A 55,918-nucleotide genomic window follows, 5' to 3' on the forward strand; every position below is an offset into this window, starting at 1 on the left:
GAAGGCCGCAACGAGCAGTACTCCTACCAAGCCTCGCGGCAGGTGGGGCAAGGGCTTGGCAAGCTGATTGGCTGGGTATTGATAGCGGGGTCCCGGGTGGTGGTAGAAGTGCTGCTGGCGGCTCCGTTCCTGATGCTGGGCTTCGTTGTAATGGCTCCCCTGGATTTTCTCGGGCCAGTGCTCGGGGCAGTCCGCTTGCTGGGAATGGGTATCATGGCCTACTTGTTTTACGCCGGCCTCTACTGGCTGAAAGGATTAGTGGTTGCCCAGCATCGCCGCGAGGGTTGGCTCTGGCTACTGCCATTCTCAGTATGTGTAGCGGTTACTTGCTTGCTGCCCGGATGGCTGGTTCGGCAGTTTGTGACCAGCTCGTTTCCCACGGCCAGTCCGGTATGGGGCTGGGGCCTCGGGGTAGCTTTTGCTCTGTTTGCCTATGGGCGCTACCGCTTCACCGAAGACACCGCCCCCAGCTTAGCACTCTGGTCTTACCGCCGGGGATATAACTGGGCCCTTCGTTAATACTCAAGGCTACTTTTTCATGTTAGGCTGTCACAATTTCGGCCCTCGAAGCTTCGGTCCGGGGGCTTTTTGTTTGTTGACTTCCCGTAGTTGCTCCATCACCGGCATTAAGAGTCGTTGTTCCACGATGGGTGGAAACAGGCGGTCAGGGTTGCGCTGCATCTGCTCCAGGCGCGTGGCAATGGCAGGCCAACGGTAGCCCTGCATTTCGGGTTTCATATTGAAGTCGATGTCGCCGTGAAAGGCCAGGGCGCGGGGCACTTCGGATGATGAGGTGTTAAAACGGCCCTCGTAGGCCTGGCGCATCTGGTTCAGGGTAAGCTTTTCGCTTAGCGCGGCCACGTCCACAAAATCCCGAAGCCTTTCGCCGCTCATCACTACACCGGCCAGCTTCATGGCGCCCAGGTCTTCGAGCGAAGCCATACGAATGTTGGAGCCGGGATAGAGCACGGCCGGTCGTAACAGCGGGAATCCATAATTCACCACATCGGTTTTCACCTGGCCGATGACACCCTGAATGGCGGCTTTGTCCCATTCCGGCTCCTGGGCTCGCATTCGTTGGAGTGCGCCGTCGGCCCGCATCTCATATTTGCTTATCAGCAGGTCCTTAATTTCTCCGTCAATTGGCGTGGGGCCGTCCGAAAAAAGGTCGAGGTCGCGGCTGCGACGGTGGCCCAGATGTAACGCCAAAGCCGTTCCCCCTACCAGGACGAACGGCTTTAGCAAGGGCTCCTGCATGAGTTGCGCTAGGAGTTGAAGGTTTGCGGTATCGACTGCTTGCGCTGGTAGCATCTAAGGGTTTCCTTTTCGATGTGGAAGAACTGGCACACGGCCGCAATGGCGGCGTCCGACATATAGGGTACCGTTTCAACGATTTCCTGCACGCGCGGCCGGCCGTAGTACTCCAGCATGGCGGCCCAATCTTCTTTGCTCCCGCGCTGAATGACGCGCTGCACGATGGTACGCGCCATGGCCTGCGGGTCGATGGTGTCGGGGTCTACGTCCCACAGTAGCGTTGGCAGGTGCTCGGCCAATGGGGCCGGTACAACCTGCGGCTCGGGCGTTGCAACCGTAGTAGAAGGAGTGAGCTTTTCCATAAGTACAGGATATGTGAGCCGTGGCTAGTAGCCTTTCGTGTGACTGGAAAGCATATTCCCCAAAGCTGGATTGGGAACCAGAGGGAGAAAGGCAATACCAAGCCCTAGTCTATTTAAACACCTTTTCAGGGCCTATAGTTGCGCTAAATCAGCTGGATTTAGTAAAGCTACCATTACGGCAGGTGAGGGCCTACGCTCGATTCATCAAAGTGCAGGTACGGTTCGTACTGATGGGCCGACTCCCCTTGCGGGCCTGCTCCCGGCGCATAACTGGCGAAGGGGTCAGGGCCAGGGGCTGGCTGGTACTCGGCATCGAGCGCGGCCGACAACTGCTCCAGGTCAATCTGCCCGGCAATGTATTGGTTCTGCAGCTCCACCAGGAGCGCTGAGGGCGGGCGATTTTGGCTCATTGACACGCCAACCGCAAACTTCACCACCTCGCGACGCTGCTGCTTGGTTTGCTCGTTTTCGGAGAAATAGAGGGCCTTTTCCACCACTACAAGATACGTATAAAAGCTCGCATCGGCCGACCTGAGCGGCCCTGAATCATCTCGCTTTCGAACTCACAACTTTGGGCCTCGACGCTTCAGCTCCGGTACTTTTTGCAGCGGCTCGTCTTTGCTGGCTACCGGTACTTTCGGTTGTTCCAAGCCGGTGGATGGCGCGGCCTTAAGCGGTGGCCCGACTATCAGCAGCACCACCGTAACCAGAGGTAACGCCTTTAGCAACCGCGCCACGCGCTGGCGCAGCCGGGCATCTTCCATCTTGGCGGGCATTTGCTCCAGTAGCTCGGCTCCGGTTTTCAGGATGGCCAGCCGCGCCGGCTGCTGCGCGTCGGGGTGCACCACGCCGCGGGTGCCCTGCATAATCTGCCGGGCTACTGCGGTGTGGCGCCCTCCCAGCAGCGCCCGCCAGATGGGCTCCTGGCTCTGCTGTACCTCGCGCATGGCATCCACGCGCTGCAGAAAATCAGACACTGCCACGGGCGCGGCAGGGGCTAACACTAGCTCCGGGAGGGGCGTGGTAATCTGGCCAAAGAAGGTGCGGAGCGGCTGCAAATCCGTTTCCGGGTTCCCGGCAGGCCGTAGAATAGCGTAGTCCCGGGCCTGGTTGTATTGCTTGGGGTGCGACTGCGCAACAAGGTTCACGTCGTAGCCGGCATTTTCCGCCAGCACTTGAAAGGCCGCGCCCAGGGTCCGGCCATTACCCTCCCGAAAGGCGTGGGCGTAGTTGTACTGGTCGAAGTAGTAGGCAGCCCGCGCCACGAACTGGTCTTTGTCCAGCCCTTTCAAAAAGCGCTCAGCGGCCAGCTGCTGCCCGATGGCATCCAGGTGCGCGGGCAGTTGCTGGTAGCTGCCAAAGTACATAGTGTACATGCCGGGGCCCTCCTTATCAGCCGATGTTGACTTGGTGGCCTGGAACTCGCCCCAAGCGCGCGTTTCGCCAGCCCACTGGTAAACATCCTGAAAAAGGTGGCGGTGCAACTCCTGCAGGCCCTGGGCGTTGTGAGGCGCTACTTCCACGTGGCCGGCGAGCACCTCCAGCAGGCGGAAGTGGAAGCGGTTGCCTTCGACCTCGGCCAGCTTGTCCTCATCAGTGATGTTGAGCTTGTTAATCAGAACACCGGTGTGGGGGTCGGTAAAACCGTCAGTCATAAGAAAAAGCCGCGCGGGAACTGGGTAAGCAAGCAAAACGCCCCACCAACCGGCAGGGCGTTAGCGAATAGATAAGAAGCGAAGGGCTAGTGCGATAAAGAGCGGGCCTTGGCCACGGCGGGCGCCGGCCGGGGCGCCACCGCCAGGATGCCATCGGCTCCCCGCGTGGGTACCGGCGTCTGGGCCTGGGCTTGATAATAGGCATCAAGCTGGGTATTTACCTCGGCCAGGCTCAGCTCGCCGTTGATGTAGCGCTGGCTCAGCTGCTCGGCAAAGGGGCTCAGCTTGCGGTCCTGGGTCGCGTTCAGCGCGGCCGCCCGGTCCGACAGCGCCTGGCGCTGCTCGCGGGTTGCTTCCTTGGGGCCGAATTTTACGAAGGTATCCATGTTGTTTCGCCTGAGTGGTCTACTACGGCAAACGAAAGTTAGGCAAAAATGTGCCAAACCGGGCTACTGCTTCGCCCCGGCCGCCTGCGCATCGGCCAGGGCTGCATCCAGTACCGTCTGCACGGGCACGGCCAGCAGCTCGGCTACTCGGAGCGCCTCGGCCACGGTAAGTCCGGAGGGGTCGGTTTCGCGCTGCTTGATGGTGCGGTAGGTCATCTGCAGGTGTTCCTGCAGCTCGCGCTCGGTGAAGGTGAAGCGGCCGTGGCGCAGCAGGTTGCTGAAGTGTTGCCCCGCCGGCGGGGCAGCACCGGGCGGAGGCGAGGGAGGGGATGGGGTTTTCATGCAGGCAGTATAACGCTTACCGTCCTTACGGAAGTAGGAGCAGGGCAATGCGCTACCACCCCCGTCGCGTGCCAGCGGACGGCAACCCGCCCGCTGGCAACGGTGCTCAGGCCGCAAGCTGCAGCTGCATTTGGGTGCCGGGCGCGGCCAGCTGCTCTGTCTCGGGCACCAAGGGCTGCGGCTTCGCGGTGGCCGCTTTGGCCTGGCGGGCGCGGTAGGCGGCCATTTCGGGGCCGGGCAGCCACTGCTTGCCGGCGCAGGCCCGTAGGTTGAATTCCTGCCAGAGAAATTCCTCGCGGAAAATCAGGTGCACCGTGCCCTTCTTGAAGGCCCGGATTTCAAAGAACCGGCTGTAAACTGTGTAGACGCCGTTCGGGTTGGAATTCTGGTTACCGTAGCGGTCAAGGGCGGTGTCGATGCCCACGCAGGTATCGTAGTTCTCGCCCGTCAGATAGCACATCACCCGGTCAATGTCGGCGTAGTCGTCGCGGCGGCTCCAGTTCACGCGGAAGCCCTTGCCGGAGAAGCTTTCTTCCACCGCGTAGGGCAGAATCACCTTGCGGTTTACCTTCCACTGCGAGTTGGTGACCCAGCCCTCCACGTGCAGGCGGTTTTCCTTGTGGTACTTGGTGAAGGTGTCGAACACCGATTCCACGGCCTGCTCCATGATGGTTTCCCGGTTGTCGAGCACCAGCGCCACCAATTCGGCTACGGCTTCGTGGGTGAATTCCTGGTAGCCCTGGGCCTTGCTGAAGGCCGCGAAGTTGCGGCGCACGTCGGCCGTCATCAGCTTCTGAATGTTCACCTTGTCGAGCACCAGCCCCCAGATTTGCTGGTTCATCTCGTCGGCAAAGTTGTTGTAGCTCGTGCGCAGGCTGCCGCGCTCCAGGCTGGCCTCGGCCAGTTTCAGTACGTCCTGGTATTCGCTGCGCAGCAGACTTTTAGCGTAGAACTTCATCCCCTCGCGGGCCTGCAGGTAGGCGGCGTACTGGGCTTTGAGGCCTTCGTATTCGGCGGCCATGTTGCCGATAACGTCGCGGGTGGCCACGGCATTGGCAAAGAGGTTTTCATCCAGCTCCGGCCCCCGGCGGCCCCGGCTGCTGAACTCGAACGTGAGGCGGTCGGCCTTGGCGGGTTTGTGCAGCCGGACCAAGCTTACCGCTACGTTGGTGGGACGCTCGGCCTCGGCAAAAACAGCTCCCAGGGCCTCGCTCGTGCCGTGGTCCTCGATGAGGCGGGCCAGCAGCTGCCGGGTTTCGGAGTAGGGGTTGGTCAGCGTTTCGGTATTAAGCAAACACACCACGTCGCCGCCGGCGGCTACTACGTCCCAGGCTTTGAGCAGATGTCGGTCGCCGTTGGAGAAGGGCGGGTTCATGATAATAAGGTCGAAAAAATGGTCGCCCCGGTAGTTCAGAAAATCATTGGCAATGACCTTGTAGCCCTTGTCATGCAGCACGGCGCGCAGCTCGGGGTCGGCCTCGCAGCAGTACACGTTTTGCTTGCCGCTACGGCTGTGGTAGTCCTCCCGGTCCAGCCAGGCCGTCAGCTCGTCCACGATGGCCCCGCTGCCGGCGCTGGGCTCCAGAATGGTGAGCTTGCGCAGGGCTGCCGCGGCCGGGTTGTAGCGGCGGTACCGGTCGCTGCCCGGCTCCTCGTCGCCGGTGGAAGCGGGGTTGAAAAACGGGTCGAGCATGCGCTGAATAACGGCGGCCGGGGTAGGGAAGAATTCAGGATTGAGCATGGCGCTTAAAAGGGCTAAGGTGATAGTGTACAACCACTTGCTTATCCTATTAAACGCAATTTCAGGCATTTTTGTTGCTAAAAAGACAACAATATTTAGCTAAAATCGACTTGCCGTTTTGACTGCGCCAACTCCTTCTTCCCCCTTGTTCCTTATAAAAAACTGCCGGCGGTACGCCGGCCCCAGCACGCCGCTGGCGGTACCGGCCCTTGCCGGTTCGGCCAGCAGCCAATGAAAGGAGGGAGGCCCGGCCGGGGCTGCAAAGCGCACCGGGGGCGGGACCGGTATTCCGCCGCGACCAGCGGGAGCAGAGGAGAGCCGGCCCCGCTCCCGAGTAAGCGCCGCTGCCTGGGCCGGGCCGGCGCGGTGGGGTTTTGCGAGAAGGATAGGAAGAGCGCGAGCAAAGGGAGCGGTGCGCAGCACGGTAGCATAGCGGACTTCTGCATAGCCTGGTCCAGCGGGCTCGCCCTCCCATAATCCCTTAAAACAGCCTGTATTCGGCCATGCGGGGAAAAATTTAATCTATGTCGTAAACTTACGTCACATCATGTCGTATATTTGCGACATACGACCATCCTTGCTTCTGATGCCTATGTCTTCCAACGCGGATAACCTAACTCATCCCCTGCTGCGCGTGGTGCTCGAACGGGTGTTGCGCACCGAATGCCTTGTGCTGGAAGGCCTCCGGCTCCAGACCCAGGGCGGCTACAACGGCCTGCCGGGCGGCGGCGGCGAGGAACGCCTGCAGGCCGCCGAAGAGCGGGCCTACCAGCGGGCCGAAACCCTGCTCACTCAATTGCTGGCCGCCGCACCAGCTGTCCCTTCCGCACTTCCTGCTTCCGCCTAATGACTTACGCCAAAACCGCCGCCTTCACCGAAGAGCAACAGTACCTATCTCGCGTGGCCAAAGCCCTGGCCCACCCGGCCCGGGTGGCCATCATCCAGTTTCTGGCCAGCAAGCAAACCTGCATATCCGGCGACATTGCCGCCGAGCTGCCCCTTTCACGCACCACCGTGTCGCAGCACCTGCAGGAGTTGAAGGCGTTGGACCTGATTCGCGGCGAGATTGATGGGCTGACGGTGTGCTACTGCCTCAATACCGAGCTGCTGCACAAGGTGCACCAGCAGTTCACCGCCTTTTTCATCGAGGCTACTAGCGGCGCGGTCTGCGGCCCGGACGATGCCTGCGCCTGCTAGGCCCACTCAACTTTTCATCCTCTTTTTAACAACGAAACGCCATGAAAATCTCTGAAATCAAGAAGTCCCTGGCTGAAGTGGAAGCCATCAATTTCCGCCTACCCACGGGTGAGTACCTGCCCGCGCACTTCCACGTCACGGAAGTCGGTTTGGTGAGCAAGCACTTCATCGACTGCGGCGGCGTGGAGCGCAAGGAAACCGTGGCCAACTTCCAGCTCTGGGAGGCCGGCGACTACGACCACCGGCTAGCCCCCCAGAAATTCCTGCACATCCTCAACCTGTCGGAAAAGATTCTGGGTAGCGAGGATTTGGACATTGAAGTGGAGTACCAGCAGGCCACCATCGGCAAGTTCGGCCTGGCCTTCGACGGCACCGATTTCGTGCTCACGTCCAAGCAGACAGCCTGCCTGGCCCAGGATGCCTGCGGCATTCCGGATGCCCAGTCGTTTGCGCTGCCCCAGCTGCTAACGGCCGGCGGCTGCACCCCGGGCGGCGGGTGCTGCTAAAAAGCCCAGCCGGCGCGGCCCTCCCAGGTCGCGCCGGTTGACTTTTCCCCTCGTTCATTTCTTCCAATTTCGATGACAATTGCCTTTTTCTCCGACGTGCACGGCAACTTGCCGGCCCTGGAAGCAGTGCTGGCCGACATGGAGCAGCGCCGGCCCGACATGATTTTCTGCCTGGGTGATTTGGTGGGCTACGCGCCTTGGCCCAACGAAGTGGTGAACGAGGTGCGCCGCCGCGGCATTCCCACCCTGGCCGGCAACTACGACCAGGGCATCGGCCTAGCCAGCAGCAACTGCGGCTGCGCCTACAAAACCGACACCGAAAAGGACTTGGGTGCCCAAAGCATCGCCTACACCAACCACATCGTGGGCGATGCCGAGCGGCGCTACCTGCGCCTGCTGCCCAAGCATATGCGCCTGGAGTTTCAGGAGGAGCCCTGCACCCTGAACCTGCTGATGGTGCACGGCTCGCCCCGCAAAATCAACGAGTACCTGTTTGAGGACCGGCCCGAAGCCAGCTTCCTGCGCGTGCTGGCCGAAGCCAACGCCGACATCATGCTCTTCGGCCATACCCACAAGCCCTATCACCGCACCTTCGCCTACGAGGTGGAAGGCGAAACCCGCTACCGGCACGCGCTCAACATCGGCTCGGTGGGCAAGCCCAAGGACGGCGACCCGCGCGCGGCCTACCAGCTGCTGCACCTCGACGAAAACACCAAGCTGACCGACCCCGGCAGCGTACGCTCGGAGCTGGTGCGGGTGGAGTACGACGTGGAGAAAGCCGCGCAGGCGGTGGAAGCCTCGCCGCTGCCCAATGAGTACGCCGATATGCTGCGCAAGGCCTATTAATCGGAGTTAATCATGACCATTGAACCACTCAGCGAAGCCCATTGGCCGGCAGTAAAGTTCATCTACGAAGCCGGCATTGCCACCGGCAACGCCACCTTTGAAACGCAGGCCCCCGAGTGGGAGGCCTGGGACCGGGTGCACCTGGCGCACAGCCGCCTGGTGGCCGTCGATGAGGCCGGCGCAGTGCGGGGCTGGGCGGCGCTCTCGCCCGTGTCGAGCCGCTGCGTGTACGGCGGCGTGGCCGAAATCAGCATCTACATCGGGGCCGAGGCGCGGGGCCAGGGCGTGGGCCGGCAGCTGCTGCAGGCCCTGATTGCGGACTCGGAAGCCCACGGCATCTGGACGCTGCAGGCCGGCACCTTCGAGGAAAATGCGGCCAGCATCGGCCTGCACACGCGGGCCGGCTTTCGCGTCATCGGCCACCGCGAACGGATTGGCCAGCACCACGGCGTGTGGCGCAACACGGTGCAAATGGAGCGGCGCAGCCCTTTGGTCGGCGTCGCTTAACTCAACTGCTTACTTCTTATGACCACCCTGAACCAACCCCTGCCCGCCGCCCCGGCCCCCGCCGCGCTGGCCGAAAAGAAACTCTCCGGCCTCGACCGGGGCCTTACGCTCTGGATATTCCTGGCCATGGCGCTGGGCGTCGGCCTGGGCTACTTCGTGCCGGGCATTAACGGGGCCATCAACTACTTCTCGGTGGGCACGGTGAACGTGCCGCTGGCCATCGGCCTGATTCTGATGATGTACCCGCCGCTGGCCAAGGTGAAGTACGAGCAGCTGCCCACGGTCTTCAAAAACACGCGCATCATCGGCCTCTCACTGTTTCTGAACTGGATTCTGGGCCCGCTGCTCATGTTCTTCCTGGCCGTCTGGTTGCTGCCCGACAAGCCCGAATACATGATGGGCCTCATTCTTATCGGCATTGCCCGCTGCATTGCCATGGTGCTGGTCTGGAACGATTTGGCCGACGGCTCCCGCGAGTACGCGGCCGGGCTTGTGGCCCTCAATTCTATCTTTCAGGTGCTGTTTTACTCGGTGCTGGCCTGGCTGTTCATCACGGTGCTGCCGCCCTACTTCGGGCTGAAAGGCTACGCGGTGAATATCGGCATCTGGGACATTGCGCAGAGCGTGCTGGTGTACCTGGGCATTCCCTTCGCGGCCGGCTTTCTCTCACGCACCGTGCTGCGCCGCCTGAAAGGCGACGAGTGGTACGAGAAAGTGTACATCCCGGCCATCAGCCCCATTACCCTGGTGGCGTTGCTACTCACCATCGTGCTGATGTTCAGCCTCAAAGGCGAAACCATTGTGCAGGTGCCGCTCGACGTGCTGCGCATTGCGCTGCCGCTGGCCCTGTACTTCGGCATCATGTTCGTGCTCAGCTTCGCTGCCGGCAAGTACCTGGGAGCCGACTACGCCGAGAATGCCAGCATTGCCTTCACGGCTACCGGCAACAACTTCGAGCTGGCCATTGCCGTGGCCATCGGCGTGTTTGGCCTGAACTCGGGCCAGGCCTTCGCGGGCGTTATCGGTCCGCTGATTGAGGTGCCGGCGCTGATTGCCCTGGTCAACCTGGCCTTCTGGTTCCGCCGCCGCTGGTACGGCGGCAAAACCGTGGCTTCGGCCGCGTAACTCTTCTCCCTGCTTTTTTCTCCGCTCATGTCTAATAAGAAAGACGTGCTGGTGCTCTGCACCGGCAACTCCTGCCGCAGCCAGCTGCTGCACGGCTACCTCGCTAAAGAACTAGGCGAGCGCGCCGCCGTGTACAGCGCCGGCGTCGAGGTGCACGGCCTCAACCCCCGCGCCGTGCGGGTAATGGCCGAAGACGGGGTGGACATCTCGCATCACACCAGCAACCACGTCGACGAGTACGCCGCCGTGCCGTTCGACTACGTGATTACGGTGTGCGACCATGCCAACGAAGTGTGCCCGGTTTTCCCGTCCACCGCCAAGAAGCTGCACCACAACTTCCCCGACCCGGCCAAGGCTACCGGCACCGAGGAGGAAATCATGCAGCAGTTTCGCGCGGTGCGCGACCAGGTGAAAGCCTACGCCCACGACTTCGTGCAGGCGCAGTTCCAAGCAACTTAAAGCAACTGAATAACAGCCGTGTAGGCTAGCAAGGTCTTACGCGGAATTCTTCGCTCAAACGCACGGTTGAGGTAAAGAGAGTTTTTCCCTCTCGCCCTGCTATATGGCAACTAACAAACCGGCCGGCGACGGCCACCGCAACGGCTCAGTGCGCGACCGTTCGCAAGTTTTCAACCCCGTCACGGAGCAATACGTGAAGCGGAACACCACCAACGGCCAGTTCATGGACGTGAAGCAAGATGGTACGCCTTTCAAAGGCGTGAGAAAAGAGAAGGGAGGCAAATAGTGCTACTTCTACTCTGTTTTTCTCAACTAAAAGGCGGCTCCGAAATGGAGTCGCTTTTTTATTTCAATTGTTGCCCCCGCTAATGCAGGTATCACGCCGACACCACTACATTCCCCAGTTCCTCATCAAGAATTTCGCGGATGCCGATGGACTGCTCTACCTGCTTGATAAGCAGACGGGTAGAATAGCCAAGCAGCGGCAAAGTCCGAAGGCCATATTCTTTGAAATGGACCGGAATACGGTTCTCTTTCACGGCCAACCCAAAGACCATCTGGAAGCCCTGTATGCAGCTTTGGATGACAAGGCCGCCGCCGATTTGCAAAACGTTCTTCGCTCCCGAAAAGCTTCTCTCGAAGAAGTAGTAAGCATGGTGGCGCTGGCCAGCTCGCTTAAATGGCGCATACCGGCGAGCGACCCGGAGTTTGGCCAACTGAAAGAGGAGTTGAGCCTGGCCGACCTAAAAGCTGAAATCCGGCCCATCGACCAAGCTAAACCAGTGGACCAGAACGCGCTGAACCAATTGGTGGATTCGGATGCTATCAAAGAGGCCAAGCGTATCTTATTGCCCCTGCTGCCGTTGTTTGACGAGAATAAACTTACCGACATTCACGCCAGCTGGTTTATTCACTCGCAGCCCGATGAACGGTTTCCCTCCGTAATTGGAGACTGCCCCCTACTGGAAAGGCCCAATGCTGATTATAGCAAGCTGGAAGACTTCATCTTTCCGCTAAGCGCTACCGACACGTTTATTTACAAGCACGGGGCCCAGAAGCGGATTAAAAGCCCAATTTTTACTATCCAGAAGGACTTAGCTACCCTTCACTATTCCACGCGTTACGTTGCGTGCAGGAGCAAAACGCACTTGGAAACCATCGTGCAGATGTACAGCGCAATGCAAGCTCAAAACCAAGTAGGACAGCTCACGAAGCTCTTATTTGACTTCATCGCCTAGTCCCTTTAGCGAAATTCGAAACCCTGAGCAACTATCAGCCAGGTTCACTCCCCACGTTTCGCGCAATCTTTCACAGGATGCGGTTAACTACCCACGCCACCGCCAAGCTCTTCTAAAGCCCTTAGCCTCGGCGTCCGCAACGGTTAAGGCGTAAAACTCACCTGCCTTGTCCAGCTTGGTTCGGTCGTACATCTGGTCAAATGGCAAGTGATAAATCCGCTCACCCGTTGCCGAACTGATGTGGCATTTTATCATCGGAAAAGCTCCCAGTTTCACCTGCTCCCGTACCTGGATTCCTAAAGCCTGGGCAAATTTGCGGGCTGTATCCGACAAATCCGTTGAGGTGCAAAACACCCCCAGAATGTTACTGGCGGACAGTAACTGCGGGAAAAGGTGAAGCTGCTGCTCAGCTAGCTTTTTCTGCGCTGAGTCCAGATAGAATTTGACGGTGGTCCCGAACAGCTGGTTGATGTGCTTCTCGTGGATGAGCTTGTGCTTGCTCCAGTACTTGCATTGCACGATGAGGGTGTTGCCGTCTTTACGACAGATTAAGTCCCTTCCCAAATCTTCCTTGCCATTCTCAATACCAAAATAGGTTACGGTATAGCCTTCGCACTCATACAAGTACCCCACGAAGCGCTCGTAGTCACGGCCCAGTTGATAAGAGCTTTTCCGGCCCTGCATGTACCGCTCCAATGCCCGCTGGTTACGCTCGGTCGTGGAGAGGCTGCTGTATTCTCCGGCCGTCAGAAAAACACTCACCGGGTCGGCCTCCTGCGGTGCTTGCTCGCCATACGTATCCTTTATTTCCAGCAGCGCCTCCTCTATTTCTCCTTCGCGAAACTCCGTCAGAAATGGAAACAGGCCTTCGTACTGGTTGATGACGTACTGCAGGTGCTTCAGCTGAGCAGCCAGAATGCGTTTCTCTTTGCCGACTTCACGCACTGCCTGGGCAGAGGACTTGGCCGGCCGGGGCTTAAAGGCCAAATAGTCAGCAACCTGATTGTTATTGAGCAAGACCAGGTCCGCAATTGCCCCAGCCAGCCAGGGAAAGCTTTTGCTTTTCTCGGTTAACACTTTTTCCAATCGAGCCACATCAGCGGTACGCTTGTCAAGTATTTTCTCCCGGACATTTAGCTCGGAATTCCTGGTTTGGTAATCCTTGTAAAGGCTGCTCTTTTCCTGAGCCAGCTGCTTATCAAGCCGGTTTTTTCTAATTGCTAGCAGCCCTAATCCGACCAGAAATCCGAGCAACACCAACCATAGATACAGATACTCGGCCATAAATAGTCAAGCTAACTAATAGTCATACCAGGGAACAAACAGGGACGCTTACACCGAGCGCGCAATCTTCAGCATGGCCGCCGGCGAGTCGCCGAACTTGCAGAGCGCCTCGCAGTGCTGGCGCAGCTCCGAAAACAGGATGTAGCGGATAGTAGCGCCGGCAGCCCGAATGGCGGGGCGTGAGAGTTGGGCCAGCACTTCCTTCTCACGGGCATCGGGCACCACCAGGTATAAAGCAGTTTCGTGCTCGGGCATGGAGAAAGCCAAGTCCGTCAGGCGCAGGATGCCGCTGTAGATGCTGGTACTTTTCTCCACCTCGAAGGCCGCTACCACGCGGTTGGTGCCGGGCGCAAACCACACGATGTCGATGAGGCGGATGGTGCTGGCCACATCGGCCGGCACGGGCAGCTCGGGGTGCTGGTCAAGGCAGAGAAACGAGAGCTTCTGCCCCCCGCAGAGGCGGTTGCGGTCGTTGATGGCCGTGGTTACGTCGCAGCCCAGAGCCTTGCCCACGCGCAGCAGGTGGTGCTGCATCTCGGTGTGCTGGTTTTCCTCCTGCGCTTCGGTCTGCACCTCCTTGTGGCGCTTCTGGGCCTGCTGCTGGTACTTGTCGCGGTCCTCGTCGGTGGCAAACTGCTGGTCGCCGGCAATCATCTTTTTCACGCCCACGTCGAAGAGCAGGCCGCTCAACGCGCCGTAGTCGAGGCTCAGGTGCTGGCGGTGCTCCTGGTTGAGGTCGCGCAGCCGGTCGCGCATGCGCAGGTATTCCGACCAGGAGCCCAGCTTGATTTTCTCCCCGAACAGCGCGTTGAAGCCGTTGACGATTGCCGTGTTGCAGGGCGGCATCAGCGTGGGGTGCAGGAAATACAGGATGCTGGCCACCGCCGGGCCGAGGCCCTTGATTTTGCGGCGGTCCAGAATGTCGATTTCCTTGAGCAGCTGCTGCTCGGTGGTGGCCGCCAGGCAGCTTTCCAGAAACTGGCCGAAGGCCCGCTTGTTGTCCTCGTGCTCGTAGATGTCGGGGATGCGCAGCTTGGGTTTCCAGTAGAAGGGGTGGGCCGCGCCCTGAAACACCTGCTTCTGCTCGCTGATGACGCTGAGCACGAATTCAAGGGAGGTGCCCTTAAAATCGTTGCCGAAACTGCCCGCCTTGATGTCCTTCACCACCTGCTGCACCCCGCGCCGGATGGAGCGGAAAGCCTTCAGGCGCTCTTCGTTGTTGATGAACCAGGTATTGTAAACGGACTCGGAATCAGCTTTGTATTGCTGGATAAGGGGCGGTAGCGCGGCGGACATAAATCGGGGTGGGCCAATGGAACCACTAAGATGCGCAGAACCCCGGGGTCCGCAAGCCGGGACGCTCAAAATCCGCCGTCACGGCCGGTTGTTGCGACCTAATGCGTCATCCCGGGCATGGCCATTTGCGGCATATTCATCGGCTGCCCGGGCCGCATGCTAAGGTCGCCGTACCGGGCCGCTACGTAGTAGCCCGCGGCTAGCATCACCAAGGTCAGCACCGTTACCAGCGCTTTGCGGCCGGCCGAAACCTGGCCGTCGCCTTCCATGCGCATACCTGGCATGGCGTGTCCGGCGGGCGCGCTGGCGGCCAGCGGGGCGGCGTGCGTCATGCCGGCCATGGCCATGCCCGCGTGCTGGTGCTCGGCGGCGACCGGGGCCCCGCCCTTGCCCAGGGCCCGCTCGGTGCCCATGCCGTGCTTGAGCTGGTGCTTGACCGGCCACCAGTTGACGGGGTAGGCCACCACGACGCCCACGAGCGTAGCGGCCGACATCGAGGCCCAGAACCAGGGCGAGGTGGCTTCCATCGCCCGCATGTCGCGGCTCATGAGAAGCACCATGGTGGGCAGCATACCGGCCATCATGGCGTTCATCGACATCCACTCCGGCAGAAACGAGCTACGCACGGCTTCTCCGTAGCTCATGTTCATCATGTCCTTCATAAACAGAGCCTGGAAGATAAACAACCCGAATAAGAACCCTACCGCGTATTCCACCCAGATATCGGTGCCCATGCGCAGGCCAAAGTAGCCGGTGATGGCGGCGGCCACGATGATGCCCGTGGCATCGCCGGCCGCGCAGTGAATCGTGGAGCCCACGGCCTGCTTCCAGAGCGGGGCCACAAACGTCTCGTGGGTGCCGGGCGAGGGCTCGCGGCACTAAAACCAGTACACCAGCAGCCCCACCGGTCCGGTGTAGAGCGTGACCAGCACCCAGCCCCACTTCATCACTTTCATCTCCGGGGTGCTGGTAAACAGGTCCCAGGCCACGTAGAGCACCGAGAGGAACGTGAGGCCTAACCAGGCCCAGAGCAGCCATTCCGGCAGCCAGGGAGTGTTGTGCATTTCCATTGGGAACGGGTGTAAATTAAAAAGCAGCGGGCTACGTAGCCCGCTGCTTTTTAGGTGAAAGGAAGGAGGACATTAGTAGCCTTTGTTGGTCAGCAGCCACTCCTGCATCTCCTTTATTTCCATCATCTGCTCGTCAATTATCTGCCGCGCCAGGGCTTTGGTTTCGGTGTGGCGACCCAGGTCCAAATCGGCCTGCGACGTTTCGATGGCGCTCTGGTGGTGGTCCTGCATGAGTTGGGCAAAATCGCGGTCGGTATTGCCCGTGATAACGCGCAGGTCGTTGGCGCGCATCATCTTATCCATGGCCATCATCTGGCGCGTGTTAAACGCCGGCACGAGTGGCGTCTCCACCCGGTGACCGGCCAGAAACGCGTTAAACTGCGTAATCTCCGCCTGTTGCGCAGCAATGATGCGGGTGGCCAGGTCCCGCATCTGGGTGTCCTTGCCATTTTTCAATTCCTCCTGGGCCATGGTAATGGCTCCCTGGTGGTGCATCACCATCATCATGGCGTAGTCCTGGTCGGGGTCCTGGGTTTTCATCATGGCATCCATCTTCTTCATCATGTCGTGCATGAGGGTCATCATGGTGTTCTGGTCATGCGCCTGCACTTTCAGGCTGTCAGAATCGTCTTTGCTGCACGCGGAAACGAGCGTAACGGAAGCCAGCAGCAGGGCCAGCAGGGGAAGGCGAAATAGCTTTTTCATAATAGCAGGACGTGGTTAAGTTTTCCTGATTGCTAAAACGGCCTGCTCTAACCCAGGATTTATACCGATGCAGCCCCGGCTTGCATAATTTTCAACCAACCCACGCTGCCCATCACCAGAGCCGCTCGCGACTATCACAAAAAAAGGCAGCCCGGAATGGGCTGCCTTTTCGTGCGTTTGAGCGGTACCGCCGGACGCTACTTGTTACGCGTGAGCCAATCCTGCAGCGCCAGGATTTCCTGCCGCTGGTCGGCAATGATGGCCTGCGCCAGGGCGCGGGTAGTGTTCTCACGGCCGTGCACCAGCAGCGCCTCGGAGTTGTCGATGGCCGCCTGGTGGTGGTCGACCATGAGCTGGGCAAAGTCATAGTCGGCCCGGCCCGTGATGGTGCGCTTATCGCTGCTGGCCATCATCTTGTCCATGTTGGTTTTCTGGAGCTGGGTGAACTGCGGCACGAGGGGCTGCCGGGCCGGGTGGCCGCTGAGGAAGGCGTTGAACTGCGTGATTTCGGCCTGCTGCTTGGTGATGATGGTCTGGGCCGTCGTTTTCATTTCCTGGTTGGTGCCGCTTTTCAGCTCCTCCTGCGCCATTTTGATGGCCGCTTCGTGGTGCAGCACCATCTGGGCCGCAAAATCGTGGTCGGGGTCCTGGGTTTTGGCCTGCGCGTCCATCTGCGTCATCATGTCCATCATGATGGTCATGTACACACTCTTGTTATGGTCAGGGTCCATGTCGTGGCTTTTGGAGCAGGAAGCAACGAAGAGCCCCAGCAGGGCCAGCATCAGCAAGGGGATACGGAGATGGGGCATAGACATTATGAATGTTTGATGAAGTTCCATAACACCCCAGCCGGCCGCTTAGATTTTACATATCCGCGCAATTTCCTTGCATAATTTCCGGCCTCCTTTACGCTCCCGTTTCATCGTCCGCGCCGCGGTTGATGATGGGCAGAATCTGGTACAGCATCTCTTTCGGGATGCCTAGCATATCGCGCTTTTCCGCGTAGTTCTCTAGAAATAGGGCGAACGGATGCACACTTTGCATCTGCCGCTGCTCGTCCTGGGCCTCGCTGATACCATCCCAGGCCGGCGCTCGCAGGTAGGCTACGTACTCTTCCAGCACCTCTTCAAACACCAGGCGACCGTCACGGAAGTCCTCGTGGTAGGCCAGGAGCGTGTCAGCGTCGATGATAATCAGCGGGCGCACGTTGTGCACCGGTAGCTCTTCCTGCGCCAGCTTAGCCAGCTCCTCCTGAAACCAGTCGTTGACGACCACATTCAGGCCGGGCTGGTTATAAAGGCGGTCATGCACCACCAGCACCGGGTAAATTATCAGCTCGGCCGGGTCGAAATCGGTATCAAAAAGCAGCTTGTGGCGGAGCAGTCGGTCCACGTTGTTAGCCAGTTGTCTCGCGGCTTTTGGGTGCTGGTTCTCATCTGCGTAGAACTTTTTCTTTACCTCATCCAGGTACGTGGCGAAGTCGTGGCCGGCCTTGGCAGTCTTGTTTACCCACACATCTTTCGACTCGAAAAGCACGGCCCGATTATCGTGACGGAAATAGTAGTCGGGCTCGGATTGCCCTTTCAACTGCCAGCCGTCAAGGATGGCCCGGCCGCTCAAGGCTAATCCCCGGTCCCGAAAGGTGGCATCGAGCAGCATGTACATGAGGTACTGCTCCGAGAACAAGTCGCAGTACACCGAGCGCCAGTCGGACTCCTGCTGGCCTTTCGGCAAAGACCGGTTGGCCAAATTGAACTGGAAATACAAGCCCTTGTGCATGGCTTCCACCACCAAGACCGGATAGGCCAGCACAAATGTGCCCGGCGTTTCCTCCACCAGCGGGGTAGCCCGCAGACTGGTGAAATCGGCTTTATCCAGTGGCTGGCCTTCGCGAAGTGCAAAGTGTCGCAGAAAGGCCCGGTCAGCCTCAAAGTCCGGTTGGCTCTCAGGTATCTCGACGGAGATGCGCCCCGGATTTTCCGCCTGCATCACAGGCTTCGTTACGCCACTGAGCTTACGAAAATACTCGGGCCAGTCATGGCAGCCAAAGCGTTGCAGAAAAGCTTGCAGCAACGGGGCAAAACGAGGCTCCGCCTCCAAAAACTCGAATAGTCGCACTGACTTAATGAGTTGCAGGACGGCGATATTGAGCAGGCGCAGGTTCACCAACTCAAAATCGGAGAACGTTAGCGCCAACGTCATTGCCGCAAGTGGCTGGGTCGGGAGCAGCTCCTTCGCTGCGGCTGAAGCTTTTTCTTGCTCCGCGATATATGGGCCGTTCAGCACCAAGCACGCTTTAAACAAGCTCTTCTCCAATTCGGCAGACGACTTGGTGTCGGGCTCATCCGGCAGTTCGAAGCAGTAATAGTAGAGCTGCAGCACCGTTTTGGGGTGCAGAAAGCTCAGCCGGCCATGCCCCCGGTTTTGGAGCACCTTCGCCCGGTAATACACCTCGTCGGCAAACAGCTGGCTATGGGTGCCAAAGAACTGCTGCATGTCCGTGATATGGTTCCGCTTGGGGGCCGGCACTTGGCTGAGGTAGCCCAGCAGGTGCGATACGCATTGCAAGCGCCGTAGCCGGCTGATGCCCGAGAGATACGCCTCAATGGGCAGTGCGGGCTCGGAAAAAAGGTAGGGGAAGTCAACAAGTAATCCTCTCGTCATAAGCAAATCAGGAGCCGGGAAGTTAGGTGAATGGCTCCTGAGCAGATGAACAGTAAAAAACAGTCCGGCGTTAAATCTGCTGCTGTTTTACTTTCTAATTACCGCTGTTTGCACCCTTACTTGCCACTATATCAGCGAATCCAGACTGCGGCGGGCGTGGCTGGCTGGCCCCAGTCGCTGGAACTCGGTGGGGGTAAGGCCGGTCACCTGCCGGAACTGGCGCGAGAGGTGGGCCGGGCTGCTGTAGCCCAGCTGCTGCGCCACCTCGGCCATGGGCAGCTCGCCGTAGCCAATCAGCTCCTTGGCACGCTCCACCTTCTGGCGAATGATGAATTTCTCAATCGTGAGGCCTTCGGAAGCGGAGAACAAATGGGAAAGATAGTGGTAGTCCTTGCTCAGGTGCTCCACCAGATAATCCGAATAGTTAAGCAGGCGCGGGCCGGGCGGCGGGTAGTGAATCAGGGCCACCAGCAGGGTTTTAATGCGGTCCACCAACTGGTCGCGGGGGTCTTCGAGCAGCTCGAACCCGGCGTCCTGCAGGCTGGCCCGGATGGCTGACCAGTCGGGGGCCGCCCCGTCGGGAGTGGACACGTCGGCCTCGCCCAGCGCCACTCGGTGCACCGTCAGGCCCAGTGCCGTCAGCTCCTCGCGCACCACCCGGATGCACTGCGGGCACACCATGTTCTTAATCAGCAGCCGGTGCGAACCGGGCGGCGGCAGGACGTGGGCAATACTGACGTCGGCTTTCATGGGGTGCGGCATTATTTCACCACTAAGCTACCCCGCAGCATGCCCATGCCGCAGGTGAACGTGAACGTGCCGGCCTGCTTCGGCAGCAGCTCCACCAAGGTGGTCTTGAACGCGGGCAGGTCGCGGCGGATGCTAAAATCGGGCATCAGCAGTTCCTCCGAGCAGCTGTTTTCCTCGTCGCGGTAGAAGCTCAGCTGCACGGGCTTGCCGCGCTCCACCTCAATCACGTCGGGCGAGTAGCCGCCCTTCACGGTGATGGCCACCTCCTGCACGCCGCTGGACGAGGAAACGGCATTGGCCGTCTGGCGAGCCGAGAAAAAGAAGTACCACAGCACAAACCCGGCGAGGGCCAGGCCGGCAACGGTGACGATAATGGCGGTCGTATCCATAGCGGAGTGGAATTAATGATTGTCGAAAGCGCGCAGGCGCAGCGAGTTGGTCAGCACCGACACCGAGCTAAGGGCCATGGCCCCGGCCGCGAGCATGGGCGAGAGCAGAATGCCGAAGAAGGGGTACAGCAGTCCGGCCGCTACGGGGATGCCCAGCGTGTTGTAAATGAAGGCAAAAAACAGGTTCTGCTTGATGGTGCGGATGGTCTGCCGGCTCAGCTCGATGGCCGTCACCACCCCGTTCAGGTCCGAACGCATGAGCGTGATACCGGCCGCTTCCATCGCCACGTCGGTACCCGAGCCGATGGCCAGGCCGATGTCGGCCTGCGCCAGCGCCGGCGCGTCGTTGATGCCGTCGCCCACCATGGCCACGGTGCGGCCCTCGGCCTGCAGCTCCTTCACCTTGCCGGCCTTATCGGCGGGCAGCACCTCGGCGAAGTAGCGCGTAATGCCCACCTGCCCGGCCACCTGGGCAGCCGTTTCGGCGTTGTCGCCGGTCATCATCACCACCTCAATGCCCAGGGCCTGCAGCTTTTTGATGGCCGCGGCCGACGTGTCGCGCACGGTATCAGCCACGCCCACCAGGCCCACGGCCTGACCGGCCATGGCAATGTAAAGCACAGTTTTAGCCTGGTTCAACAGCTGCTCGGCCTGAGCAATCAGGTCGGGCGAGAGACTCACGCTTTCGTCAGACAGCAGGCGACGGTTGCCGATGAGCACGGCCTGGCCGCTCACGGTGGCGGCGGCCCCTTTGCCTTCCACGGCCCGGAAGCCGGTCGCCGTCAGGCTGGCCCCTGCCTGCGCCTCGGCGTGGCGCACCACGGCCTCGGCCAGCGGGTGCTCACTCTGGCGCTCCACGGCGGCTACTACTTGCAGCAGCTGATTGGCCTCCTGCCCGGGCAGCGTCCAGAAATCCGTCACGGCGGGCTCGCCGCGGGTAATGGTGCCGGTTTTATCGAGCAGCACGGTGTTTACCTGGTAGGCCTTTTCCAGCGCCTCGGCGTTGCGGATGAGTACGCCGTGCTCGGCCCCCTTGCCGGTGCTGACCATGATGGCCGTGGGCGTGGCCAGCCCCAGCGCGCAGGGGCAGGCAATGATGAGCACGGCCACGAAGTTGACCAGGGCCAGCGGCAGGCGGGTGCCGGCCGAGGCCAAATCAAACCACAGCACGAACGTGAGAATGGCAATGACCACCACCGTGGGCACGAAAATGGCGCTGACTTTATCGGCCAGCCGCTGAATGGGGGCGCGGCTGCCTTGGGCATCCTCCACCAGCTTCACAATCTGCGAGAGCATAGTGTCGGCGCCCACCTTGGTCACGCGAAAGCGGAAGGAGCCGGTTTTGTTGAGCGTGGCCCCGAACACCGCATCGCCCACCTGCTTTTGCACCGGTAGGCTTTCGCCCGTGAGCATGGCCTCGTCGAGGGCTGAGCTGCCTTCGGTAATGAGGCCGTCGGTGGCCACCTTCTCGCCGGGACGCACCACCACCAGGTCGCCCAGCTGCACCTGCTCGATGGGCACGTCGACTTCTACGCCATCGGGCCGCACCACGCGGGCGGTTTTGGCTTGCAGGCCAATCAGGCTGCGCATGGCGGCCGAGGTCTGGGTCTTGGCGCGCAACTCCAGCACTTTGCCCAGCAGAATCAGGGCAATGATGGTGGCCGTGGTGTCGTAGTACACCTCCGGCATGATGCCCTGGCGCATAAACCAGCCTGGTACCACGGTAGCCGCCAAGCTGTAGAGAAACGCCGCGCCGGTGCCCACGGCAATCAGCGTATCCATGTTGGCAGAGCGGTGCTTGAAGCCGTTCCAAGCCGATTCGTAGAACTCGCGCCCGCTGTAGCCCAGCACGGGCAGCGTGAGCAGCAGCAGGGCGTAGTTGAGCCACTGCATATTGATGCGCGCCATCATGGCCGGCCAGAGCATGAGCATGCTCAACGGCATTATGAGGAGGGCCAGGCCCACGGCCACCCCGAAGCGGCGCTTGAGCTTGGCATAGGCCAGCGCCTTCTGGCGGTCGATTTCGGCGCTGCGCTCGGCGGCGCTGGTGTCGGGGGCACGCTCCATCACGCCGTAGCCGGCGTTGATGACGGCTTCCTTGAGGGTGGCCGGGGAAGCCTTGGTCGGCACGTAGTCCACGGTAGCCTTCTCGGTGGCAAAGTTGACCATCGCCCGCTGCACGCCGGGCGTGCGACTGAGCGACTTCTCGACGGCGGACGCGCACGAGGCGCAGGTCATGCCTTCGATGTCAAGGGTTTCGGTTTTGGTGGCGGGTTCCATAAGAAGCGGCGTAATGAGTGGTTTTTGAGCCGTTTAGCCAGTTGGCGAAAGCCCATAATCACGCTACAAAGGAACGGCTATCGAAGAGCGAAGTTGGTACTAAATACCGCCGCAGAATTGCATAATTTGACGGGTAACGCTGCACCGTTTTTGGTATTTGACTACTAAACTCATTTCGCTTATCCACCAAAGTTCAGCAGGCTGCTTACTTTCACGCTTTGCCCAAAATATCACGCCGGCCAGTATAACTGATGCTCAACCTAACCAAATTCGAGGACCTGTTTGCGAGTGATGACGCGACCTATGAAATACCGCAATACCAGCGGGCCTATGCCTGGGGCGACAAGCAACTCGACCAGTTGCTGATTGATTTGCGCGAACAGCCTCTCAACAAGGACTACTACCTGGGTCACTTTCTATTGGAGCGGCCCGACGTGAACAAACGACATTATTACGTTATCGACGGGCAGCAGCGCATTACCACCGTAGCCGTATTCTTTAGCTGTCTGATTGAGGAGTTGCAGCTTCGGGAGCGCAATGGCGAAGTGCTGGTTGATTCGGACGGTAGCCCGGTCCAGCCCTGGCGTTGGGAAGAGCGCTACCTCGTGCGGCTCGGAATGCGCCGGTTTCGGACAGTGACCGCCGATGATGAGTTTTTTAACCGCGCCTTCGTTCAGCGGTTGACCAACGCGCAACCTGACCCCGCCCGTCAATCACAAAAGCGCTTGTTTCACGCTCAGCAAGTATTAAAAGAAGCGTTTGCGGCGGAAACGGACACCGCCATTTTGCTGCGCTGGGCGAAGCTGCTGGCCACGGCTAGCGTTTCAGCTTTTGAGGAATCCGACAAGGTGCGGGCTACCCAGATTTTCGCATTTCAAAACGACCGAGGGGCCAAGCTTACCACGTTGGAAAAGCTCAAAGCATATCTAATGCACCGGGCTTACCTGGATGACTCCACCAATCAGGCCACCTACACAATTGCCCACGTCGAGCGTTTTTTTGCTGACATCTACGCGCTGACCGAAGAAATTGACCTGGGCGAAGACACCGTTCTCCGCTACCACAACGTCGCCTTTGGCCCTACCTGGGAGGATGCTTTTGAAAACGTGAAAACGGGGCTTCGCGCCGCTGCCGACCACGCGAAAGCGTCCTGGATTACGACGTACTGCGATAGTTTGCGGCAGTCTTTCAAAACGGTAGTGGACGTAACCCGGCGGGCAGCCGGGCACAGCCACCTTACCGGGCTGCTTTTTTTGCGTAGCGAAGACAACTGGCCGCTCATTCTCAAAATTCAGCGGTACCACGGCCACGACCAGGCGTTATGCGAAAGCTTATACCGCCTCATGGAAATCGTGAGCTTCAAGATGGAGTTCTCGACGGGCGATTACCGGAGCCACGATTTCCACAGCTTAGCCAAACACTATGCTGGAGATGCAGTGGCGTTGCGTGACACCTTGCGGGAACAGGCCCAGAACGGGTTTCGTTGGTGGTGGACGTTTACCCAGAACTTTCACGACCGCCTCGACGGTGACCATCATTACGACCGGGTTACGCGCTATTTGCTTTGGCAGTACGAAAACGAGCTGCGGCGCACCTCGCCTAATAGCGTGCCGGTGTCCGGGGCTGATTTCCTCAACGTGTGGCAAGTAAAGCGCTGGGAAGGGACACTCGACCACATCACCCCGCAGAACCCTGAAGCGGTAGAATACACGAAGGAATTTGCCAAAACGCGCTTGCACAATCTTGGCAACCTGGCCCTGCTCATGCTCGGGCCCAACGCCAGCAAAGGCAATACCTTGCCGCAGCACTGCATCCCACTTTTCAGCGAATCTACCTACCTCGCTGACCGCGAGATTGGGAAAGTGCTGCAGAAGGACAACCGGTGGGACGAGCCCCACATTCTCGCCCGTAAGCAGCGCATCGTTGATTTTACCAAAGCCTACTGGGCGGTGCCAGCCAGCTAGCCGTTTCCCCTATGCACAAAGCGGCCGGGGCTCGGCAGCGGGGCAAATACCCTGCTACTAAACCCCGGCCTGCTGTGGCTTCGAGCGCGCCGTTTAAGAAGCTACTACCTGGCTCTGCCGGGTCTTAATCGTCGTGGATACCGGAATGCTCAGGCCAAACGCCTGTCTCATGAACTCCAGCAGCACCGCCGTGCGCGTGACCAGTAGATGGCGTTGCCGGCCACGGCCGCTATTCATTTCCTCGGTGATAATGCCCGCCAGCTTTTTCTCCTGAGCCGGGTCGCGCTGCAGGTAGTTGCCGGTATCCCACACGCCGCCGCCACTAATGCCTTCAAGGTCCGGGGTTTTGTGCGGGTCGGGGTTGGGGGCGGAAACCACCAGGCCCGTGGCGTTGAGCACCAGGTGGGCACCGCGTTGCAGCCCCTTGCTCGCCAGGTCGAAGTCCGTTGCCTCCGGCGCTTGCAGGAAGTAAGGCTTCGGATGAACCGCACCACCGTAGACTTTGGTCTTGGTAGCCGGATAGCCAACCAGCAGGTAGTTGCCGGTAAGGGTCTTCTGCCGCAGGGACAGGTCATCCAGCGTTAGGAACTGGTAGGCCTGCTGCAACTCCGCTATCTGCGGTGCGTCGCTCAACTCAAGCACGGCTAGGTCAATGACGGTTGGTTTCGTGGAACACCACTTGCCGGCCAGCTTCACTTCGTAATCGCCCAGCACCACGTAGGTGTTGCTGGTGGCACCCTTCATAACATGGGCGGCCGTTGCCACGAAGTAGCGGTCGTCAATGGTCAGCAGCACGCCGCTGCCGAGGGCTTCGAATCTGTCGTCGCCGTTGTACCAGTAGAACTGGATGGTTGATTGCAGTATCGCATAAGTGGCGATACTTAATTGTTGGGCTTTCACTTGCTGAAAAAGCTCCAGGGTTTCAGGCGTTATTGCCATAGTTAAAAAGGGTTGAAAAAAATAAGTTATTGATTGGGGCACCAAGAATTAGCCTTAATGACCCCTCTCACAGATAAATACGAAATCCACCCTGCCACTTGGAAAAGAGCCCAAAAGTATTTTCGATACCTCGGGACATTATCAAGTAGTTACCCGCACCTAGCTTATAAAATCTCGCAGCCTACTTGCATAATTTTGCTTTTTGACCGGAAACGACATGTAGCTGATATGGAAGCAGATGGCGCTGAATCGCTCAGCAGCGCCGTTTTATCATCCTAGCCCCACCGCACTCAAACCACCACCGGAACCCTTTCGGGGCATTGCGGGTAGATATGCAGTCCTACTCCTTCCCGGAGATAAGTCTAATTTTGCGGTTGCTTAGTGCCCGTTATGTTCCGTAGCCTGTTCCCCTTCCGCCGTTTGCTGGCGACGAGCTTCCTGCTCGTCTTCGTCAATGTGTTCGTGGGGCAGTGCTGGTGCGCATCGGTGAACCCTGCCCAGATGGCTCCGCCAATGGCGGCCATGAGCCACCACCAAGCGGAAAAGTCCGCGCATCCGGGCTGCCACGGCCACGGCGCAGTAGCCGAGCATCACGGCAAGCATGATGGCCACCCGGGCAAGTCGACCCGCAACCATGACTGCTGCAAGGACAAATCGGCCTCGCTGCTTTCGTCGCTGACTTCTCCGGCGCAGAAGCAGCTGCTGGTGCCCGCTCCGGCGTTACTGCCCGAAGCCATGGATTTTCACTTCCGGCCCGCCGCCGGCAAGTGGGACCGTACCTGCGCGGTCACGCTGGTGCCCAGGGAGCACCTGCCGCCCAAAATACCCGACATCCGCATTTTCATCCAGTCGCTGACTGTCTGATTGTTCCGACGCGCTAAGGCTCGCGCCGGCATAGCTATGCTATGTCCGGGGCGGGCCTTTTCGTTTGCTCGTCCGCGTGGCCCGGCCGCGCCCCCTTCCCCCATTTTCCTGGTTTTTCCTCCCGCGCAATGAAGAGTTGCTGTCAGGAGGCCGGTGCGCCGCCCCCGCGTGGGCCGGGCCGTCGCTGGCTGTCCTACCTGCTCTACGCCGGGCTGGCTGCCGCCCTGGGCTTCGTGCTCTGGCAGCAGTGGCAGGCGTAGGCCCCAACGGCCCTTTCCGGGGCCGGATTTCCCATCCCATACCCGTTTTCATGAACCGCTTTCTTGTTCCGCTGCTGGCCGCTGCCAGCGTTTTCACCGTTGCCAGCTGCTCCTCCGATTCGTCCAGCAGCAGCGCCACCAACACCGTTACCACGCCCACCGGCACCGCGCCCGATAGCACGGCTGCCCACGCCGGGGGCCACACCTACGCCTGCCCCATGCACCCGGAGGTGACCAGCACCAAGCCCGGCGAGAAGTGCCCCAAGTGCGGCATGGAGCTGGTCCACAACGACCAGGTGAGCAACGGCAAGAGCTACCAGATGCAGTTCGAGCCCAAGCCTATGCAGCTCGTGGCCGGCCAGCCCGTTACGCTCACCTACACCCCGCAGGAAATCGGCAACGAGAAAGCGCCGGTGCCGCTGGCGGTGGTGCACGAGAAGAAAATCCACCTCATCATCGTCCGCAAGGACTTGTCGGTGTTCGACCACGAGCACCCCGAGTTCACGGCCGATGGCAACTACAAGGCCGCGTTCACCTTCCCCAAGGGCGGCGACTATGTGCTGTTTCAGGACTACACGCCCGATGGCAGCGGCCACCAGCTCGGCCGCCAGGTGGTGAGCGTGCAGGGGCCCAAGTACACGCCCGTCAAGTTCCGCCAGGACCAGATGCAGTGGAGCAAGGATGGCTACCAGGCCACGCTGGCTTTTGACAAGGAGCTGAAAGTGGGCCAGCTGCTGGGCATGAAAATCACGCTGAGCAAAAACGGCCAGCCCGTGACCGACCTCGACAAGTACCTCGGGGCGCTGGGCCACGTTGTGGTCATCAGCGAAGACACCGAGCGCTACCTGCACGTGCACCCCAACGACCAGGCCGACAAGGGCCCTGTCATCGGCTTCAACACCAACTTCGAAAAGCCCGGCCTGTACCGCGTTTTCCTGCAGTTCAACCACGGCGGGCAGATTCACACCGGCGACTTCACCATCAACGTGAAGGCCTAACCTCGGACCCAAAACCTCATTTTTTCACCGCTAACCCCAACCCAAACTCCATGAAAAAGTCCGCATTCATTCTCGCTGCCCTCTGTTCGGGCACCCTGCTGCTGGGCAGCTGCAACTCCGACAAGTCGGCCGACACCACGGCTACCGAAACGACTTCGGCTACGGCCGATACCACCGCCGCGGCCGGCGATATGGCCGGCATGGACCACTCCAAAATGGCTGAGGGCACCGCCGGCACCTCGCCCCTAGTGGCCTCCATGAACGAGATGATGGCCAAGATGGACGCCATGAAGCCCAAGGGCAACACCGACCACGACTTTGCCCACATGATGATGGAGCACCACAAGGGCGCCGTTGCCATGGCCGACATCGAGTTGCGCGACGGCAAGGACGCCACCATGCGCCAGATGGCCGAGAAAATCAAAGCCGACCAGCAGAAGGAAATCGGCGAGCTGGAGCCCATTGCCGAGCGCCTAGACTCGGCCCCGACCAACTACAAGCCCCAGGACCCGGCCGACCCCTTCACGGCCCAGATGAAAACCAGCATGGACCACATGATGAAAAACATGCCCGCGACGGTGGCCGACCCGGACATGAACTTCAACATGCTGATGACCGTGCACCACCAGAGTGCGATGGACATGGCCGAAGCAGAGCTGGCCCACGGCAAGGACAGCAAGCTCAAGGAGATGGCGCAAATGATGATTGATGCCCAGAAAAAGGAGATTGAGCAGTTCAAAGCCTGGCACGCCAAAAATGCCGGCAAGATGAAGCCGACGGCGGCCGTGTACGAGTGCCCGATGGGCTGCGAGGGTAGCCGGAGCAGCAAGCCCGGCAAGTGCCCCACCTGCGAGATGGACCTGGTCAAAAAGGCTTAATCCGCACCGCCTGTACTGCTACGCCCCTTTATGAAAATGCTCCGCTCCCTTCTCGCCGCGCTGGCCCTGCTAGCTGCCGCGCCCCTCGCCCACGCTCAGCACGCCGAAATGGCGGCGGGTGAAACCCACGCCCACGTCGCCCCCCACGGCGGCGTGGTGCGCTCGGCCAGCCCCTATCACCTGGAGCTCGTGGCCCAGCCCACCGAGCTGGCCTTTTACCTGCTGGGTGCCAAGATGAGCGCCCAGCCCAACAAGGGCATGAGCGGCTCGGTGCTGGTGCAGCTGAGCACCAACGCCACCGTGACCGTGCCGCTGGCCCTGGCCGGCGATGACCACCTCACTGCCAAGCTGCCCGCCGGGGCCAAGGTGCGCACGGCCATCATGACGCTGAACACGGCCGACGGCAAGGCCCTGACCGTGCGCTTCGACAAGCTGGACGAGGCCCGCGGCCACAAGGCCGTGGGCGCGGCGTTCGCCTGCCCCATGCACCCGGAAGTGGCCGCCGCCGAGCCGGGCAAATGCCCGAAGTGCGGCATGGCGCTGGTCAGAAAATCCTAGCTGCCGGCGGCTCGCTTCCGGGCCGCTCTTCGTGTACCGCCCCCCTCCGTTGGCTGCTGCCGGCGGAGGGGCCAGTGGCCTAACCAACGCTTATGAATACTCTTCTCATTCGTCACCGCCGGCGGCCCGGGCCGGTACTCTTGCTGCTGTGGCTGGTGCTGCTGGCCGGACCAGCGGGGGCGCAGCAAGTCGTGGTACGCCTCGACAGCGCCGAGCAGCAGGCCCTGCGCCGGCACCCGCGCCTGCGCCAGTCGGCCGAGGAAATCGCCGAGCAGCGCGCCCTGAAGCGCGGCAGCTTTTCGCCCACCAACCCGGATTTTTTGTTCTCCGCGCCCACGGGTGAGCGGTGGGCCCCCGGCGTGGTGCAAACCATCGACTTCCCCACGGTATACCGCCGGCAGGCCCAGGCCGCGCAGGCCGGCATCACCCTGGCCGAGCGGGGCCTGGACGTGAACCGCGCCACCGTGCGGCGCGACGTGCGCCAAGCCTACCTGAGCCTGCAGTTTGCCGAGGCGCAGGTGCGCCAGCTCACCTACCAGGACAGCCTGTTTCGGACGCTGCAGGTGGCCACCGACCGCCTGTTCAAGGCCGGCGAAGTGACCGCCTTGCAGCGCGTGAGCACCGAGGCCGAAGCCCGGCAGGTACGTAACCAGCTCGACCAGGCCGTGGTGGACCAGCGCTCGGCGCAGCGCCGCCTGGGTTTGCTGCTCGGGCAGCCGGAAGCCAACCTCACCGCCGATACCGACCTGCGCCAGACCGGCCCGGAGCTGGCCCGCGCCGGCGCGGAGCTGCTGGGCACGCTGCCCACCCAGGACAGCGCCGCCGTGGCCCTGAGCCCCACGCTGGCCTACTACGGCCAGAACGTGGCCCTGAGCCAGTCGGGCATCAGCCTGGTGCGGGCCCGGCGCACCCCGGCCCTCACGCTGGGCTACCAGAATCAGGCCTATGAGAACTCCGTGGTGAAGTACCGCTTCCAGTTTGGGGTGTCGGTGCCCATCTGGTTCTGGACCTACCGCGCGCAGCTGCAGGCGGCCACGGCGCGCAGCAAGGCCGCCCAGGCCCAGCTGCAGGTGCAACGCCTCGACCTGGGCACCCAGTACCAGCAGGCCTTGGCCGACACGCGCAAGTTCGCCGCCTCGCTCACCTACTACGAGCAGACCGGCCTGCCCCAGTCGCGGGCCATCATCAGCCAGTCGCAACGCCTGTTCAAGGCCGGCGAAATCAGCTACCTCGTGCTGATTCAGAGCCTGAACCAGGCCTTTACCATCCAGAATACTTACCTGACTACTATCCGCGACTACCGTCAGGCCATCGTTGCACTTAATTACCTGCGGGGACAATAATGAAGAAACTCCTCCTGCTTTTGCTGGCGCTGCTGCTGGCCACCGGGGCCCGCGCCCACGGCGGCGAAGACCACGGCGACGCGGCCAAGCCCTCGGCCGGGCCGGTGGCCACCACCTTCTCGGTGGCCGCGCTGTCCGAGGCCTTCGAGCTGCTGCTGCGCTTCGAGCCCCTGAAAAAGGGCGAAGACGCCGACATGCGGCTGTTCGTGTCGGACTACGCCACCAATGCCCCCATCAAAGGAGCCAGGCTGACGGTGACCTGCCCGGAAGCAGCCGATTTGAAGTTCACGGTCAGCGAAAAGTCGCCGGGGGCCTACCTGGTCGAGGGCACGTTTCCGGCCGATAAGAAGTACAGCCTAGCCGTGAACATCGTGGCCGGCGACAAGGCCGACTTAATGCTGCTCTCCGGCATCGAGGTCGGCAAGCTGCTGCCCGTGGCGGCGGCTCCAGCCCCGGCGGCGGCGCCGCTCATCGGCTCCTGGAAAACGGTGCTGCTGCTCTTCGGGGCCTTCGCGCTGGGCATTGCCGCCACCGCCCTGGTTATGCGCCGCCGTCGCTCGGCCGCCGTCCCCACCTCAACGCCCGCTGTTTATGAAAACCACGCATAAGTTTCTCGCCGCCACGGCCGCCCTCGGCCTGGCCTTTTCCGTGCTATTGCCCCCCCCGGCCGCGCTGCTGGCGCATCCCGGGCACGACGAAGCCGCGAAACCCAGCTCTGGGCCCGCCCTGACCGATGCCGTGGCCCTGCCCAAGGAAAGCCAGTTTCTGTTCGGCGTGCGCACGGCACTGGCCAGCTATTCCGATACCTATAATCGCCTGACGCTCTACGGTTCTGTATCCTCATCGTCCGGGGGCGAAGGGCGGGTGGTGGTGCCCCAGACCGGACGCATCGTGAGCCTGTCGGCCAAAGTGGGCCAGCCGGTTCGCGCCGGGCAGGCGCTGGCCGTCATCGACCAGACCCTGGACGCCACCCAGCAAATCGGCCTCAGCACCGAGCGGGCCAACGCCCAGGCCGAGCTGCGCGCCGCCCAGCAGGACTACGCCCGCCTGCAAACCATCGCCGACATCGCCGCCCGCAAGGACGTGGTGGCCGCCGAGCTGCGCCTGCGCCAGGCCCGCCAGAACGCGGGCATTCTCAACGGGCAGGCGAGCAACCGCCGCGTCACGATTACCTCGCCCATCAGTGGCACGGTGGACGTGTTCACCCTGGCCGTGGGCCAGCAGGTGACGCAGGGCGACGAGCTGTTTCGGGTGCTCAACCCCGGCAAGCTGCGGGTAGAAGCGCAGGTGTTTGCGCAGGACCTGGCCAAGATTCCGGCCGGGGCCCAGTTCCAGGTAGAAGGCTTGCAAGGGCAGGCCGGCAGCGCCCCGGCCCGGCTGGTGGTGTTTAGTAACGTGGTAAACCCGGTGAACCAGGCCCGCCAGCTGATTCTGGAGCTGGATAACAGTGGCAGCAACCTGTTCCGCGCCGGCCAGGCCGTGAACGTGCAGGTGCTGGGCCGCAGCGGCGGCAAAAAGCAGCTGGTCATACCCACCTCGGCCCTGACCGATTTGAATGGCAAGCCGGTGGTCTTCGTGCACACCGACCCCGAAACCTTCAAAATCCGCTACGTGCAGCCGGGCTCCGCCAACGGCGAGCAAACCGTGCTGCTGGCCGGCGACGTGAACGAAAATGACCGGGTGGTGAGCGTGGGCACCTACCAGCTCAAATCCATCTACCTCAATCAATAAAGGATGCTTGATAGAATCATCCGTTTTGCCCTGCAAAACCGCCTGCTCATGCTGGCCTTTGCCGTGGGCCTGCTCGTGGCCGGCACGTACACGGCGCGCCAGCTGCCCGTGGACGTGCTGCCCGACCTGGACCGGCCCCGCGTGACCGTGTTCCTGGAAGCGGCCGGCATGGCCCCCGAGGAAGTGGAGGCCCTGGTGACGCTACCCGTGGAAACGGCCCTCAACGGGGCCACCGGCGTGGCAGCCGTGCGCTCCAACTCGGCCATCGGCCTGGGCATGGTGTTCGTGGAGTTCGACTACGGTACCGACATCTTCACCGCCCGCCAGATTGTGGCCGAGAAGCTGCAAACCGTGAGCGGTCAGCTGCCCACCGGCATCACGCCGGTGCTGGGACCGATTTCCTCGGTGATGGGCCAGATTATGCTGGTGGGCCTGTCGGGGGGCAAGCAGACCAACGCGGCCGACCTGCGCACCCTGGCCAACTACACCGTGCGCCAGCGCCTGCTCAGCATTCCCGGCGTGGCGCAGGTCATCCCCATCGGCGGCGACAACCTGCAGTACCAGGTGCTGCTGGATATGCCCCGCCTGAATGCCACGGGCCTGACCGTGACCCAGGTCGAAGAGGCCCTGCGCCGCTCCAACCTCAACACCACCGGCAACTTCTTCGACCGCAACGGCTCGGAGGTGCTCATCCGCAACCTGGGCCGGCTACGCTCGGTGGCCGACATTGAGAACATCATCGTGGGCTACCGGCAGGGTTCGCCCATAAGCGTGAAGCAGGTGGCTACCGTGGCCTTCGGGGCGCGCTTCAAGCGCGGCGACGGCAGCGTAAACGGCAAACCAGCCGTGATTCTGAGCATCGAGAAGCAGCCCGGCACCGCCACCGTAGGCCTGACCCAGGCCGTGGAACAGGCGCTGGTCGAGCTAAAGCCCTCGCTGCCGAAGGACGTGCAGGTGAACACCCGCCTGTTCAAGCAGGCCGATTTTATCGAGTCGTCGATTACCAACGTCGAGGAGGCCCTGCGCGACGGGGCCATTCTGGTGGTCATCGTCCTGTTTGCCTTTTTGCTGAACGTGCGCACCACCTTCATTTCGCTGGTGGCCATTCCGTTGTCACTACTGGTCACGGCGCTGGTGTTCCGGGTGGCCGGCATCAGCATCAACACCATGACGCTAGGTGGGCTGGCCATTGCCATCGGCGAGCTGGTCGATGACGCCATTGTGGACGTGGAAAACGTGTTCCGCCGGCTGAGCGAAAACCAGCACCTGCCCCAGCCCAAACCGGCCCTGCAGGTGATTTATGCGGCCTCCTCGGAAGTGCGCAACTCTATCGTGTACGCCACCATCATAGTGGTGCTGGTGTTCCTTCCCCTGTTTGCGCTCGAAGGCATGGAAGGGCGCATTTTCGCGCCGCTGGGAATTGCTTACATCACCAGCATCGTGGCGTCGCTGTTCGTGTCGCTCACCATCACGCCGGTGCTCTGCTACTACCTGCTGCCTAAAATGAAGCAGATTCGGGCGGCCGAGCAGGAGGGGGGCCTAGTGCGCTGGCTCAAGCGCAAGGACACCGGCCTGCTGGACTGGGGCCTGGCCCACCCGAAAATGGTGCTCACGGTCACCGGGCTACTGTTCGCGCTGGCCGCCTCGCTGGTGCCCTTCTTCGGCACCGAGTTCCTGCCGCCCTTCAACGAGGGCTCACTCACGGTCAACTTCTCGGCCCCGGCCGGCACCTCGCTCACCGAGTCCAACAAGCTGGGCACCTTGGGGGAGGAGCAGATTCTGCAGCTGCCCGAAGTGGCCTACACCGCCCGCCGCACCGGCCGCGCCGAGCTGGACGAGCACGCCGAGTCGGTCAACAACTCGGAAATCGAAGTCGCCTTCAAAACGCCCGAAGAGCTAAAACAAGCGGGAAAAACAATGCGCAGCCGGGAGGAAATCCTGGCCGACCTGCGCCAGCGGCTGGGCCTGATTACGGGCGTTAACGTGAACATTGGCCAACCCATCTCGCACCGCCTCGACCACCTGTTGAGCGGCGTGCGGGCGCAGGTCGCCATCAAAGTATTCGGCAACGACCTGCTGGAGCTACGCCGCTACGCCAACGAAATCCGCACGGCGGCCGGCGCGGTGCCCGGCGTAGTGGACCTGCAGGTGGAAAAGCAGGTGCAGATTCCGCAGCTGCTGGTGCGCCCCCGCGACGCCGCCCTGCGGGCCTACGGGCTGGAGCGCGGCCAGGTGGTGGCCACGCTCGAAACCCTGTTCCAGGGCGACGTGGTGTCGCAGATGCTCGACGGCCAGAAGCGCTTCGACCTCATCGTAAAGCTGCCCGAGGCCCAGCGCAACGACATCGCCACCATCGCCCAGACCCGCATCGAAACCCCGTCCGGGGCGCTGATTCCGGTGAGCCAGGTGGCCGACGTGAGCTACGAGCCCGGCCCCAACACCGTCAACCACGAAAACACCCAGCGCCGCATCACCGTCTCGCTGAACGTGGCCGGGCGCGACCTGGGCTCCACCGTCAAAGAGGTGCAGGCCCGCATCAACCAGCAGGTGAAGCTGCCGGCGGGCTACTACCTGACCTACGGCGGGCAGTTCGAAAGCCAGCAGTCGGCCTCGCGGAAAATTCTCTGGCTGAGCCTGTTCTCGCTGGCCGGCATCTTCCTGGTGCTGTTCTCGCACTTCAAGTCGGGGCTGATGGTGGGGCAGATAATGCTCAACATCCCGCTGGCCCTCATCGGCTCGGTGGTGGCGGTGCTGCTCACCGGCGGCACGTTCAGCATTGCCTCGCTGGTGGGCTTCATCACGCTCACCGGCATTGCCTCGCGCAACGGCATAATGATGATTTCGCACTACATCCACCTCCTGGAGCACGAGGGCGAGCAATTCGGCAAGGAAATGATTATCCGGGGCTCGCTCGAACGCCTGGTGCCCGTGCTGATGACGGCCCTGGTGGCGGCGCTGGCCCTGGTGCCCCTCACGCTGGCCAAGGACGCGCCGGGCAAGGAAATCCTCTACCCAGTAGCCACCGTCATCCTCGGGGGCTTGCTCAGCTCCACCTTTCTCGACATCGTGGTGACGCCGGTGGTGTTCTGGCTTTTCGGCGCCAAGGCCCTGGCCCAGTACCAGCGCGGCCACCACGAGGTAAGCCTCGACGCCCACCCGCAGGAGCTGGATGCCCAGCCGCTTACCCCGCCCGCCGACCTCAACCCGGTGCAGCCGTCCGTCTAAGCTTCTGGTTATGTCCCTGCCTCCACTCCTTACGCCCGACGATGCCGGCTGTGTGCTTTACATCAAGCACATGGTCTGCGCGCGCGGCATTCGGGTGGTGCGCCGGGAGCTGGAAAGTCTGGGGCTGCGTGTGCTCGATGTGCGGCTGGGCGCGGCCACGGTGGCCGGCCGGGCCGAGCAGCTGGACTGGGCGCTAATTCGCCAGGCGCTGGCCGCGGCCGGCTTTGCCCTGCTGGAAAGCCCTGCGCAGGCGCTGGTGGACCGGGTGAAGCTGGCCGTGGCCGGGCTGCTGCGCCGCGCCGATACGCTGCGGCACCGCGAATTCATTCCAGCCCTGGCCCGGGAAATGGACCTGGACAGCCGCCGCCTGCACGCGGCCTTCGCTCAGCTGCCCGGCCACGAAAGCCTCATCAGCTACATCACCAGCCAGCGGCTGGCTTTCGCGCAGGAACTCTTGGCTACTTCCCGGCTCGACATCGGGCGCATTTCCCGGCAGCTGGGCTACGGCAGCCTGGCGCACTTTTCCGGTCAGTTCCGGCGGTTTGCGCAGTGCTCGCCCTCGGCCTACCGGCAGCAGTTGGAAATGAGTGTGGTTAAGCCATAGCGCCCGGCTAGGCTGGGGCAAGGGTGAAGACTACTACCTTGCCAATAGAATCAGAAGTCCCAACTTTTAAACAAGCGTACCTCTCTCTGAAACCATGCTATTCGAAAACACCATTAAGCAACTGGGTTGGTACTTTAAGGGGCAGATTACCACTTGGGGTGTATGGATTGTTGGTTACTACTATGGCTCCGAGAAAGTAGGCACTAAAACCTACCGAGTGAGGTCGAAAGAGATTTCAATTCCTGACTCAAAAGCCAATCGGAAGAAATTTGTCCTGGCAACAAAGAAGTTCTACACAGAAATAAAATTTCCCGCTTACGGCTTTCAATCAGCTGACGACTGGAAATACAAAACCGATTTCACCTCAGACCTTTGGCGCTCCGAGGGCGCACATTACACTTGCTATATCACACTAGACGAAAGCAAGTTAGATGGATTAAGCTTAGAAGGACTGCGAGGCAAAGCCTTAGCGCCCATAAACTATAAGCAGAATCTTGACACGAACAATTTTTCAAACGGGGCTTCTGTCTTATCCCTTCTGGGCTATAAAATCGAGAACTGTCTGACCGTTGAGGTTAGCAACTCTGGAAGCACGAACAAAGGCGTCAATAACGTTGACGTTTTCCCCTATGAATTTACCAGCAAGTACGTTCATGAGCATGATGGTTCGCCTTCCATGCACACTGAAAAATTAGCTGAATCCGATTGTAATAAGTTCGTGAGACGCATACTGATGAATGAAGTAGCTTTATTCATTGATGAAATTATTAAAGTCAAATCCTCCGCTAAGTGATGGGACCTCTGCTGACGCCGGCAGCGCCAAATGATGCAAGCCACGGGGCAATTGATGTAAAACCAGGCTGAGCACAGCGGGTATAAACTGGAGTAATTCCGGCAAAACGCCATTCACTCCTCATTCCAATACCCATGCACGCTCAGAACCAATCTCTCCTCGACGCTCTCAATGCCTGCATCGCCGCCTGCGAGCACTGCGCCACCGCCTGCCTGCAGGAAGAAGATGTCAAAATGATGGCCCGCTGTATTAGCCTCGACCGCGACTGCGCCGATGTCTGCGCCCTGACGGCCCGCCTGATTGCCCGTGGCTCCGAGCACGGCCCGCACCTGCTGCGCGAGTGCGCCGAAGTGTGCAAGGCCTGCGGCGACGAGTGCGCCAAGCACACCCACATGCAGCATTGCCAGGAGTGCGCCGATGCTTGCCGCCGCTGCGAGGAAGCCTGCCGCGCCGGCATGAGCGTAGCCGCCTAAAGCTGCTGCTCCTGGCCGGGTGACGGGAAATCATGCAAGTCCCCTGCGCAATTCTATACCCTTGGCGTGCCACGCTGGCCGCAGCTTTGCGTGTTGTATTTGCACGGGCCCGGTTCGGGCCCTCAACTTCCAATCGTCATGAAAACGCTCCAATTCAAAACCAACATCAACTGCGGCGGCTGCATCAAGGCCGTCACGCCCACCCTCAACGCACAGGCTGGGGCCGGCAACTGGCAGGTCGACACGGCTAACCCCGATAAGATTCTGACCGTGACCACGGACAAGCTCACGCCGGCCGAAGTCGTGCAGGCCGTCGAGCAGGCCGGCTTTAAGATTGCCGCTGCCTAAGCAGCCTCCACTCTTCTAAAAACGCCCGGCCTAGTCGGGCGTTTTTGTTGAGGGCAGGGAGGCTGGGCAGCCGCAATCCGTAACCTATTCGCCCCTTTAACTGCCCCTATGTTTTCAGATTTCCCCAACCTGCATCCCCTGGTCGTGCACGTTCCCATCGTGCTCATTCTGCTGGGCGCGGCCTTGCAGGCCGTACTGGTCTTCAAGGATTGGGAGCAGGTGCGCTGGGGGACGCTGCTCATTATGGCCGGCGGCTTCGCGGGGGCGCTGGCGGCGAGCACCGTGTTTCACGCCATGCCCACGGGCCTGGCTCCCCGGGCGGCGGCCGTGTTCGCGGCCCACGAAAAGTACGCGAGCTATACCCTGTGGCTTTCCGGCATCACGCTGCTGCTGCGCGGCGTCGGTGACTTCTTTAAAATCCAGCGCCGGGCCTACGAGATTCTGGTACTCGCGTTTGCCCTGGCGGCGGCCGGGGTGCTATCGGTGGCCGGCCACCGGGGCGCGCAGCTGGTCTACGTTGAAGGGGTAGGACCACAGGGGCACCTGCTCAATAAAAATCATGGCCACGGCCACGATGAGGCCGACTTGTCCCACTCGGATAGGGACGCTGGCAGCCATGACGAACCGGCCGGTACCGGTGACCAGGCCGGACCCTCTGCCAGCCCGCAATCCCCCACCGCTGACATGCCGGGCATGGATATGAGCACTCAAGCCACTGCGCCCAAAGCGCCGGCCAAGGCTGCGGCGGGTGAGATGGGCACCATGAAAATGGCCGACTCGAAGCCGGCCCACCCGGCGTCCAAAGCGGGGGCCATGGCCGACATGCCCGGCATGAATATGCCTGCTGCTAAAACCCCGCCCTCAATGCCGAAAGGCATGGATATGAGCCGCCCGGCCCGCCCGAATCAGCAGAAAGAAATGTCCGGCATGGCCAATATGCCGGGCATGAAGAGCCAGTCAGCGGGGGCAAAAAAGCCCGGCAAGGCCCCAACAGAAATGGAGGGAATGGCGGATATGCCCGGCATGGACAAAGGCCAGGCGCTGCCAGCAACGGGTGCGATGCCCGGTATGACGATGCCCAATCCCCTGGACAAATTCCGCTTCAAGGACAACAACCCGGCCCGGAACCACCCCACGCCCAAGCAATAGCCGCCATGAGAATTGTGATTTTACTTACCCTGCTGCTTACTTCCCTCGGGGCCGGGGCGCAGTCAATGCCGGGCATGGCTATGCCGAATGCGAAGGAGCCCTACCTCACCCAATCGGCCCCGCCGGCCCAGCAAACGCAGGGCACCGTCGTCGTGCCCCGGACGAGCTACGTGGGCAAGCGCGTAGAATACGACCTGTACATAGAAGACCGCCTGGTCAACTTCACCGGCAGAATGCGCCACGCCATCGGCATCAACGGCCAGATTCCGGCCCCCACGCTGCGCTTCAACGAGGGCGACACGGCCGTTATCCGGGTGCACAACCAGATGGGCATGGAAACCTCCGTGCACTGGCACGGGCTGCTGGTGCCCAATAAATATGACGGCGTGCCCTACCTGAACACGGACCCCATCAAGCCGGGCACGGTGCACACCTACACGTTTCCGCTGCGCCAGAGCGGCACCTACTGGTACCACTCCCACACCATGGTACAGGAACAGTCGGGCCTCTACGGCTCCATCGTGGTGCAGCCCAAAGAAATTCAGTATCAGCTGAAAGAGTACGTGCTGGTGCTCTCCGACTGGACCGACCACCGGCCCACGGAAGTGCTGCGCTACCTCAAGCGGGCCGGCGAGTGGTTTGCCGTGCAGAAAGGCGCGACCCAGAGCTACGGCGAGGCCCTGGCCGCCGGCTACGTCAAGGACAAACTCAAGCAGGAGTGGCAGCGCATGCCGGCCATGGACGTGGCCGATGTGTTCTACAACAAGTTCCTGATGAACGGGCAGGAGCTGAACTACTTCAAGGATGCCCAGCCCGGCGAAGTGGTGCGCCTGCGCGTCATCAACGGCGGCGCCTCGACTTACTTCAAGCTGCAGTATGCCGGCGGGCCGATGCAAGTCATCGCCGCCGATGGCATCAACGTGGAGCCCTTCCCAACCAGCAAGCTGGAAATTGCCACCGCCGAAACCTACGACCTGCTCATCACCGTGCCCCCGATGGGCGCGGCTGAGCTGCGGGCTACCTCCTCCGACGTGACGGGCTACACCTCCGGCTACTTCGGGCAGGGCGAGCCGATGCGCACCCCCGACCTGCCCAAGCTCAACTACTTCCAGATGACGCGGGAGATGAACAGCATGGGCAACATGAGCGGCATGAAGATGGGCGGGGCCGGCCAGATGGACGCAAAAGGAGCATCGGCCCCGACTGGTGGCGACATGAAAAACATGGACATGGGCGGCAGCCAGGCCGCGAAGACGCCCGCAGCGAAAGGCGAAGCCCCCATGGCGGGCATGGACATGCAGCAGGGCACCGCCCCGGCCACCTCCACGGCCCCGCCCCGCAACCGCCCGATGAACCAGCAGGAAAAAGGCGATATGGGCATGGGCAGCCTGCAGGACTCGGGCAGCATGGGCGGCATGGACATGGGCGGAATGACCATGGGCGGCATGAGCGGCGACTTCAACTACAACCAGCTTCGCGCCCTGCACCCTACCACCCTGGACTCGACGAAGCAGTGGCGCGAAATCCACCTCAGCCTAACCGGTAACATGCTGCGCTACGTTTGGTCGTTCGACAACAAAACCCTGTCCGAGTCCGACAACATACCCATCCGCAAAGGCGAAAACGTGCGCATGGTATTCCAGAACATGACCATGATGCGCCACCCGCTGCACCTGCACGGGCATTTTTTCCGCCTCGTGAATGCCCAGGGCGCGTACTCGCCCATGAAGCACACCTTTGATATTCAGTCGATGGGCAAGGTCACCATTGAGTTCGACGCCAACGAGGACCAGGACTGGTTTTTTCACTGCCACACCCTCTACCACATGATGTCAGGCATGGCCCGCGTCATCAGCTACGAGGGTAGCCCCCAAAACGAGTACGCCCGCACGGGCTACCGCCACCTCAAGCGCGAGGACAACAAGCTCTACCCCTGGGCCGACTTGGCGGTGCATTCGCAGGGCAGCTTTCTGGAAGCCAACCTCTCCAACAATAAGAACGCGCTCGAATTTGAGGGCCGGGTAAACTACCAGGGCAACTACGAAACCGAAACCCACCTGCTGCGCTACCTCGACAAGCGACAGTTCCTGGCCGCCTTCGTGGGCTACGACCTGCGCGACAACAAAACCCTGCGCTCGGCCTCGGACACCGAAGGCGGCAACCGCCGCACCGAGGAAAACAACCGCAACTTCCGCCGGCAGGCCGAAGTCGGCGTGTACTACCTGCTGCCCCTGCTCGTGCGCGCCGAGCTGCGCACCGACCTCACCGGCCAGCTGCGGGCACAGCTGGAGCGCCGCGACATCCCCTTGAGCAACAACGTATTTATGGACATCCGCGGCAATACCGACCGTGAATTTACCCTCGGCTTTCGCTACATGGTCAGCAAGTACGCCTCGCTCAGCACCAACTACGACAACCAGTACGGCTGGGGCGCGGGCCTCACCTTTCACTATTAACCCATTTTTCCTCTTTTCTCTCTGCGTTATGAACAAGGGCAGCTACTCCAAATTCTTCCTGATGCTCGCCGCGTCGTTCGTTGTGATGCACCTCATCACCTACCTGAACACCTACGAGTGGGACCACATCTACCCCAGCATCAACCGCTTCTATATGACCACGCTCATGGTATCGGCCATGGGCCTGCTCATGCTGGGTTTCATGGCCCACATGTACCCCGACAAAGGCAAAAACCGCCTGATAGTGCTGGGCTGCGTGGCGGTGTTTGTAGGAGCGCTGGCCATGCTGCGCAGCCAGACGCTGGTCAACGACACGCGCTTCATGGAATCGATGATTCCGCACCACTCCATCGCCATTCTGGTCAGCGAGCGGGCCACTCTCAAAGACCCCGAAGTGCGCACGCTGGCCGATAGCATCATCAGCGCCCAGAAACGCGAGATTGGCCAGATGAAGCGCATGCTGCACCGGCTGCAGTAAGCCGGCCGGCCCCCGGGTGCTCAGGCTCCGCCAGCCAAGGCCAGCCCTTGGCGTTCGGCCCGTAGCCGGTTCACCACAAGCCCAACTATGCCCCCGTTGCTGGTTTTTCGCCTCATTATATACGTAGCCGCTGGTCTGCCCCTGGTCCTGGCTGGATGCCGGGCGGCGGCGGTTGTCCCACAGTTTTCAGCTGCTGCCGGCTTCCGTGCCCCGCTGCCAGCCCAGCGCTTCGACACCGTGAAGACTGGCACCGCCCACGATTATGCCACCGCCCCGCAGCGGCAGGCAAATGCGGAGGTCCGGCCCCGGGTCGTGCGCCCGCCGGAAACGGCGCCCAGCGAGAAACAGGAGCCGGCGGGCACGCCAGGCAGGAGGAGGTATGCCAGAGCAGCGGCCGGGGATTCTACGCGCAGCTTACCCCAGCTGGTGGCACCGCGCCAGCCGCGTAAGCCACCCACATTCAAACTATTCAGTGCCCAAACGCTGGTGCACTACAGCCTGCACTTTGCTTTCCCGGCCGTGCTGTCGCTGGTGTTTTTTCCCTTGATGTGGCAAACGGCCTACCTGATTATGCTGGCCACGATGCTCATTGACCTGGACCACCTGCTGGCCAAACCCATCTTCGAACCACGGCGCTGCAGCATCGGGTATCATCCGCTGCACTCTTTTTACGCCGTGCCGGTGTACGCCTTGCTGCTCCTGCTGCCCGCCACGCAAATGGTTGCCGTGGGCATTCTGTTCCACCTGTTCACGGATACGGTAGATTGCTTGTGGAGCTTCCGCCACTGCCACGAATGCTACCTCAACTCCCGAATCTACGCCCTGCGCAGCTGGGTGCGGAAGCTACTCGGCCGGGAGGCAATGGATTAGCCTACTTGCAAGCCTGCACCAGCGCCGTCACGCTCAGCGTGGCCGTGGCATCGGTGGTGTAGTTGTCGTTGTTCACGCACACGAACAGCTGGCGGGTGCCGGGCGGCAAGGTAATGGGCCGGGTTTCCTGGGGTGTATTCAACGCGGCACGCAGGCAAGCCTGGGCGTTTGCAATGGTGCCTTTGGTGGCCAGAAACTGGTCGGCGGCGGCCGGGTCGGCGGTGATGTACCAGTGGCACTTGGTGCTGACCGTGGGCGGGGCGTTATTGCCCTGCCTGGTCAGGGCCGAGGCCGCGGTGCCCAGCAGGGCCGGGGCGGCCGTCCCGCCGCTGCCCACCACGGCGGCCACGGCCAGCGCCGTGGACCACGACACCGGCGGCTGCCCCTCGTCGCGCACGTCGAGCTTGTAAACAATGCCCACCGTGCCGTCGGGAATATCCACCGTGAACACCTTGCGGCTGGTGTGCATGCAGTTGCTGCAATGAATGGTGGCATTGCTCAGCGGCAGCGCGTCCTGCATCACCGAGCGGCACTTGATTTCGCGGCCGTCTTCGCGCCAGCTCTTGTAGTCCGCCTGCTGCTGGCCGTTTACGTAGGTGCCGCGAAAGCTGGGCTGGCCGTTTTGATGCCAGCCGCAGCAAATGCCCGTGGGTTTGTCAGGGCCTTCGCTGGCTAGCTTGCCTTCCCACTGTTTCTTCCACGAGGGGTAATAATAGTTGCGCACGGTTCCCACGGCTTTACCCGCCGCGTCGTGGTGGGCAATGCGGGCGTAGGAAACCTCCTCCAGGGTTTCGGTGCGCTCCCAGTCCCGGTCAAAGTACACGGTATCGGCGGGGGGCAAACTCACCGCCGCCGGCTTGGGCCGCTGGGCCAGCGCGGGTAGGCAAAACAGGAATAACAGGGTATGGAGAGCGTAGCGTTTTATCATCGTGCGAAAGCAGGTAGAATTAAGCGGATTGCGGTCGGTAAATATAGCAGGCTGTTTTTTGGGGTAGTATGCCTGGCCAGCCCCGGGGTTAAGCCCGCCCTATATGGCGATGCCCGGCGGCCAAACTGGTTTGCCGGCTGCCGGGCGGACCTGATTAAGGTCACGCAGGATGGCGGTATTAATCATGGTGGCAGGACGGCTCCGCTGCGACCTTCACCGGGTCTTGCAACACCGCTCAAGCCATCTGCGGACTGGAATTGGCAGAGCCCACTTTTCACTGTTTCCGACCATGCGAACCTCCCTCTTCTTACTCATGAGCCTGCTTTCGTCGGCCGATTGCATGGCGCAAACGGCTCCGCTGGGCGGCGGACTCTATAAATCCGCCGAGGACTTTCGTCAGCACCACCTCACGCTGGCCGTGAACTGCCTGACCGAAACCCATAAGCTGCGCCTGCACGAATTCAATGGCAAGCCTTACGTGACGGTCGTGCACGCTGGCAAGCCCTACCAGGTAGCCAAAGACCGCCTGTTCGGGTTTCGCGACTGCGACGGGCACGAGTACCGTTTCGCGGCACGCAACGAGCATTACCCCATCCTGAATCCCGGCGAGGAACTGCTGCTTTACAAGGTGGAGCAACCCACCGTGGGGAAGAACCCCGGCTCCGTGCGACTGTACTTCAGCCCAACGGCCGCCGCGCCCATTCAGCCCCTGACCCTGCTGGCCCTGAAACAGGCTTTCCTCGACAATCACCGCTTTCATGATTTGCTCGATGCCCAGCTCCCGCCGGGCACTGACCTGACCGCCTACGACCAGATGCACCACATGACCAAGCTCAACTGGCTGCTGCACCAAAGCCGGCCAACAACGGCGGCGAAGTAAGGCGAAGTGCGGGCGGAAATTTGCACAAGCACAACAGGCCGAACCTCATAATTGAATTGCCCGCTTTCTCAATAAACTTAGGTTCCATAATACTTAGTTATCGGACCTAATTTTTGCGTACATTTGGAGCGCACTTGCAGTCCCAATTTTGCAATTGCAAAAACATAGATGGTACCAAAGGGAAAAAAGAACCTACCGGCCGTGACCGGCGAGCTGCCGGCCCTGGCGCTGGCCAACGACCTGGCCGGCCAAGTTGCACCCAACGTCGGACGCTACTTAACCCTCGGCCTCGAAGGCGCGGATAATACCCGCTTGGCGTACTCGGCCGACCTGCGCAGCTACGAAGCCTTCTGCGCCGCGCACGAGTTCACGCCCTGGCCGGCCGCCGTGGCCACGCTCGCCAGCTACGTTGCCCACCTGGCCGACATCCCGCGCAAGCTGGCCACCATCAACCGGCACCTAGCCGCCATCGAGAAAAACCACCAGCTGCTCGGGCTGCCCTCCGCCATCAGCGCGCCGGCGCTGGACGTGCTGCGCAAGGGTGTGGCCCGCGCCGTGGGCAAAAAGCAGAAGCAGGCCCCGGCCTTCTCGGTCGCCCACCTCAAAAAGTGCATTAGCGAGCTGGACCTGACTCGGCCCGAAGGTGTACGCGCGCGCGCACTCCTATTAATAGGCTTCACTGGCGCCTTTCGCCGCTCCGAGCTGGTGGGCCTGAACCTGGAACACATCGAGCTGACCGATGCGGCCCTCATCCTGAGCCTGCCCAAAAGCAAAACCAACCAGGCCGGGGAGTTGGAGCAAAAAGCTGTTTTCTACGCTTCCAACCCTCTGTTCTGTCCCATCCGGGCCTACAAGGCCTGGGTGGAACTGTTGGGGGAGCGCAGCGAGGGACCGGTGTTCGTGTCGCTCTCGCGGGGCAAAACCGGTGAAGCGGGCACTCCTTCACGTCGGCGGCTGTCGGACCGGCGCGTGAACCTGCTGGTGAAGGAGCACCTGGGCGAGAAGTATTCGGCCCACTCCCTGCGCGCTTCCTTTATCACCACCGCTAAGCTCAACGGGCAGTCCAACGAGTTTATCAAAAACCAGACGAAGCAGAAAACGGACGCCATGATTAGCCGCTACTCCCGGCTCGACGATATCATCGCCTACAACGCGGCGCACTCGCTGGGTTTGTAACTTGGCGCACCTATTATATAAGGTATGGAAAACCTGCTCCAGCCCCGACACCCACTCGATAAGTACCACCAGTCGCAGTTGGAATTCCTGGCTGCACTCCCCAAAGAGCAGCGGGCCGAGCACGCCCGCCTGTTCCGGCTGGGCAATGCCAGCTACCACTACCAGCAGCAGGGCGTGGGCGCAATCACCGAAGCCGACTACCTGGACTGGCTCGAAGGCTTGCCCGCCAACATGCGCCGCGTGGTCGAACAGGAAGGCTTTGAGCAAAGCAAAAGCAGCCTGGCGCTACGCCGGCACGCGCTGGAACGGCGCGACCAGGGCTATTCTGCCTTTATGCAGGCCATTCTGTCGCCCGAAGACTGGGAATATCAACAAAGCGTTGCCACTTCTTGAATTGCTTTACCTCTTTCCCGCTGTGATGTAGGGTGGTCATATGTCAACTGAGCAAGAGCTAGCTCACGGCTAGGGTGGCCATCTGGTGAAATGCTGCTTCGTCCAGTCGGTAACGGTCATTGATGGTCAACGAGCTCCGACTATTGAAGAGGGCATAGTTCACCGCGTTATAGGCCAGCCACAGATTGGCTGGAGTTTCCAGTTCCCGCTCTTCTTTTTGCAGGCGTTCCAGCGCGGTTCGGGCCAGCATCTTAGGCAGGCCAGTTTCAGCCAGGAGTTTTTCACGGTCGATTGGTGCAGCCTGATGAGCCAATTGCTGATACACCTGCGCCGTGAGCGAACCCTGCTGCCGCTTAAAGGCTTGAAAAATCTCGGCCAAATGCTGTTCAAACCATTCCAGACTTAGGCCTTTGTGGGTGAATTTCTTTTGCATCAATACTTCCACTTCCTGCTCACCCTCACGCCTGGTTACCTCGGTGAGCCCACGTTCCTCCACTCGTCTGGCATCCTTATGTTTTTTAGGTTTGCCATTAGCCAGCCAGGTTAGGTAGTCATCCATGTTCAGGTAGTCGTCGGCCCATCCCATTAAGCCATTCGAGCAAATCCGCCGGTAATAGCTAACCCGCATTTTTAACTCGGTATGCTCCTGCCGGTATTCTTTCAATGCCGTACCCTGCAAGGTCAGGGGTGTTTTGCCTGAGTAGGAGTTGTTGATAATTAGCGAGTGAGATAGAATGTCTGCCGGACCATTTGCCGACTGGATGGCAATTTCTGTGGGCAGAATCAGGGTAATGCTGAACTCGCCTTGCGCTGTATAGCGCACATCCAACTTGTGGCCAGCGAAATGCTCATCCGCTACCCGGCGAAGTAACTCATTTGGCACTAAGCTGTACTCAGCGCTCTGCAGAGCGAAGATACTTTTATGTCCCGGTGACATTTCACCGATAATAGCCAGCCTTCGGTCACTAGGTAGCAGCGCGTAGCCTTCGGGCAGCAACTCAATCAAAGGCTTCGTTTCGACTGGGAAGCAGATAGGTTCCCACTGCGTAGTGCGGTCAAGAGTGATGCTTTGCTGACTCATAAAACAGGGCTCTAAAGGAAGTACTAATGTACGATTATTTTTTTGAAATTGTTATTTTACATTTATTGAAATACAGTTGCGATATAACAATTGCGTTATAAAGACTGTTATTTTACAATTGTAAAAATTTATGCTTCGTAGGTTCTTTTCATTGCCGTGGTATGAATTCGATTTTCCGTTGCACATTTATGAACACTCACCTCTTTTCTCATGCGTATTTCCCCAGTGTGGTTCCCTGATACTCAATTTAAAAGCATCCTAGAGCCGGCCGTACCGAATGAAGGTGCTCGTGTATATCACGATAATGACCAATGTAGCGCAGTGCGCTTCGCGCACAATTCGCCTACGCCCTACTCAGGACGAGAAGGCCTCAGCCACTGCTTCCATTGCCAGCAACAACATGAGCGCGAAGCCCTTGGGGTAATTTAGAAACCTAGTTGCTATTGGTCGCCCAAAACGCGTCGCCACCAGCTTTGTTTTTTGCCCATCTGTACTTCCAAGAAGGCTTCCAGCTCGTCCTTTTTAAAGACCAGCCGGTCACCCTGTCGGCTGCTACTTAGCAGGTAGTCGGGAATGTCCTTGCGCAGTTTGCGCAGCGTCATGGGCTCCATGATGAGCACGGCCCGGGTGCCGCTGATTTGCCAGGCGGTAGGGTTGTGCTGCAGGATTTCGAGTAACTCCGTTCGCACTTTGTCATGCTTGCCACGGGTGTAGCCATCGAGCGAAACCACGGTGCACCACGCGGGCAGCTCCGTTTGCGGGTGCAAGGACTCACGAAACATCGCGACCAGAATTTCGCTGGAAAACGTGAGAATATCCAGCGGGAAGCCCTCCGTTTGCAACTTCTCGCAGACGCGCAGCAGGTAGCGCCGGTAGAAGGCGGTGCCGAGCTGCGACTTGAGGCGCTTGACTTGGCGGGCCAGGGTGCGGCTCACGCCGGTGTGGTCGGGCAGCGAGGCATCAGTGTAGAGCACGAGGCAGCGCTTGCGAATCTCAGTTTCGAAGCTGTCCTTCTCCTGGTTCATCGAGAGCACCACGGCAGGGTACTGGCCCACCAGGTGGTCTTCCTTGATGAGGGCCACGGCGTGGGAATTGAAACGGGTAGCGTCCAGGTCGTCGAACGCCAGCGGGTAGCGCTGGTTCTGCTCGCGCAGGCCGGCCACTTTCGACTTCGTGAACCAGTCCTTTTCCAGAAAGCCGTCGAGCCCGAACATGGACTTGAGCAGCAGCCGAATCAGCTCCGACTTGCCGCAGTTGCTGCGTCCATAGAGAATGCCGAAGATGGGGTAGTCGTAGATGAAGCCGTTGCGGGACGCGTCGTTGCGCAAATCGCACAGGAACGGGCTCAAGTACAGCCAGCACTGGAAGGTGAAGTAGTCGCGGGCCAGCTTGTCAGTGTTGCCATGAAACTGCTCGTAGCCGGCGAAATATTCAATCAGCAGGGCGGCATCGGCGGCCACGTCGGCATCGGCTACATTCAGCGACCAGGGCTGGCCGCCTCGCGTGACGCGGGCTGTGCGCCAGTCCACGGTCACGGTTTCCTCGTCGTTGTGCTCGGCCGTGCGCTGGTTGGATTTAACGTAGCGAATGCCTTCGGTGGCAATCTTGCGGTCCACGCGCACCGCGTTTTTGCTGGTCACAAGCTGGGCGGCCAGCTCGGTCAGCACTTTGGGTGGGCGTTGGGCCAGGAACTTCTCAATGACGACCGGCCCCGGAGGGGCCTGCTCAATCACGTAGATGGTAGGCAGGCCGTTGCTGGCCGTGGCGCGGGCGGGGTTAAAAATTGGCAGGTGGGAGGCATCAAGCCGCTCGTCGGTGAATGCCTCTTCGGCCACGGGCGCAGCCGACTGCTCCCGGATTGCGAGGTACTTGGCCTGCTTGGCTTCCCAGGCCACGGGGTCGTTGTCGAATACGTAGAAGCTTTCGTTCTGCACGCCGCCAAAGCCGCGCTCCGAGAGGTTGGCGCTGCCGGCCAGCACGCGGGTGTCGCCGGTGGTGCTGTTTTCGAGTAGGAACAGCTTTTCGTGCGATACCAGCTGCTGCACCACGAAAAAGCGCAGCGTGCCGGCCGCAATACGGGCATGCAGGTCGGAGCTTTTGCCATCAGACTGACCTAATGCTCCGGTCAGCTCCTCCCGGATTTCGCTGAGCAGCAGCGTTTGGAAGTGCAGCAGCTTGGTGGCGTCGTTGATGATGTCTTCGCGGCCGAAGATGATTTCCACGTCGGGGCACCAAGCAGCCAGGCGGGCTATCATCGAGATGCTGTTGGAATAGGTGAGCACCCGCACCCGGTCGTAGCCGCTGAACAGCTGCGCAGCGGTGCTCGTGGCGGCGCATTCGGCGCGGGCGTGCACTACTTCCAGGCCCGGCTCGGGGGCGCGCTCGAATAGGCTGGGGGCCGCCGGCTTGGCGGTTTTGGCGGGGGCTTTAGATGAACTCACCGGGTGGGATTAAGAGGGTAGCTGGTTGACTGGGCCACGTAGATTATCAGGCAGATACAACGAAAGTATTGGGTCTGGCAAAGTAAACTATTGCCCGATGATTTCGGGCGCTGGCCGGACAGCAGCCTTAGTAAATCTTGTTTTCAGTTCTCTGAAAGTAATCAACTGCCGCCCGCTTAATTTTACTTTTTACCAACAGATAGCAAGGCTGTTGCGCATGTAGTGGGAATAACAGGCCGAAAAATAGTCTTCGGCGAAGGTTGTACAATTTTGTACAACGTGTTATATTTGCCAAAAGAATTGGCATTCCCTATGAGCGACAACTTTGCAAATGGCCCCGACCTCCCATCCGATTTGATGGATGAGGTGCTCAAGCTGCTGGCATCGTCCGATGCCCCTTCTTTGGCGAGCCTGATTGAGCGCCGCCGCGAGGAGCTGGGGCTGTCGACGAAAGCAGCCAGCGAGATTCTGAGCATGACGCGCACCTCGTATGAGCGCCTGATAACGGGCGCGCTACAAAAGCTGGACGTGCTGACGGCCCTGAAGCTGGCGCACTTTCTCGACGTGAGCATTGAGCAGGTTATGAAGCTGGTGGCTGCTTCGGTGATGCCGGCCGAGGACTACAAGACGGTGGAGCGGGTGAAGGAGGCTTCATTCATCGTGCGGAACTTCGACGTGGCGCGCCTGCGTAAGCTCGGCTTCATCGAGTCGCTGGACTACGGGCACATCCGGGACAGGATAACCCACTACTTCGGGCTGAACTCCTTGTATGAGTACGGCACCGAGATGGCGGCCGTGCTCTACCACAAGTCCAACACGCGGGTGGAGGACAAGATGAAGGCCTTCTGGATTATGTCGGCCGTGCAGCAATTCCAGCGCGTGCAGAACCCGAACCCGTTTGATATGCGGCAGGTGGAAAAGCTGGTGACGCAGATTCGGCGCTATACCCGGCAGGAACGGGGCGGTATGCTTACCGTGATGCGGGCGCTGTACGAGGCGGGTGTGACGGTGATTATGCAGAAGGCGCTGCCCAGCACGGCCGTGCAGGGTGGCACGTTTATCATCAACAAAAAGCCCTGCATCGTCATCACGGACCACTTCAAGAGCTACCCCCGGCTCTGGTTTACGCTGCTACACGAGCTGGGCCACGTGCTGTTTCACCTTGATAAGCTGGCGGTTATTAAGTACCACCTGACGGAAGGGGTAGAAGACCTGTTTCTACTGGAAGAGCAAGCCAACCAGTTTGCCGACGAGCTGCTGCTGCCGCGGCAGAAGTACGAGTACATCAAGAATTATATCAACGTCGAGACGTTCGTGAACAGCTACGCGGCGCAGAACAACGTGCACCCCTCCATCATCTACTACCGCTACGCTATGGAGCTAAGCGAGAAGCAGGACAAGACGGGGTGGCAGTTTTACAGCCGGTTCATGCCCAAATCCGACGTGTGCACCGCCGGCCTGAGCCGCGCGCCCTGGCTGACGCTCGACACGTCGCTGGCGGCCGAAGGTGACGCCGTGCGCACCATCCTGGCTCCTACCTCCCAAAACACCCCGCAACCCGTTGCTTAGCTGACCTATGAAAGACAATTACGACCTCCCGAACGAAGACGAGTTCGACGAAAATCAGCCGCACGATTCCGAAAAGCAGGAAAGCGACGCGCAGGAGTTGGACTTTCTGGCCCGGCTCAAGCGCTTGTCCGATGACGCGCAGGAGGAAGCGGAGGGCCGGCAGGGAGCTTTTGCTTTCTCGCCAGAGGAAGAGGGGCAGGATGAGCCGTTTGGGGCCGAGTTTGCCGGCGACCAGCACAACCAGAAGGAATCCTACGACCTGAACTACGCCATTCGCCGCCTGCTGATGCAGGGGCTGCCGCGCGGCGAGGAAAACAAGGACCTGCGCCAGATGGTGTACGACGAGAAAAACTTGCTGCTGCGCGACGGCGTGGACCGCCCCGCGGGCGGCGGCACCATCGGGGCCGACAGCCGGCAGGCCAAGCCCTCGCTGGCGCGGGCGGCCTACGTGAAAACGCAGGCCTGGGCCGACCGGGGCGGCAGCGCCTACGACATCTTCCTGGAATACTACGACCTCAACAAGCAAATGCGCTTCCGCTAGCCGGCCGCTGCATCGTAGGCCAGTATGTGGAGCAAGGAAGAATTGAAAACGGCCGTGCAGCTTGCGCCGGCGGTGCTGGCGGGTTTGTTTGGCGTGGTCGTGGCCATACTCAGCTGGATGCTGGGCGGGCGGCGCGAGCGGAGCAAGTTTCGGCAGGACCTGCTGCTGCAGAACTACAATTCCATGGAGGACTTTTATGTGAGCCTACTGGAAATGCTGCACGAAGGCATTCGCTACACCGAATCACGGCTGAACTACGACGAGCATTATCGGGCCATGTCGCCGTTGCTATCGCGGGCCATGCTGAAAGCGCCCGAGGAGGTACTGGAGCACCTGCAAACGGCCAGCGATGCCCTATCGGCCTGGTCGTCAGAATACCGCCAAGGCTTGCCCGCCAAAATTGGTGATACGGGCTATGCCATGGTATCGACGCAGGATTTTCCGCACCAGGAAAAGGCTCGGGAGCTGCGGCCACTGCTGAATGATGAGATGCACAAGCTGAACGCTGTGATGAAAAAAGACCTCGACATCCGCCGCAAGCAGCTGCGCACATAGCCCTACCCTGGCCACGTGAACGTGGCCACCGTCCGCCCCCGCATTCGCAACGACCAGCACCCGGCTTCGGGCGGCTTTCTTTGCCTCACTTCCCTTACGCTCGCCGCATGCCCACCCTCCACTGGATTGGTAAAGACAAAGTCATCAACCACCACCAGGACGTTCCGTTTCGCCTCCTCGACCACCAGTACGGGGCCCTGGCCGACGGCACCCAAACCCCCGAGCCTACCGGCAGCGGCAACCAGATTATCCACGGCGACAACCTCGAAGCCCTGAAAGCCCTGCTGCCCCAGTACGAGGGCCGGGTGAAGTGCATCTACATCGACCCGCCCTACAATACCGGCGAAGAAGGCTGGGTGTACAACGACAACGTCAACGACCCTAAATTCAAGAAGTGGCTTCATCAAGTAGTGGGCAAGGAAGGCGAAGACCTTTCCCGCCACGATAAATGGCTCTGCATGATGTTCCCGCGCCTCAAACTGCTGCACAAGCTGCTGGCGGAAGATGGCGCTATTTTCGTCTCTATCGATGACAATGAACTCGCTGCATTATGCTTGGTGCTGAGTGAAATATTCGGTGACAGGAATCATATTGCCACGTTCATTTGGGAGAAGCGCACGAATCGAGAAAACAGAAAAGAAGTCTCCTACCGACACGATTACATTGTCGCTTATCGGAAAAGCAGTACCGCTCAAGGTTCCAACTTGAAGCTGCTTACGATGTCTACAGAAGCACTTTCCCGCTATAAAAATCCCGATAACGACCCAAGAGGCGATTGGAAGTCAGACCCTGCCACTGCGCAAGCCGGTCATGCAACCCAGAGCCAATTTTATACCTTGGTTGCCCCTAATGGCAAGAAGCACGAAGTGCAAAGTGGCCGGTGCTGGGTATACACTGAAGAGGTAATGAATGAGGCCATAAAGGATAAGCGGATATGGTTTGGCGAGAGTGGCAACAACGTGCCTCGGATTAAAACTTATCTGAATGCCAAAGAGAGAGGCCTAGTACCGGAGACAATTTGGTTTGCAAGCGAAGTATCAACTAATGAGGCTGCTAAGGTCGAGTTGAAGCAAATCTTCGGTGGCCGTGCTGCATTTGAAACGCCTAAGCCATGGCAGCTTATCGAAAGGGTTTTGCAAGTAGCCTCCGATAAAGATTCTATCATTCTCGATTCTTTTGCTGGCTCTGGCGCTACTGCACATGCGGTACTGAATCTAAATAAAGAAGACGGTGGCAACCGCAAAGTCATCCTAATAGAGATGGAAGATTACGCCGAGCACGTCACGGCGGAGCGGGTGAAGCGCGTGATGCAGGGCTTCGCCGGCCAGCCCGGCACCGGCGGCAGCTTCGACTACCTCACGCTGGGCGAGCCGGTGTTTACCGACGGCGGCGAGCTGAACGAGCGGGCCGGCCTGCCGGGCCTGCGCCAGTACATCTACTACGCCGAAACCAAGCAGGCCCTACCCCCCCTAGCCGAGGCCGAAGCCGACAACGCGGCGTTTCTGGCCCTGCACGACGATACGGCCTACTACTTCCACTACGAGCCCGACGCCGTGACCACGCTGAGCCACGACTTCCTGGCCACCATGCGCACCCGCGCCGGGCAGTACATCATCTACGCCGATAACTGCCTGCTGCCAGCCGAGTTCCTGACCCAGCACGGCATCATTTTCAAGAAAATTCCTCGCGACATTTCGCGCTTCTAGCTCCCGGCCCCACCCCAACTCCTATGGAGCTCAAACCCTACCAGCAAGAGGTTATCACGGACCTCACCCGTTTTCTCGACTGCGTGCAGGCCACCAAAAACCTGCCCGATGCCTTCCACGACTTCTGGGCCGCGCACCCGCGCACGCCCTTGCAGCCGTTTCCGGGCACGGCCATCGAGCCCTACAAAAACACGGTGCCGGGCGTGCCGCACGTTACCATCAAGGTGCCCACGGCCGGCGGCAAAACCTTCCTGGCAGCCAATGCGCTGCGCACCATTTTCGCGGCCTTCCCGGTGGGCCGGCCCAAGGCCGTGGTGTGGCTGGTGCCCTCCATCACCATCCTCGACCAGACGCTGCGCAACCTGAAAGACCCCGGCCATCCCTACCGGCAGAAAATCAACACCCACTTCGCCGGCCGCGTGGAGGTGTACGACAAAGCGGCCCTGCTGCAAGGCAGCGGCTTTTCGGCCAGTAGCGTGCAGGAGCAACTGAGCCTGGTGGTGCTGAGCTTCGACAGCCTGCGGGCCAAAAACAAGGAAGACCGCAAGGTGTACCAGGAAAACGGCAACCTGCAGTCCTTCGGCACGCTGCTGGGCGACGATGAGGACATTACCCTCATGAGCGTGATTCAGGCCCTGAACCCGGTGGTGGTGGTGGACGAGAGCCACAACGCGGAAAGCGACCTGAGCGTGGATATGCTCAAGAACCTCAACCCCTCGTTCATCCTCGACCTGACGGCCACGCCGCGCAAAAACAGCAACATCATCAGCTTCGTGGACGCGCTGGCGCTCAAAAAGGAGCACATGGTGAAGCTGCCCGTCATCGTATACAACCACAACGACCGGACGGAAGTCATCAACTCGGCCCTGCAGCTGCAACGCAACCTGGAGCTGCAGGCCAAGCAGGAGCAGAAAGCTGGCGGGCGCTACATCCGGCCCATCGTGCTGTTTCAGGCCCAGCCCAAAACGGCCGACGACAACACCACCTTCGAGCTGCTGAAAAAGAAGCTCCTCGACCTAAAAATCCCCGAAAGCCATATCCGCATCAAAACGGCAGGGCTCAACGAGCTGAAGAATGAAGACCTGGCTTCGCCCAAGTGCGAAGTGCGCTACATCATCACGGTGAACGCCCTGAAAGAAGGCTGGGACGCGCCGTTTGCCTACATTCTGGCTTCGCTGGCCGATAAGTCGTCGGACGTGGACGTGGAGCAGATTCTGGGCCGGGTGTTGCGCCAGCCCTACGTGGCCCCGCACGCCGCGCCCATGCTCAACATGAGCTACGTGCTGACGGCCTCCAGCAAGTTTATGGAAACGCTGGCCAAAATTGTAGTGGGACTCAACAAAGCCGGTTTCAGCGCCCGCGACTACAAAGTGGCCGATGCCGCCACCCTGGCCGCGCCCGACCCTCTGGCCACTTTCGTGCAGGCCCCGCTCAACTTTGACGCGCCTGCGCCTAGCCCGGCGGCGGACGACCTGGGCGACATTGACACCAGCCGCATTGCGCCGCTCGCGCCCGCCACTGACGAAGCCGCCGCGGCCGTGTCGGTGGCCGACCCGTTGGCCAGCATGCCGGCCACCGTGGGCTCGGTGCAGGCCATTGCCGAAGCCGCCCTGGCTCAACAGGCCGAGTTTGAGAAAACCGTGGCCGCCAGCACTGCCGGCGGGGCCACGCCTCTGCCCACCGTGCTCCAATCGCTCGTGAAGACCTACCCCATCAAGGAAATATTCCGCGAGCAGGCCGCCGCCCTGGTGCTGCCGCAGTTCTTCTGGAAGAAGCCCACCGCTACACTCTTCGACACTGGCGAAAGCGGCCAGGCCGTGCTGCTGGAAAAGGAATACCTGCTCGAAGGCTTCCCATTGGGCAAGGCCGATACCAACATCAAGTTTGACGGCGTGTCGGCCGAGCTGTACAAAGTGGACCTCGACGAAACCAAGAAGGAAGCCACGCCCAGCTTCGCCCGCATCGATGGCGACGCCAAGGAGCGCATCATGGCCTTCATCCTGGACCCGGCCCGTAAGGACAGCCGCGTGAAGAACTTCACGCGCCGCATCCTCGACCTCATCGGCAACCTCTACCCCATTGCCGACAAGGAGATTGAGCGCTACGTGAAGCGCATTCTGGAAGACTTCACCGACGAGCAGTTCACCGACTTCGCCAACCACGAGTACACCTACACCGGCAAAATCAAGGACAAGATTAAGCTGCTGTCGGAGGAGTATGCCTACAAGCAGTTCCGCAACTTCCTCGACCAGGATAAGGCTTTCATTCAGCCCGCCTACGTCTTCCCCACCCAGATTTCGCCCGGTGACACCAGCAAGGACATCACCAAGTCGCTGTATGAACAAGAGGGAAAAATCAACGGCTTCGAGGAAAAGGTCATCAACGAAATAGCCAACCTGCCCAATATTGCCTTCTGGACCCGCAACCCCGAGCGTGGCAAAGGCTTCCGCATCAACGGCTTCCTCAATCACTACCCCGATTTCATCATCCAGACGAAAAGCGGCAAAACGTTGGTGGTGGAAACCAAGGGCGACCACCTCGACGCGGAGCAGAAAATCAAGCTCGGGGCCACCTGGGCCCAAAAAGCCGGCAACGCCTTCCGCTACTTCATGGTGTACGAGCGCCGCGTGGTGGACGGGGCTTACAAGCTGGATGACTTCC

The 55,918-nt window shown here is 60.5% G+C and carries 57 protein-coding genes (1 of these 57 cut by a window edge); 36 read left to right on the plus strand and 21 right to left on the minus strand.

Features of this window, described 5'->3' with window-relative positions:
* On the plus strand, positions 1-519 hold a 519-nt coding region (locus tag I2I01_RS21990; RefSeq protein ID WP_196288689.1), incomplete at its 5' end, for a hypothetical protein.
* Positions 520-549: 30 nt separating this feature from the next.
* Here I2I01_RS21990 and I2I01_RS21995 read toward each other — a convergent pair.
* The 7 genes from I2I01_RS21995 to I2I01_RS22025 all read right to left on the minus strand — a co-directional run bounded on the left by I2I01_RS21995 (position 550) and on the right by I2I01_RS22025 (position 5,740).
* Positions 550-1,257 carry a nucleotidyl transferase AbiEii/AbiGii toxin family protein gene (locus I2I01_RS21995; protein WP_196288690.1) on the minus strand — a complete coding sequence of 236 codons (708 nt, stop codon included), beginning with the start codon at positions 1,255-1,257 and terminating at the stop codon, positions 550-552.
* Positions 1,258-1,265: 8 nt separating this feature from the next.
* Positions 1,266-1,616, minus strand: a complete 351-nt coding sequence (locus I2I01_RS22000; protein WP_196288691.1) for a DUF6922 domain-containing protein — start codon at positions 1,614-1,616, stop codon at positions 1,266-1,268.
* Between the two features lie 173 nt (positions 1,617-1,789).
* Positions 1,790-2,110, minus strand: coding sequence for an antitoxin VbhA family protein (locus I2I01_RS22005; RefSeq protein WP_196288692.1), 321 nt, complete (start codon positions 2,108-2,110; stop codon positions 1,790-1,792).
* 69 nt (positions 2,111-2,179) lie between these two features.
* Positions 2,180-3,271 (minus strand): Fic/DOC family protein, encoded by a 1,092-nt coding sequence (locus I2I01_RS22010; RefSeq protein ID WP_196288693.1) that lies wholly within the window; start codon positions 3,269-3,271, stop codon positions 2,180-2,182.
* Between the two features lie 86 nt (positions 3,272-3,357).
* On the minus strand, positions 3,358-3,657 hold the full coding sequence (locus I2I01_RS22015) for an antitoxin VbhA family protein (RefSeq protein WP_196288694.1): 300 nt from the start codon (positions 3,655-3,657) through the stop codon (positions 3,358-3,360).
* 63 nt (positions 3,658-3,720) lie between these two features.
* A complete protein-coding gene (locus I2I01_RS22020; protein WP_196288695.1) occupies positions 3,721-3,999 on the minus strand; it encodes a hypothetical protein in 279 nt (92 codons plus the stop codon).
* Between the two features lie 106 nt (positions 4,000-4,105).
* The gene (locus I2I01_RS22025; protein ID WP_196288696.1) at positions 4,106-5,740 is read right to left on the minus strand and encodes a class I SAM-dependent methyltransferase; all 1,635 of its coding nucleotides are present in this window, start codon (positions 5,738-5,740) and stop codon (positions 4,106-4,108) included.
* Between the two features lie 592 nt (positions 5,741-6,332).
* Between I2I01_RS22025 and I2I01_RS22030 the strand changes: the two genes are divergently transcribed.
* The 9 genes from I2I01_RS22030 (at position 6,333) to I2I01_RS22070 (ending at position 11,618) form a co-directional block, all read left to right on the plus strand.
* A complete protein-coding gene (locus I2I01_RS22030) occupies positions 6,333-6,587 on the plus strand; it encodes a hypothetical protein (protein WP_196288697.1) in 255 nt (84 codons plus the stop codon).
* Positions 6,587-6,937 carry an ArsR/SmtB family transcription factor gene (locus I2I01_RS22035; RefSeq protein ID WP_196288698.1) on the plus strand — a complete coding sequence of 117 codons (351 nt, stop codon included), beginning with the start codon at positions 6,587-6,589 and terminating at the stop codon, positions 6,935-6,937. The genes I2I01_RS22030 and I2I01_RS22035 overlap by 1 nt, the downstream gene beginning before the upstream one ends.
* Positions 6,938-6,978: 41 nt before the next feature.
* Complete coding sequence (locus tag I2I01_RS22040) at positions 6,979-7,443, plus strand: DUF6428 family protein (protein ID WP_196288699.1); 465 nt, start codon at positions 6,979-6,981, stop codon at positions 7,441-7,443.
* Between the two features lie 72 nt (positions 7,444-7,515).
* Positions 7,516-8,289 (plus strand): metallophosphoesterase family protein, encoded by a 774-nt coding sequence (locus I2I01_RS22045; protein ID WP_196288700.1) that lies wholly within the window; start codon positions 7,516-7,518, stop codon positions 8,287-8,289.
* Between the two features lie 12 nt (positions 8,290-8,301).
* Complete coding sequence (locus tag I2I01_RS22050; protein WP_196288701.1) at positions 8,302-8,796, plus strand: GNAT family N-acetyltransferase; 495 nt, start codon at positions 8,302-8,304, stop codon at positions 8,794-8,796.
* Positions 8,797-8,814: 18 nt separating this feature from the next.
* A complete protein-coding gene (gene arsB, locus I2I01_RS22055; RefSeq protein ID WP_196288702.1) occupies positions 8,815-9,921 on the plus strand; it encodes an ACR3 family arsenite efflux transporter in 1,107 nt (368 codons plus the stop codon).
* Positions 9,922-9,948: 27 nt separating this feature from the next.
* Positions 9,949-10,380: an arsenate reductase ArsC gene (locus I2I01_RS22060; protein WP_196288703.1), complete on the plus strand. Its 432-nt coding sequence runs from the start codon at positions 9,949-9,951 to the stop codon at positions 10,378-10,380.
* A 103-nt stretch (positions 10,381-10,483) separates the two neighbouring features.
* Positions 10,484-10,666 carry a hypothetical protein gene (locus I2I01_RS22065; protein ID WP_196288704.1) on the plus strand — a complete coding sequence of 61 codons (183 nt, stop codon included), beginning with the start codon at positions 10,484-10,486 and terminating at the stop codon, positions 10,664-10,666.
* Between the two features lie 82 nt (positions 10,667-10,748).
* Positions 10,749-11,618 (plus strand): DUF4238 domain-containing protein, encoded by an 870-nt coding sequence (locus I2I01_RS22070; protein WP_196288705.1) that lies wholly within the window; start codon positions 10,749-10,751, stop codon positions 11,616-11,618.
* An 87-nt stretch (positions 11,619-11,705) separates the two neighbouring features.
* Here the strand turns inward: I2I01_RS22070 and I2I01_RS22075 are convergent, their stop codons facing one another.
* From I2I01_RS22075 to I2I01_RS22115, 10 genes are all read right to left on the minus strand, one after another.
* Positions 11,706-12,902, minus strand: a complete 1,197-nt coding sequence (locus tag I2I01_RS22075) for a restriction endonuclease (RefSeq protein ID WP_196288706.1) — start codon at positions 12,900-12,902, stop codon at positions 11,706-11,708.
* Positions 12,903-12,950: 48 nt separating this feature from the next.
* Positions 12,951-14,198, minus strand: a complete 1,248-nt coding sequence (locus I2I01_RS22080; protein WP_196288707.1) for a hypothetical protein — start codon at positions 14,196-14,198, stop codon at positions 12,951-12,953.
* A 98-nt stretch (positions 14,199-14,296) separates the two neighbouring features.
* A complete protein-coding gene (locus tag I2I01_RS22085) occupies positions 14,297-15,040 on the minus strand; it encodes a DUF4396 domain-containing protein (protein ID WP_317196909.1) in 744 nt (247 codons plus the stop codon).
* Between the two features lie 36 nt (positions 15,041-15,076).
* Complete coding sequence (locus tag I2I01_RS23365; RefSeq protein ID WP_230679269.1) at positions 15,077-15,262, minus strand: hypothetical protein; 186 nt, start codon at positions 15,260-15,262, stop codon at positions 15,077-15,079.
* Between the two features lie 78 nt (positions 15,263-15,340).
* Positions 15,341-15,973: a DUF305 domain-containing protein gene (locus I2I01_RS22090; RefSeq protein WP_196288708.1), complete on the minus strand. Its 633-nt coding sequence runs from the start codon at positions 15,971-15,973 to the stop codon at positions 15,341-15,343.
* A gap of 197 nt (positions 15,974-16,170) precedes the next feature.
* Complete coding sequence (locus I2I01_RS22095) at positions 16,171-16,782, minus strand: DUF305 domain-containing protein (RefSeq protein ID WP_196288709.1); 612 nt, start codon at positions 16,780-16,782, stop codon at positions 16,171-16,173.
* Between the two features lie 97 nt (positions 16,783-16,879).
* Positions 16,880-18,637, minus strand: a complete 1,758-nt coding sequence (locus I2I01_RS22100; protein WP_196288710.1) for a hypothetical protein — start codon at positions 18,635-18,637, stop codon at positions 16,880-16,882.
* A 126-nt stretch (positions 18,638-18,763) separates the two neighbouring features.
* Positions 18,764-19,387 (minus strand): helix-turn-helix domain-containing protein, encoded by a 624-nt coding sequence (locus I2I01_RS22105; protein WP_196288711.1) that lies wholly within the window; start codon positions 19,385-19,387, stop codon positions 18,764-18,766.
* Positions 19,388-19,398: 11 nt separating this feature from the next.
* Positions 19,399-19,776, minus strand: a complete 378-nt coding sequence (locus I2I01_RS22110; protein ID WP_196288712.1) for a cupredoxin domain-containing protein — start codon at positions 19,774-19,776, stop codon at positions 19,399-19,401.
* Positions 19,777-19,788: 12 nt separating this feature from the next.
* The gene (locus tag I2I01_RS22115) at positions 19,789-22,056 is read right to left on the minus strand and encodes a heavy metal translocating P-type ATPase (protein WP_196288713.1); all 2,268 of its coding nucleotides are present in this window, start codon (positions 22,054-22,056) and stop codon (positions 19,789-19,791) included.
* Positions 22,057-22,307: 251 nt separating this feature from the next.
* On the opposite strand from I2I01_RS22115, the gene I2I01_RS22120 reads away from it, so the two are divergent.
* Positions 22,308-24,020 (plus strand): DUF262 domain-containing protein, encoded by a 1,713-nt coding sequence (locus I2I01_RS22120; protein WP_196288714.1) that lies wholly within the window; start codon positions 22,308-22,310, stop codon positions 24,018-24,020.
* Between the two features lie 93 nt (positions 24,021-24,113).
* On the opposite strand, the gene I2I01_RS22125 is transcribed toward I2I01_RS22120, so the two are convergent.
* Positions 24,114-24,959, minus strand: coding sequence for a trypsin-like peptidase domain-containing protein (locus I2I01_RS22125; RefSeq protein ID WP_196288715.1), 846 nt, complete (start codon positions 24,957-24,959; stop codon positions 24,114-24,116).
* Positions 24,960-25,349: 390 nt separating this feature from the next.
* On the opposite strand from I2I01_RS22125, the gene I2I01_RS22130 reads away from it, so the two are divergent.
* From I2I01_RS22130 to I2I01_RS22205, 17 genes are all read left to right on the plus strand, one after another.
* On the plus strand, positions 25,350-25,823 hold the full coding sequence (locus tag I2I01_RS22130; RefSeq protein ID WP_196288716.1) for a hypothetical protein: 474 nt from the start codon (positions 25,350-25,352) through the stop codon (positions 25,821-25,823).
* 128 nt (positions 25,824-25,951) lie between these two features.
* On the plus strand, positions 25,952-26,083 hold the full coding sequence (locus I2I01_RS23455) for a hypothetical protein (RefSeq protein WP_262386163.1): 132 nt from the start codon (positions 25,952-25,954) through the stop codon (positions 26,081-26,083).
* Positions 26,084-26,133: 50 nt separating this feature from the next.
* On the plus strand, positions 26,134-27,081 hold the full coding sequence (locus tag I2I01_RS22135; RefSeq protein WP_196288717.1) for a heavy metal-binding domain-containing protein: 948 nt from the start codon (positions 26,134-26,136) through the stop codon (positions 27,079-27,081).
* A gap of 50 nt (positions 27,082-27,131) precedes the next feature.
* Positions 27,132-27,959, plus strand: coding sequence for a DUF305 domain-containing protein (locus tag I2I01_RS22140; protein WP_196288718.1), 828 nt, complete (start codon positions 27,132-27,134; stop codon positions 27,957-27,959).
* A 36-nt stretch (positions 27,960-27,995) separates the two neighbouring features.
* On the plus strand, positions 27,996-28,517 hold the full coding sequence (locus I2I01_RS22145; protein WP_196288719.1) for a heavy metal-binding domain-containing protein: 522 nt from the start codon (positions 27,996-27,998) through the stop codon (positions 28,515-28,517).
* Positions 28,518-28,609: 92 nt separating this feature from the next.
* Complete coding sequence (locus I2I01_RS22150) at positions 28,610-29,860, plus strand: TolC family protein (RefSeq protein ID WP_196288720.1); 1,251 nt, start codon at positions 28,610-28,612, stop codon at positions 29,858-29,860.
* Positions 29,860-30,468, plus strand: coding sequence for a hypothetical protein (locus I2I01_RS22155; RefSeq protein WP_196288721.1), 609 nt, complete (start codon positions 29,860-29,862; stop codon positions 30,466-30,468). Before I2I01_RS22150 ends, I2I01_RS22155 begins: the two co-directional genes overlap by 1 nt.
* The gene (locus I2I01_RS22160) at positions 30,452-31,591 is read left to right on the plus strand and encodes an efflux RND transporter periplasmic adaptor subunit (protein ID WP_196288722.1); all 1,140 of its coding nucleotides are present in this window, start codon (positions 30,452-30,454) and stop codon (positions 31,589-31,591) included. The genes I2I01_RS22155 and I2I01_RS22160 overlap by 17 nt, the downstream gene beginning before the upstream one ends.
* 3 nt (positions 31,592-31,594) lie before the next feature.
* Complete coding sequence (locus tag I2I01_RS22165; RefSeq protein WP_196288723.1) at positions 31,595-34,816, plus strand: efflux RND transporter permease subunit; 3,222 nt, start codon at positions 31,595-31,597, stop codon at positions 34,814-34,816.
* 10 nt (positions 34,817-34,826) lie between these two features.
* The gene (locus I2I01_RS22170; RefSeq protein ID WP_196288724.1) at positions 34,827-35,420 is read left to right on the plus strand and encodes a helix-turn-helix transcriptional regulator; all 594 of its coding nucleotides are present in this window, start codon (positions 34,827-34,829) and stop codon (positions 35,418-35,420) included.
* Between the two features lie 94 nt (positions 35,421-35,514).
* The gene (locus tag I2I01_RS22175) at positions 35,515-36,213 is read left to right on the plus strand and encodes a hypothetical protein (protein ID WP_196288725.1); all 699 of its coding nucleotides are present in this window, start codon (positions 35,515-35,517) and stop codon (positions 36,211-36,213) included.
* A gap of 134 nt (positions 36,214-36,347) precedes the next feature.
* Entirely contained in the window at positions 36,348-36,686 is a 339-nt protein-coding gene (locus I2I01_RS22180) for a four-helix bundle copper-binding protein (RefSeq protein ID WP_196288726.1), read from the plus strand.
* Positions 36,687-36,824: 138 nt separating this feature from the next.
* Positions 36,825-37,034 (plus strand): heavy-metal-associated domain-containing protein, encoded by a 210-nt coding sequence (locus tag I2I01_RS22185; protein ID WP_196288727.1) that lies wholly within the window; start codon positions 36,825-36,827, stop codon positions 37,032-37,034.
* 108 nt (positions 37,035-37,142) lie between these two features.
* A complete protein-coding gene (locus I2I01_RS22190; protein ID WP_196288728.1) occupies positions 37,143-38,183 on the plus strand; it encodes a DUF2231 domain-containing protein in 1,041 nt (346 codons plus the stop codon).
* Between the two features lie 14 nt (positions 38,184-38,197).
* On the plus strand, positions 38,198-40,639 hold the full coding sequence (locus tag I2I01_RS22195) for a multicopper oxidase domain-containing protein (RefSeq protein WP_196288729.1): 2,442 nt from the start codon (positions 38,198-38,200) through the stop codon (positions 40,637-40,639).
* Positions 40,640-40,667: 28 nt separating this feature from the next.
* A complete protein-coding gene (locus tag I2I01_RS22200) occupies positions 40,668-41,117 on the plus strand; it encodes a DUF305 domain-containing protein (RefSeq protein ID WP_196288730.1) in 450 nt (149 codons plus the stop codon).
* Positions 41,118-41,204: 87 nt separating this feature from the next.
* Positions 41,205-41,987: a DUF6122 family protein gene (locus I2I01_RS22205; RefSeq protein WP_196288731.1), complete on the plus strand. Its 783-nt coding sequence runs from the start codon at positions 41,205-41,207 to the stop codon at positions 41,985-41,987.
* Between the two features lies 1 nt (position 41,988).
* On the opposite strand, the gene I2I01_RS22210 is transcribed toward I2I01_RS22205, so the two are convergent.
* Positions 41,989-42,915, minus strand: a complete 927-nt coding sequence (locus I2I01_RS22210; RefSeq protein ID WP_196288732.1) for a toxin-antitoxin system YwqK family antitoxin — start codon at positions 42,913-42,915, stop codon at positions 41,989-41,991.
* A 289-nt stretch (positions 42,916-43,204) separates the two neighbouring features.
* Here I2I01_RS22210 and I2I01_RS22215 point away from each other — a divergent pair, with 289 nt between their 5' ends.
* The 3 genes from I2I01_RS22215 to I2I01_RS22225 all read left to right on the plus strand — a co-directional run bounded on the left by I2I01_RS22215 (position 43,205) and on the right by I2I01_RS22225 (position 45,364).
* Positions 43,205-43,795, plus strand: coding sequence for a hypothetical protein (locus I2I01_RS22215; RefSeq protein ID WP_196288733.1), 591 nt, complete (start codon positions 43,205-43,207; stop codon positions 43,793-43,795).
* A gap of 168 nt (positions 43,796-43,963) precedes the next feature.
* Positions 43,964-44,971, plus strand: coding sequence for a site-specific integrase (locus I2I01_RS22220; protein ID WP_211538120.1), 1,008 nt, complete (start codon positions 43,964-43,966; stop codon positions 44,969-44,971).
* Positions 44,972-44,995: 24 nt separating this feature from the next.
* The gene (locus tag I2I01_RS22225; protein ID WP_196288734.1) at positions 44,996-45,364 is read left to right on the plus strand and encodes a hypothetical protein; all 369 of its coding nucleotides are present in this window, start codon (positions 44,996-44,998) and stop codon (positions 45,362-45,364) included.
* Positions 45,365-45,422: 58 nt separating this feature from the next.
* Here I2I01_RS22225 and I2I01_RS22230 read toward each other — a convergent pair whose 3' ends face one another.
* Together I2I01_RS22230 and I2I01_RS22235 are read right to left on the minus strand one after the other, a co-directional pair.
* Positions 45,423-46,445 carry a hypothetical protein gene (locus tag I2I01_RS22230; protein ID WP_196288735.1) on the minus strand — a complete coding sequence of 341 codons (1,023 nt, stop codon included), beginning with the start codon at positions 46,443-46,445 and terminating at the stop codon, positions 45,423-45,425.
* A gap of 440 nt (positions 46,446-46,885) precedes the next feature.
* Positions 46,886-48,886, minus strand: a complete 2,001-nt coding sequence (locus I2I01_RS22235) for a phospholipase D-like domain-containing protein (protein ID WP_196288736.1) — start codon at positions 48,884-48,886, stop codon at positions 46,886-46,888.
* A 312-nt stretch (positions 48,887-49,198) separates the two neighbouring features.
* On the opposite strand from I2I01_RS22235, the gene I2I01_RS22240 reads away from it, so the two are divergent.
* The 5 genes from I2I01_RS22240 to I2I01_RS22260 form a co-directional block, all read left to right on the plus strand.
* Positions 49,199-50,455 (plus strand): ImmA/IrrE family metallo-endopeptidase, encoded by a 1,257-nt coding sequence (locus tag I2I01_RS22240; RefSeq protein ID WP_196288737.1) that lies wholly within the window; start codon positions 49,199-49,201, stop codon positions 50,453-50,455.
* 7 nt (positions 50,456-50,462) lie between these two features.
* Positions 50,463-50,996, plus strand: a complete 534-nt coding sequence (locus I2I01_RS22245; protein ID WP_196288738.1) for a hypothetical protein — start codon at positions 50,463-50,465, stop codon at positions 50,994-50,996.
* A 24-nt stretch (positions 50,997-51,020) separates the two neighbouring features.
* Positions 51,021-51,551 (plus strand): hypothetical protein, encoded by a 531-nt coding sequence (locus tag I2I01_RS22250; protein ID WP_196288739.1) that lies wholly within the window; start codon positions 51,021-51,023, stop codon positions 51,549-51,551.
* Between the two features lie 107 nt (positions 51,552-51,658).
* Positions 51,659-53,257 (plus strand): site-specific DNA-methyltransferase, encoded by a 1,599-nt coding sequence (locus I2I01_RS22255; protein ID WP_196288740.1) that lies wholly within the window; start codon positions 51,659-51,661, stop codon positions 53,255-53,257.
* 23 nt (positions 53,258-53,280) lie between these two features.
* Positions 53,281-55,918 carry the 5' portion of a DEAD/DEAH box helicase gene (locus I2I01_RS22260; RefSeq protein WP_196288741.1) on the plus strand. It continues 23 nt past the right edge of the window, so the window shows 2,638 of its 2,661 coding nt (coding positions 1-2,638); the start codon lies at positions 53,281-53,283; its stop codon lies beyond the right edge, outside the window.

The organism is Hymenobacter properus (genome assembly GCF_015694735.1).
Classification (GTDB): domain Bacteria; phylum Bacteroidota; class Bacteroidia; order Cytophagales; family Hymenobacteraceae; genus Hymenobacter; species Hymenobacter properus.

Bases quoted from the DNA above. Each gene is read 5' to 3' on its own strand.
- I2I01_RS21995 (WP_196288690.1), bottom strand. From the start codon at position 1,257: ATGCAGGAGCCCTTGCTAAAGCCGTTCGTCCTGGTAGGGGGAACGGCT.
- I2I01_RS22000 (WP_196288691.1), bottom strand. From the start codon at position 1,616: ATGGAAAAGCTCACTCCTTCTACTACGGTTGCAACGCCCGAGCCGCAG.
- I2I01_RS22010 (WP_196288693.1), bottom strand. From the start codon at position 3,271: ATGACTGACGGTTTTACCGACCCCCACACCGGTGTTCTGATTAACAAG.
- I2I01_RS22015 (WP_196288694.1), bottom strand. From the start codon at position 3,657: ATGGATACCTTCGTAAAATTCGGCCCCAAGGAAGCAACCCGCGAGCAG.
- I2I01_RS22020 (WP_196288695.1), bottom strand. From the start codon at position 3,999: ATGAAAACCCCATCCCCTCCCTCGCCTCCGCCCGGTGCTGCCCCGCCG.
- I2I01_RS22025 (WP_196288696.1), bottom strand. From the start codon at position 5,740: ATGCTCAATCCTGAATTCTTCCCTACCCCGGCCGCCGTTATTCAGCGC.
- I2I01_RS22030 (WP_196288697.1), top strand. From the start codon at position 6,333: ATGTCTTCCAACGCGGATAACCTAACTCATCCCCTGCTGCGCGTGGTG.
- I2I01_RS22035 (WP_196288698.1), top strand. From the start codon at position 6,587: ATGACTTACGCCAAAACCGCCGCCTTCACCGAAGAGCAACAGTACCTA.
- I2I01_RS22040 (WP_196288699.1), top strand. From the start codon at position 6,979: ATGAAAATCTCTGAAATCAAGAAGTCCCTGGCTGAAGTGGAAGCCATC.
- I2I01_RS22045 (WP_196288700.1), top strand. From the start codon at position 7,516: ATGACAATTGCCTTTTTCTCCGACGTGCACGGCAACTTGCCGGCCCTG.
- I2I01_RS22050 (WP_196288701.1), top strand. From the start codon at position 8,302: ATGACCATTGAACCACTCAGCGAAGCCCATTGGCCGGCAGTAAAGTTC.
- arsB (WP_196288702.1), top strand. From the start codon at position 8,815: ATGACCACCCTGAACCAACCCCTGCCCGCCGCCCCGGCCCCCGCCGCG.
- I2I01_RS22060 (WP_196288703.1), top strand. From the start codon at position 9,949: ATGTCTAATAAGAAAGACGTGCTGGTGCTCTGCACCGGCAACTCCTGC.
- I2I01_RS22065 (WP_196288704.1), top strand. From the start codon at position 10,484: ATGGCAACTAACAAACCGGCCGGCGACGGCCACCGCAACGGCTCAGTG.
- I2I01_RS22070 (WP_196288705.1), top strand. From the start codon at position 10,749: ATGCAGGTATCACGCCGACACCACTACATTCCCCAGTTCCTCATCAAG.
- I2I01_RS22075 (WP_196288706.1), bottom strand. From the start codon at position 12,902: ATGGCCGAGTATCTGTATCTATGGTTGGTGTTGCTCGGATTTCTGGTC.
- I2I01_RS22080 (WP_196288707.1), bottom strand. From the start codon at position 14,198: ATGTCCGCCGCGCTACCGCCCCTTATCCAGCAATACAAAGCTGATTCC.
- I2I01_RS23365 (WP_230679269.1), bottom strand. From the start codon at position 15,262: ATGCACAACACTCCCTGGCTGCCGGAATGGCTGCTCTGGGCCTGGTTA.
- I2I01_RS22090 (WP_196288708.1), bottom strand. From the start codon at position 15,973: ATGAAAAAGCTATTTCGCCTTCCCCTGCTGGCCCTGCTGCTGGCTTCC.
- I2I01_RS22095 (WP_196288709.1), bottom strand. From the start codon at position 16,782: ATGCCCCATCTCCGTATCCCCTTGCTGATGCTGGCCCTGCTGGGGCTC.
- I2I01_RS22100 (WP_196288710.1), bottom strand. From the start codon at position 18,637: ATGACGAGAGGATTACTTGTTGACTTCCCCTACCTTTTTTCCGAGCCC.
- I2I01_RS22105 (WP_196288711.1), bottom strand. From the start codon at position 19,387: ATGAAAGCCGACGTCAGTATTGCCCACGTCCTGCCGCCGCCCGGTTCG.
- I2I01_RS22110 (WP_196288712.1), bottom strand. From the start codon at position 19,776: ATGGATACGACCGCCATTATCGTCACCGTTGCCGGCCTGGCCCTCGCC.
- I2I01_RS22115 (WP_196288713.1), bottom strand. From the start codon at position 22,056: ATGGAACCCGCCACCAAAACCGAAACCCTTGACATCGAAGGCATGACC.
- I2I01_RS22120 (WP_196288714.1), top strand. From the start codon at position 22,308: ATGCTCAACCTAACCAAATTCGAGGACCTGTTTGCGAGTGATGACGCG.
- I2I01_RS22125 (WP_196288715.1), bottom strand. From the start codon at position 24,959: ATGGCAATAACGCCTGAAACCCTGGAGCTTTTTCAGCAAGTGAAAGCC.
- I2I01_RS22130 (WP_196288716.1), top strand. From the start codon at position 25,350: ATGTTCCGTAGCCTGTTCCCCTTCCGCCGTTTGCTGGCGACGAGCTTC.
- I2I01_RS23455 (WP_262386163.1), top strand. From the start codon at position 25,952: ATGAAGAGTTGCTGTCAGGAGGCCGGTGCGCCGCCCCCGCGTGGGCCG.
- I2I01_RS22135 (WP_196288717.1), top strand. From the start codon at position 26,134: ATGAACCGCTTTCTTGTTCCGCTGCTGGCCGCTGCCAGCGTTTTCACC.
- I2I01_RS22140 (WP_196288718.1), top strand. From the start codon at position 27,132: ATGAAAAAGTCCGCATTCATTCTCGCTGCCCTCTGTTCGGGCACCCTG.
- I2I01_RS22145 (WP_196288719.1), top strand. From the start codon at position 27,996: ATGCTCCGCTCCCTTCTCGCCGCGCTGGCCCTGCTAGCTGCCGCGCCC.
- I2I01_RS22150 (WP_196288720.1), top strand. From the start codon at position 28,610: ATGAATACTCTTCTCATTCGTCACCGCCGGCGGCCCGGGCCGGTACTC.
- I2I01_RS22155 (WP_196288721.1), top strand. From the start codon at position 29,860: ATGAAGAAACTCCTCCTGCTTTTGCTGGCGCTGCTGCTGGCCACCGGG.
- I2I01_RS22160 (WP_196288722.1), top strand. From the start codon at position 30,452: ATGAAAACCACGCATAAGTTTCTCGCCGCCACGGCCGCCCTCGGCCTG.
- I2I01_RS22165 (WP_196288723.1), top strand. From the start codon at position 31,595: ATGCTTGATAGAATCATCCGTTTTGCCCTGCAAAACCGCCTGCTCATG.
- I2I01_RS22170 (WP_196288724.1), top strand. From the start codon at position 34,827: ATGTCCCTGCCTCCACTCCTTACGCCCGACGATGCCGGCTGTGTGCTT.
- I2I01_RS22175 (WP_196288725.1), top strand. From the start codon at position 35,515: ATGCTATTCGAAAACACCATTAAGCAACTGGGTTGGTACTTTAAGGGG.
- I2I01_RS22180 (WP_196288726.1), top strand. From the start codon at position 36,348: ATGCACGCTCAGAACCAATCTCTCCTCGACGCTCTCAATGCCTGCATC.
- I2I01_RS22185 (WP_196288727.1), top strand. From the start codon at position 36,825: ATGAAAACGCTCCAATTCAAAACCAACATCAACTGCGGCGGCTGCATC.
- I2I01_RS22190 (WP_196288728.1), top strand. From the start codon at position 37,143: ATGTTTTCAGATTTCCCCAACCTGCATCCCCTGGTCGTGCACGTTCCC.
- I2I01_RS22200 (WP_196288730.1), top strand. From the start codon at position 40,668: ATGAACAAGGGCAGCTACTCCAAATTCTTCCTGATGCTCGCCGCGTCG.
- I2I01_RS22205 (WP_196288731.1), top strand. From the start codon at position 41,205: ATGCCCCCGTTGCTGGTTTTTCGCCTCATTATATACGTAGCCGCTGGT.
- I2I01_RS22210 (WP_196288732.1), bottom strand. From the start codon at position 42,915: ATGATAAAACGCTACGCTCTCCATACCCTGTTATTCCTGTTTTGCCTA.
- I2I01_RS22215 (WP_196288733.1), top strand. From the start codon at position 43,205: ATGCGAACCTCCCTCTTCTTACTCATGAGCCTGCTTTCGTCGGCCGAT.
- I2I01_RS22220 (WP_211538120.1), top strand. From the start codon at position 43,964: ATGGTACCAAAGGGAAAAAAGAACCTACCGGCCGTGACCGGCGAGCTG.
- I2I01_RS22225 (WP_196288734.1), top strand. From the start codon at position 44,996: ATGGAAAACCTGCTCCAGCCCCGACACCCACTCGATAAGTACCACCAG.
- I2I01_RS22230 (WP_196288735.1), bottom strand. From the start codon at position 46,445: ATGAGTCAGCAAAGCATCACTCTTGACCGCACTACGCAGTGGGAACCT.
- I2I01_RS22240 (WP_196288737.1), top strand. From the start codon at position 49,199: ATGAGCGACAACTTTGCAAATGGCCCCGACCTCCCATCCGATTTGATG.
- I2I01_RS22245 (WP_196288738.1), top strand. From the start codon at position 50,463: ATGAAAGACAATTACGACCTCCCGAACGAAGACGAGTTCGACGAAAAT.
- I2I01_RS22250 (WP_196288739.1), top strand. From the start codon at position 51,021: ATGTGGAGCAAGGAAGAATTGAAAACGGCCGTGCAGCTTGCGCCGGCG.
- I2I01_RS22255 (WP_196288740.1), top strand. From the start codon at position 51,659: ATGCCCACCCTCCACTGGATTGGTAAAGACAAAGTCATCAACCACCAC.